The sequence below is a fragment of the Bradyrhizobium sp. T-1 genome, from assembly GCF_053592855.1.
In genome coordinates this window covers 461374-517921 of the sequence record NZ_JBSGOX010000002.1, presented here as the reverse complement: position 1 = coordinate 517921, position 56548 = coordinate 461374, and the positions used below count along the sequence as shown (strand labels likewise).

56 protein-coding genes and 3 pseudogenes (2 of these 59 running past the window's edge) are annotated in these 56548 nt (G+C 62.1%); 52 read left to right on the top strand and 7 right to left on the bottom strand.

Translation table 11 applies throughout. The features are described from left to right. Positions 1–1479, bottom strand: the 5' portion of a protein-coding gene (locus ACWAT4_RS41860) for a putative bifunctional diguanylate cyclase/phosphodiesterase (protein ID WP_128930100.1). 330 nt of this gene lie to the left of the window's left edge; only the first 1479 of its 1809 coding nucleotides appear in the window; it begins with the start codon at positions 1477–1479; its stop codon lies beyond the left edge, outside the window. Positions 1480–1677: 198 nt separating this feature from the next. Here ACWAT4_RS41860 and ACWAT4_RS41855 point away from each other — a divergent pair, with 198 nt between their 5' ends. From ACWAT4_RS41855 to ACWAT4_RS41765, 19 genes are all read left to right on the top strand, one after another. Beyond that, positions 1678–3120 carry a sigma-54 dependent transcriptional regulator gene (locus tag ACWAT4_RS41855; RefSeq protein WP_128930101.1) on the top strand — a complete coding sequence of 481 codons (1443 nt, stop codon included), beginning with the start codon at positions 1678–1680 and terminating at the stop codon, positions 3118–3120. A gap of 593 nt (positions 3121–3713) precedes the next feature. Further along, positions 3714–4676 carry an NADH-quinone oxidoreductase subunit B family protein gene (locus ACWAT4_RS41850; RefSeq protein ID WP_128930103.1) on the top strand — a complete coding sequence of 321 codons (963 nt, stop codon included), beginning with the start codon at positions 3714–3716 and terminating at the stop codon, positions 4674–4676. 57 nt (positions 4677–4733) lie between these two features. Continuing rightward, a complete protein-coding gene (locus ACWAT4_RS41845) occupies positions 4734–6332 on the top strand; it encodes a nickel-dependent hydrogenase large subunit (protein WP_128930104.1) in 1599 nt (532 codons plus the stop codon). A 107-nt stretch (positions 6333–6439) separates the two neighbouring features. Beyond that, entirely contained in the window at positions 6440–6751 is a 312-nt protein-coding gene (locus ACWAT4_RS41840; protein WP_128930105.1) for a hypothetical protein, read from the top strand. Positions 6752–6773: 22 nt separating this feature from the next. Beyond that, positions 6774–7091, top strand: a complete 318-nt coding sequence (locus ACWAT4_RS41835; RefSeq protein ID WP_128930106.1) for a hypothetical protein — start codon at positions 6774–6776, stop codon at positions 7089–7091. Positions 7092–7115: 24 nt separating this feature from the next. Continuing rightward, on the top strand, positions 7116–7598 hold the full coding sequence (locus tag ACWAT4_RS41830; RefSeq protein ID WP_128930107.1) for a hydrogenase maturation protease: 483 nt from the start codon (positions 7116–7118) through the stop codon (positions 7596–7598). Further along, positions 7598–7906: a hypothetical protein gene (locus ACWAT4_RS41825; RefSeq protein WP_128930108.1), complete on the top strand. Its 309-nt coding sequence runs from the start codon at positions 7598–7600 to the stop codon at positions 7904–7906. The genes ACWAT4_RS41830 and ACWAT4_RS41825 overlap by 1 nt, the downstream gene beginning before the upstream one ends. 54 nt (positions 7907–7960) lie before the next feature. Continuing rightward, the gene (locus tag ACWAT4_RS41820; protein WP_232995559.1) at positions 7961–9022 is read left to right on the top strand and encodes a tetratricopeptide repeat protein; all 1062 of its coding nucleotides are present in this window, start codon (positions 7961–7963) and stop codon (positions 9020–9022) included. Positions 9023–9050: 28 nt separating this feature from the next. Continuing rightward, entirely contained in the window at positions 9051–9260 is a 210-nt protein-coding gene (locus ACWAT4_RS41815; protein WP_128930109.1) for a hypothetical protein, read from the top strand. 259 nt (positions 9261–9519) lie between these two features. Continuing rightward, positions 9520–10389: a NifU family protein gene (locus tag ACWAT4_RS41810; protein ID WP_128930111.1), complete on the top strand. Its 870-nt coding sequence runs from the start codon at positions 9520–9522 to the stop codon at positions 10387–10389. A 65-nt stretch (positions 10390–10454) separates the two neighbouring features. Continuing rightward, positions 10455–11591 (top strand): NHL repeat-containing protein, encoded by a 1137-nt coding sequence (locus ACWAT4_RS41805; protein ID WP_232995560.1) that lies wholly within the window; start codon positions 10455–10457, stop codon positions 11589–11591. Then, positions 11588–14044 (top strand): carbamoyltransferase HypF, encoded by a 2457-nt coding sequence (gene hypF, locus ACWAT4_RS41800; protein WP_128955153.1) that lies wholly within the window; start codon positions 11588–11590, stop codon positions 14042–14044. Before ACWAT4_RS41805 ends, hypF begins: the two co-directional genes overlap by 4 nt. Continuing rightward, positions 14014–14304 (top strand): HypC/HybG/HupF family hydrogenase formation chaperone, encoded by a 291-nt coding sequence (locus ACWAT4_RS41795; protein WP_128930114.1) that lies wholly within the window; start codon positions 14014–14016, stop codon positions 14302–14304. Before hypF ends, ACWAT4_RS41795 begins: the two co-directional genes overlap by 31 nt. A 4-nt stretch (positions 14305–14308) precedes the next feature. Next, a complete protein-coding gene (locus tag ACWAT4_RS41790; RefSeq protein ID WP_128930115.1) occupies positions 14309–15001 on the top strand; it encodes a D-sedoheptulose-7-phosphate isomerase in 693 nt (230 codons plus the stop codon). After that, entirely contained in the window at positions 14998–16128 is a 1131-nt protein-coding gene (gene hypD / locus ACWAT4_RS41785) for a hydrogenase formation protein HypD (RefSeq protein WP_128930116.1), read from the top strand. The genes ACWAT4_RS41790 and hypD overlap by 4 nt, the downstream gene beginning before the upstream one ends. Continuing rightward, positions 16125–17192, top strand: coding sequence for a hydrogenase expression/formation protein HypE (hypE, locus tag ACWAT4_RS41780; RefSeq protein WP_128955154.1), 1068 nt, complete (start codon positions 16125–16127; stop codon positions 17190–17192). The genes hypD and hypE overlap by 4 nt, the downstream gene beginning before the upstream one ends. Positions 17193–17200: 8 nt before the next feature. Further along, on the top strand, positions 17201–17542 hold the full coding sequence (locus tag ACWAT4_RS41775) for a hydrogenase maturation nickel metallochaperone HypA/HybF (RefSeq protein ID WP_128930118.1): 342 nt from the start codon (positions 17201–17203) through the stop codon (positions 17540–17542). After that, positions 17542–18519: a hydrogenase nickel incorporation protein HypB gene (gene hypB, locus ACWAT4_RS41770; RefSeq protein ID WP_128955155.1), complete on the top strand. Its 978-nt coding sequence runs from the start codon at positions 17542–17544 to the stop codon at positions 18517–18519. The genes ACWAT4_RS41775 and hypB overlap by 1 nt, the downstream gene beginning before the upstream one ends. 15 nt (positions 18520–18534) lie before the next feature. Then, positions 18535–19221, top strand: a complete 687-nt coding sequence (locus ACWAT4_RS41765; protein ID WP_128930120.1) for a sulfite exporter TauE/SafE family protein — start codon at positions 18535–18537, stop codon at positions 19219–19221. 642 nt (positions 19222–19863) lie between these two features. Here ACWAT4_RS41765 and ACWAT4_RS41760 read toward each other — a convergent pair. After that, positions 19864–20367, bottom strand: coding sequence for a MarR family winged helix-turn-helix transcriptional regulator (locus tag ACWAT4_RS41760; protein WP_128930206.1), 504 nt, complete (start codon positions 20365–20367; stop codon positions 19864–19866). A gap of 83 nt (positions 20368–20450) precedes the next feature. Here ACWAT4_RS41760 and ACWAT4_RS41755 point away from each other — a divergent pair, with 83 nt between their 5' ends. The 3 genes and pseudogenes from ACWAT4_RS41755 (at position 20451) to ACWAT4_RS41745 (ending at position 23273) form a co-directional block, all read left to right on the top strand. After that, positions 20451–21674, top strand: coding sequence for a cytochrome P450 (locus ACWAT4_RS41755; protein ID WP_128930121.1), 1224 nt, complete (start codon positions 20451–20453; stop codon positions 21672–21674). A 12-nt stretch (positions 21675–21686) separates the two neighbouring features. Next, positions 21687–22011, top strand: a pseudogene (locus tag ACWAT4_RS41750) (2Fe-2S iron-sulfur cluster-binding protein). Positions 22012–22061: 50 nt separating this feature from the next. Beyond that, complete coding sequence (locus ACWAT4_RS41745; RefSeq protein ID WP_128930122.1) at positions 22062–23273, top strand: ABC transporter substrate-binding protein; 1212 nt, start codon at positions 22062–22064, stop codon at positions 23271–23273. A gap of 261 nt (positions 23274–23534) precedes the next feature. Here the strand turns inward: ACWAT4_RS41745 and ACWAT4_RS41740 are convergent, their stop codons facing one another. Together ACWAT4_RS41740 and ACWAT4_RS41735 are read right to left on the bottom strand one after the other, a co-directional pair. Next, the gene (locus ACWAT4_RS41740; protein ID WP_128930123.1) at positions 23535–24200 is read right to left on the bottom strand and encodes an RraA family protein; all 666 of its coding nucleotides are present in this window, start codon (positions 24198–24200) and stop codon (positions 23535–23537) included. A gap of 26 nt (positions 24201–24226) precedes the next feature. Continuing rightward, complete coding sequence (locus ACWAT4_RS41735; RefSeq protein ID WP_128955156.1) at positions 24227–25435, bottom strand: aspartate transaminase; 1209 nt, start codon at positions 25433–25435, stop codon at positions 24227–24229. A 172-nt stretch (positions 25436–25607) separates the two neighbouring features. Between ACWAT4_RS41735 and nac the strand changes: the two genes are divergently transcribed. The 12 genes from nac to ACWAT4_RS41675 all read left to right on the top strand — a co-directional run bounded on the left by nac (position 25608) and on the right by ACWAT4_RS41675 (position 35299). Then, positions 25608–26546 carry a nitrogen assimilation transcriptional regulator NAC gene (gene nac / locus ACWAT4_RS41730; RefSeq protein WP_128930125.1) on the top strand — a complete coding sequence of 313 codons (939 nt, stop codon included), beginning with the start codon at positions 25608–25610 and terminating at the stop codon, positions 26544–26546. A gap of 113 nt (positions 26547–26659) precedes the next feature. Then, complete coding sequence (locus tag ACWAT4_RS41725; RefSeq protein WP_128930126.1) at positions 26660–27100, top strand: acetyl-CoA carboxylase biotin carboxyl carrier protein; 441 nt, start codon at positions 26660–26662, stop codon at positions 27098–27100. Positions 27101–27104: 4 nt separating this feature from the next. Beyond that, positions 27105–28457, top strand: coding sequence for an acetyl-CoA carboxylase biotin carboxylase subunit (gene accC / locus ACWAT4_RS41720; RefSeq protein WP_128930127.1), 1353 nt, complete (start codon positions 27105–27107; stop codon positions 28455–28457). After that, positions 28454–29113: a 5-oxoprolinase subunit PxpB gene (gene pxpB, locus ACWAT4_RS41715; RefSeq protein WP_128930128.1), complete on the top strand. Its 660-nt coding sequence runs from the start codon at positions 28454–28456 to the stop codon at positions 29111–29113. Before accC ends, pxpB begins: the two co-directional genes overlap by 4 nt. Continuing rightward, on the top strand, positions 29110–30096 hold the full coding sequence (locus tag ACWAT4_RS41710; protein WP_128930129.1) for a 5-oxoprolinase subunit C family protein: 987 nt from the start codon (positions 29110–29112) through the stop codon (positions 30094–30096). Before pxpB ends, ACWAT4_RS41710 begins: the two co-directional genes overlap by 4 nt. Then, positions 30093–30518: an acetyl-CoA carboxylase biotin carboxyl carrier protein gene (locus ACWAT4_RS41705; RefSeq protein ID WP_128930130.1), complete on the top strand. Its 426-nt coding sequence runs from the start codon at positions 30093–30095 to the stop codon at positions 30516–30518. Before ACWAT4_RS41710 ends, ACWAT4_RS41705 begins: the two co-directional genes overlap by 4 nt. After that, entirely contained in the window at positions 30515–31306 is a 792-nt protein-coding gene (locus ACWAT4_RS41700) for a LamB/YcsF family protein (RefSeq protein WP_128930131.1), read from the top strand. The genes ACWAT4_RS41705 and ACWAT4_RS41700 overlap by 4 nt, the downstream gene beginning before the upstream one ends. Before the next feature lie 83 nt (positions 31307–31389). Further along, positions 31390–32157, top strand: coding sequence for an SDR family oxidoreductase (locus ACWAT4_RS41695; RefSeq protein WP_128930132.1), 768 nt, complete (start codon positions 31390–31392; stop codon positions 32155–32157). A gap of 13 nt (positions 32158–32170) precedes the next feature. Then, positions 32171–32872, top strand: coding sequence for an amino acid ABC transporter permease (locus ACWAT4_RS41690; protein ID WP_128930133.1), 702 nt, complete (start codon positions 32171–32173; stop codon positions 32870–32872). A gap of 1 nt (position 32873) precedes the next feature. Then, a complete protein-coding gene (locus tag ACWAT4_RS41685; RefSeq protein WP_128930134.1) occupies positions 32874–33626 on the top strand; it encodes an amino acid ABC transporter permease in 753 nt (250 codons plus the stop codon). Positions 33627–33664: 38 nt separating this feature from the next. Next, entirely contained in the window at positions 33665–34399 is a 735-nt protein-coding gene (locus ACWAT4_RS41680; RefSeq protein ID WP_128930135.1) for an amino acid ABC transporter ATP-binding protein, read from the top strand. A gap of 126 nt (positions 34400–34525) precedes the next feature. Beyond that, a complete protein-coding gene (locus tag ACWAT4_RS41675; RefSeq protein WP_232995647.1) occupies positions 34526–35299 on the top strand; it encodes an ABC transporter substrate-binding protein in 774 nt (257 codons plus the stop codon). Between the two features lie 221 nt (positions 35300–35520). On the opposite strand, the gene ACWAT4_RS41670 is transcribed toward ACWAT4_RS41675, so the two are convergent. Next, positions 35521–36438 (bottom strand): LysR family transcriptional regulator, encoded by a 918-nt coding sequence (locus ACWAT4_RS41670; protein WP_232995648.1) that lies wholly within the window; start codon positions 36436–36438, stop codon positions 35521–35523. A 180-nt stretch (positions 36439–36618) separates the two neighbouring features. Between ACWAT4_RS41670 and ACWAT4_RS41665 the strand changes: the two genes are divergently transcribed. From ACWAT4_RS41665 to rpe, 8 genes and pseudogenes are all read left to right on the top strand, one after another. After that, complete coding sequence (locus ACWAT4_RS41665; protein ID WP_128955157.1) at positions 36619–37656, top strand: class 1 fructose-bisphosphatase; 1038 nt, start codon at positions 36619–36621, stop codon at positions 37654–37656. 12 nt (positions 37657–37668) lie between these two features. Next, positions 37669–38544 carry a phosphoribulokinase gene (locus tag ACWAT4_RS41660; protein WP_100233973.1) on the top strand — a complete coding sequence of 292 codons (876 nt, stop codon included), beginning with the start codon at positions 37669–37671 and terminating at the stop codon, positions 38542–38544. A gap of 16 nt (positions 38545–38560) precedes the next feature. Next, positions 38561–40591, top strand: coding sequence for a transketolase (tkt, locus tag ACWAT4_RS41655; RefSeq protein ID WP_128955158.1), 2031 nt, complete (start codon positions 38561–38563; stop codon positions 40589–40591). Next, positions 40588–41187: pseudogene (locus ACWAT4_RS41650) on the top strand (type I glyceraldehyde-3-phosphate dehydrogenase); the annotation flags it as partial. The gene tkt and the pseudogene ACWAT4_RS41650, both read left to right, overlap by 4 nt. A 9-nt stretch (positions 41188–41196) precedes the next feature. Further along, positions 41197–42264 (top strand): annotated as a pseudogene (locus tag ACWAT4_RS41645) (ribulose-bisphosphate carboxylase large subunit); the annotation flags it as partial. A gap of 12 nt (positions 42265–42276) precedes the next feature. Beyond that, complete coding sequence (locus ACWAT4_RS41640) at positions 42277–42684, top strand: ribulose bisphosphate carboxylase small subunit (protein WP_128929478.1); 408 nt, start codon at positions 42277–42279, stop codon at positions 42682–42684. A 104-nt stretch (positions 42685–42788) separates the two neighbouring features. Next, the gene (gene cbbX / locus ACWAT4_RS41635; protein ID WP_128955160.1) at positions 42789–43739 is read left to right on the top strand and encodes a CbbX protein; all 951 of its coding nucleotides are present in this window, start codon (positions 42789–42791) and stop codon (positions 43737–43739) included. Continuing rightward, on the top strand, positions 43736–44419 hold the full coding sequence (gene rpe / locus ACWAT4_RS41630; protein ID WP_128929480.1) for a ribulose-phosphate 3-epimerase: 684 nt from the start codon (positions 43736–43738) through the stop codon (positions 44417–44419). The genes cbbX and rpe overlap by 4 nt, the downstream gene beginning before the upstream one ends. Positions 44420–44565: 146 nt before the next feature. Here the strand turns inward: rpe and ACWAT4_RS41625 are convergent, their stop codons facing one another. Beyond that, on the bottom strand, positions 44566–44721 hold the full coding sequence (locus tag ACWAT4_RS41625; protein WP_164933596.1) for a hypothetical protein: 156 nt from the start codon (positions 44719–44721) through the stop codon (positions 44566–44568). 373 nt (positions 44722–45094) lie between these two features. Between ACWAT4_RS41625 and ACWAT4_RS41620 the strand changes: the two genes are divergently transcribed. From ACWAT4_RS41620 to ACWAT4_RS41585, 8 genes are all read left to right on the top strand, one after another. Continuing rightward, positions 45095–46480, top strand: a complete 1386-nt coding sequence (locus ACWAT4_RS41620; RefSeq protein WP_128929481.1) for an ABC transporter substrate-binding protein — start codon at positions 45095–45097, stop codon at positions 46478–46480. A gap of 104 nt (positions 46481–46584) precedes the next feature. After that, positions 46585–47502 (top strand): carbohydrate ABC transporter permease, encoded by a 918-nt coding sequence (locus tag ACWAT4_RS41615; RefSeq protein ID WP_237864936.1) that lies wholly within the window; start codon positions 46585–46587, stop codon positions 47500–47502. An 11-nt stretch (positions 47503–47513) separates the two neighbouring features. Beyond that, entirely contained in the window at positions 47514–48374 is an 861-nt protein-coding gene (locus ACWAT4_RS41610; RefSeq protein ID WP_128929482.1) for a carbohydrate ABC transporter permease, read from the top strand. Next, complete coding sequence (locus ACWAT4_RS41605; protein WP_128929483.1) at positions 48371–49312, top strand: ribokinase; 942 nt, start codon at positions 48371–48373, stop codon at positions 49310–49312. The genes ACWAT4_RS41610 and ACWAT4_RS41605 overlap by 4 nt, the downstream gene beginning before the upstream one ends. Continuing rightward, on the top strand, positions 49309–50079 hold the full coding sequence (locus ACWAT4_RS41600) for an SDR family NAD(P)-dependent oxidoreductase (RefSeq protein ID WP_128929484.1): 771 nt from the start codon (positions 49309–49311) through the stop codon (positions 50077–50079). Before ACWAT4_RS41605 ends, ACWAT4_RS41600 begins: the two co-directional genes overlap by 4 nt. Then, on the top strand, positions 50072–50896 hold the full coding sequence (locus ACWAT4_RS41595) for an HAD-IIA family hydrolase (protein WP_128955161.1): 825 nt from the start codon (positions 50072–50074) through the stop codon (positions 50894–50896). The genes ACWAT4_RS41600 and ACWAT4_RS41595 overlap by 8 nt, the downstream gene beginning before the upstream one ends. Beyond that, complete coding sequence (locus ACWAT4_RS41590) at positions 50896–52005, top strand: ABC transporter ATP-binding protein (protein ID WP_128929486.1); 1110 nt, start codon at positions 50896–50898, stop codon at positions 52003–52005. Before ACWAT4_RS41595 ends, ACWAT4_RS41590 begins: the two co-directional genes overlap by 1 nt. A 34-nt stretch (positions 52006–52039) precedes the next feature. Beyond that, on the top strand, positions 52040–53815 hold the full coding sequence (locus ACWAT4_RS41585) for a phosphoenolpyruvate hydrolase family protein (protein ID WP_128929487.1): 1776 nt from the start codon (positions 52040–52042) through the stop codon (positions 53813–53815). A gap of 12 nt (positions 53816–53827) precedes the next feature. Here the strand turns inward: ACWAT4_RS41585 and ACWAT4_RS41580 are convergent, their stop codons facing one another. Next, positions 53828–54325: a hypothetical protein gene (locus ACWAT4_RS41580; RefSeq protein WP_232995564.1), complete on the bottom strand. Its 498-nt coding sequence runs from the start codon at positions 54323–54325 to the stop codon at positions 53828–53830. A gap of 740 nt (positions 54326–55065) precedes the next feature. On the opposite strand from ACWAT4_RS41580, the gene ACWAT4_RS41575 reads away from it, so the two are divergent. Both ACWAT4_RS41575 and ACWAT4_RS41570 read left to right on the top strand, forming a co-directional pair. Continuing rightward, the gene (locus ACWAT4_RS41575; protein ID WP_128930139.1) at positions 55066–56217 is read left to right on the top strand and encodes a Tm-1-like ATP-binding domain-containing protein; all 1152 of its coding nucleotides are present in this window, start codon (positions 55066–55068) and stop codon (positions 56215–56217) included. Between the two features lie 11 nt (positions 56218–56228). Then, positions 56229–56548, top strand: partial view of a phosphoenolpyruvate hydrolase family protein gene (locus ACWAT4_RS41570; RefSeq protein ID WP_232995566.1) — the 5' portion only. It continues 505 nt past the right edge of the window; the window shows 320 of its 825 coding nt (coding positions 1–320); the start codon lies at positions 56229–56231; the stop codon falls past the right edge of the window.

Genomic DNA, 56548 nt, shown 5'->3' with positions numbered 1-56548 from the left:
CACCCGCAACCTATTGAGAATGTCGCGCGTGATCTCTTCGTCGTGCAGCAGAATGCTCTCGGTAATCTCCAGTTCGAGACGAGACCCATGCAAGCCCGCAGCAGCCAGGGCGCGGGTCACGGACAGTTCCAAGGCTCCGCGCCTGAATTGAACAGACGACAGATTGACCGCAACTCTTACGTCTTGCGGCCATGATGCGGCATCGCGGCAGGCCTGCTGAAGCACCCAATCACCAATCGGAACGATGAGCCCTGTCTCTTCGGCGAGGGGAATAAAGGTCGTAGGGGGTATCGTCCCTTTTTGCGGATGATGCCAGCGTAAGAGCGCTTCGAACGTGACAATCTGCTTGGATTCGATATTCACGATGGGCTGATAAAACAGTTCGAACTCAGATCGTTGCAAAGCCTGGCGAAGGTCTACCTCGAGCTGCAGGCGCTCTTGCAAACGGACGTTCATTTCGTTCTGGAATATTCGATAGGTGCCGCGTCCATCGGACTTTGCCTGATAGAGCGCCACATCGGCATTCTTAATCACTTCGTCTGTTCCGTTTTCGGAGCATGCCGTGATATTTATGCCAATGCTCGTGCCAATCATCACCCGGTGTTCATCGAGGAAGTAGGGTTCGCCAATGGATGCGAGGATTCTCTCAGCGAGGCTGCTGGCGTCCTCAGGATCGGCGGCATCAACCCGCAGAATCGCGAACTCGTCCCCGCCAAGCCGAGCGACGAGGTCTGTCGTCTTGGCGCAAGATTTCAATCGCTGCGCCACCTCAAGCAGCAGGGCATCGCCAACGCCATGTCCAAGCGTATCATTGACGCTTTTGAAGCCATCAAGGTCCAGACACAAAATCGCAATGCGCTTGTGCCGCCCTCGTGTTCCAACCGCGCGCTCCACAAGCTCGTGAAAGCTGCGCCGGTTGGCCAGTCTTGTGAGGGGATCGTGGGCCGCCAGAAATGCAATTTGCGCCTCGTGCAGCTTGCGCTCGGTCACATTCCGGCAGGTGCCTCGATAACCCTGGAATTTACCCCTCGCAAATGTCGGATTGCCGTTGATCTCCAGCCAAAGCTCGTCCCCCGCACGTCCGTCCAAGCAGATTTCGAACCCCCGAAATGGCTTTCGATTGGAAAGAGCCTGCAGATATTCGATCCAGGATTTGCTCGCGAGCGGATTGATCCCCAAGGCCTCCGCCAACTTGATTCCAATTTGGCCGGCCGGCAGCCCGAGGTCTTCCTTGCCGCTTGTAATCGTCAGCTGGTCATCGGTTTCCCAGACGACCTCCGAAGAGGTATCAAGGAAATCGCTCAGGCGTTTGAGCTCGCGCCTCAAACGGTCATTGTCCAATCTAAGCTGCTCGAGCGGGCCGGCTTCGCCAGAGCGACATGATTCTAGCGGGCTAGGCTTTGCTGCAGTCAACCAACAGCGGACATCGTTCATGCAGCTTGCAAGCGCCGCCGCGATAAAGTTGACCGGAAATGCCATTTGCACTGCCCCCAAACAGCGAGGCCGCGATAGTAAGTGGGGGAAGCTGCGAAAAGGTTGCCGGCCTTTGGGGAATTGCGGCGGGGTTAATTGCGGGTTCACGGACCTGCCGAACCACTATGGACAGCGCAAGCCTCGCGAAGTTGATTTATCTTGCAGATATTGCTAACCTGCTTTGCATTTTGGAAAGAATGTTGCATGCGCGACCTGCAAACAGTGCTGATCATCGCGCGGAGCGGCCCTGAATGGGCTGCCATCGCAGACACCTTGTCAGACCAATACGACTACCGCGTTCTTTCCGCCGATTCGGTCGAAAATGCGAGGGCATCCCTGGCCGACGCCCAAGTAGACATTGCTCTCGTCGAGTATGGCGAAGGCAAAGGTCTGAAGTTCCTCGTTGATCTACGAGTATCTCATCCTGACGTGATCCGCATCCTGGCGCTCGAGGCCAAGACCGAGATCGGCCAACGGGAAATGGCGCCCGCCGGCATCTATCAGCTCATCCGTAAGCCGCTGGACGCCAACCAGATTGGACTTATGGTGGAGCGTGGCCTTGAGGCCCGTGAACTTGCCCGTCGACATCGCCTTCTTACACGAGAGTTCAAATTTCCAGCGAATGCCACAGGCATTCACGCAAGGCCCATTCTGCCGATGCAGCCGGAGAGCCGCCGTTTCGAAAAGCTCGTCTACGTCAGTGAAAAACTACACAACCTCAGCGAGCTCGCGCGAAAAGCAGCCAAAACGGAGCTGCCTATCTTGATTCAGGGGGCAACGGGGACGGGCAAAGAGCTTCTCGCTCGCGCCATTCATTACAACTCTGGCCGCCGCGACAGCCCGTTGCTGGTCCAAAACTGCGGGGGGATGTCCGATGAGCTCTTACAATCCGAGCTCTTTGGGCACAAGCGCGGCGCTTTTACGGGCGCTGTCTCAGACCGGCTGGGCCTTTTTCGCGCCGCGGACCGGGGAACGGTATTCCTCGATGAAATATCCGAGGTGTCTTCATCTTTTCAGGTGAGCCTGCTTCGTTTCCTGCAGGAGGGAGAGGTCAAGCCGCTCGGCTCCGACAAGATCGTCACCAGCAATGTCCGCATTATCGCTGCCTCCAACCGTCCTCTCCGCGCGTTGGTCGCCGCGGGCAAATTCCGACAGGATCTCTATTTCCGCCTGCGGGGATTCGAGCTGGAAGTTCCCTCGCTGAGTGATCGCCGAGAGGATATCCCGGTGCTAGCGGAGTTCTTTGCCGCCAAGCACAGCGAGGCGATGGGGCGCAAGATCCTTGGAATTTCTGCAGCCGTTCTCGAAAAGCTCTCCGCTTACGACTTTCCGGGAAACGTTCGAGAACTTGAGAACGAAATCCGCCGCATGGTGTCACTGACGGAGGAGGGGGAGTACGTCACCACCACGCACATGTCGCCCGCTATATTGGCGGCCCCGCCGCGCTCCCGCTTCAAGTCAGCCGGCGGGTACGAGCTGCGGGGCACCACCTTGAAAGAAAAGGTCGAATGCCTCGAAAAGCAAGTTGTCGCCGAAGTGCTGTCGCGGCATCGGTGGAATCAAAGCAAGGCTGCGAACGAACTTGGACTCTCGCGCGTTGGACTTTCCAACAAGATCAAGCGCTATAGCCTCGATGAGGCAGAGTGAGACAGCCGATGGTACGCAACGAAGATCAGTTTAAGAGGGATCCCTCACCCAACCTGGTGCGCTTCCCCCAGTCGCGAGTTTCGCCTGCTCGCAGGACGCCAGCAAAGGATCTCGGGCTGAGCCTGCTTTCCAGAAGGCTCGGTCTGCCGGAGCGCCAATTGACTGGACATTGGTGCAGCCGCTGCGAGGGCATCTGGTACGGTTATCTGCTCGAGGTCGATTGTCCTGCATGTGGCAATCGTCACGGCTGAGTACCGCTGCTCGTCTTCAAAAAATCAGCACCGAACGAGCGATACTTCAGCCTGCCTCAGGGAAGGAGCTTTGGGCACCGTCACCCCGTAACAAGGACTAATGCCAACCCTTGCAATATTTGATGCGCTGCAACGATCATTGCTTACATTGACAAGCTGGTATGCATAGCAAACTTAGTATGCGCGGCGTCACACACCGTAGATCGCCCTGCGAAGTCAGCTGACGCTTAGAATCCTTGAGCTTTTTGAAAATTGCAAGGTACGAGCCGCTCGGCATGGTCCTTGCTACCTCCTTCCGACAAAGATGCCATGCCAGCGCGTCTGATTTGGTGGAGGAAATAGATGACTAATCTTCTTTGGCTCCAGGGGGGAGCGTGCTCCGGCAACACGATGTCGTTTCTCAATGCCGAGGAGCCAAGCGCCTGTGATCTCGTCACAGATTTCGGCATCAACGTCCTATGGCACCCATCGCTCGGCCTTGAGCTCGGCGAGAATCTGAAGAAGCTTCTCAACGCGCTGACATCAGGACAGATGCCGCTCGATATTTTCGTGTTCGAGGGCACGGTGGTCAACGCGCCGAATGGCACTGGCGAATGGAATCGCTTTGCGGGCCGCCCGATGAAAGATTGGGTCACCGATCTTGCCAAGGTCGCCGGCTATACTGTCGCGATTGGCGACTGTGCAACATATGGCGGTATTCCCGCGACTGCTCCCAATCCGTCAGAAAGCCAAGGACTACAATTTCTCAAACGTCAGCAAGGTGGCTATCTCGGCACAAGCTACCGATCAAAGGCAGGCTTGCCCGTCATCAACATACCGGGATGCCCAGCCCATCCGGATTGGATCACGCAAATTGTCGTCGCGGTGGCGACCGGCAGAGGTGCTGAACTCTCGCTCGACGAGTTTCAACGCCCAAAGACGTTTTTCACGAGCTTCACCCAGACCGGCTGTACGCGGAACATGCATTTTGCCTATAAGGTCTCAGCCACGGAATATGGCCAGCGAAAGGGGTGCCTGTTCTACGATCTCGGCTGCCGTGGACCGATGACGCATTCACCCTGCAACCGCATTCTCTGGAATCGGCAATCGTCGAAGACCCGAGCAGGCATGCCGTGCATGGGCTGTACCGAGCCGGAATTTCCGTTCTTTGAGCTGGCCCCCGGGACGGTATTCAAGACCCAGACTCTGATGGGCGTGCCCAAGGATCTGCCGTCCGGCGTTGACAAAGCCGGTTACGTCAAGCTGACCGCGGCCGCGAAAGCCGCCTCACCAGCATGGGCCGAGGAAGACATCTTCGTCGTCTGACGAGTGTCCTGCTCACAGACCTGTCGCTCAACCATCAGTCATCAGGAACCGATTCACATGCCAAGCGCAGTGCAAACTCTGGACATTTCGCCGGTCGGCCGGGTCGAAGGCGATCTCGACGTGCGTGTCAACATCCAGGATGGGGTCGTGGTCGACGCCTGGACCCAAGCGGAGCTGTTTCGCGGTTTCGAAATCATTCTGCGTGACAAGGATCCCCAAGCCGGCCTCGTTGTCACACCGCGCGCCTGCGGCATTTGCGGCGCCTCGCATCTGACCTGCGCCGCATGGGCGCTCGATACGGCCTGGCAGACCGAGGTGCCACGCAACGCCATCCTGGCCCGAAATCTCGGCCAGCTCGTCGAGAGTCTGCAGAGCCTTCCGCGCCATCACTACGGGCTCTTCATGATCGACTACACTCACAAGAATTATTCGAGCTCGAAATATTATAAAGAGGCGGTGAGGCGCTACGCTCCCTTCACCGGCGCAAATTACGAAATCGGCGTGACGATTTCTGGCAAGCCCGTCGAAATCTATGCTCTGCTGGGCGGGCAATGGCCCCACTCGAGCTACATGGTACCGGGCGGGGTGATGTGTGCCCCGACGCTCACCGACGTGACGCGCGCCTGGTCGATCCTCGAGTATTTCCGCCGCGAATGGATGGAAAAGATATGGCTAGGCTGCTCGCTCGAGCGGTACGAACAAATCAAAAGCTATGACGATTTCATGGCCTGGCTTGATGAAACGCCGCACCACGCCAATTCTGATCTGGGCATGTTCTGGCGGATGAGCATCGATTGCGGCATGGACAAGTATGGTCAAGGTCACGGCCGCTTCGTGTCCTGGGGATACCTTCCCCACGAGGACAAGTATCAGAAACCGACGATCGAAGGCCGCAACGCCGCGGTCATCATGAAGAGCGGCGTCTACGATGGCCGTAGCGATACGTTCAAGCTCATGGACCAGAACTTTACGCGCGAAGACACAGCCCATGCTTGGTACGATGAGCCGGGTGGGCTGCATCCGTTTGACCGCAAGACTGTACCGACCCAGAAGAACGCCGTCGACATGGGTGGAAAGTATTCCTGGGCCACCGCCGTGTGTCACGATGAAAGCGGCCGGCTCGAAGCTGGGCCGCTATCGCGGCAGCTGATCGCAGGCGGCAAGCACGGCGAGAGCTGGCAACATTACGATCCGCTGGTCCTTGATATGTACAAGAAGCTGGGGGGCGCCAGCGTCATGCTCAGGCACTTCGCCCGCATGCACGAAGGTGTCAAGTTATACCGGCAAGCTGAACACGCGCTTCGTGAGTTTCGGCTGAACGACCCGTGGTATATCAAGCCCAACGAGCGCGACGGGCGCGGCTGGGGCGCCACAGAGGCAATCCGAGGAGCGCTGTGCCATTGGATCGACGTCAAGGACGGCAAGATCAAGAACTACCAGATCATTGCGCCGACTACCTGGAATGTTGGACCGCGGGCGGCGGACGGCACCCGAGGACCGATGGAGCAGGCCTTGATCGGCTCGCCTATCAAGGATCCGAGCGATCCCGTTGAAGTCGGCCATGTCTGCCGCTCCTATGATTCGTGCTTGGTTTGCACGGTCCACGCGCACGACGCAAAGACAGGAGAGGAACTGGCGCGCTTTAGAACAGCCTGACCGCAAACTCGCTCGAGTCACTGGATTGCATCAACAGGCTTCGTTTGGTCATTCTCGCAGGCCGAGCGAACCACGGTGGATCACTACGTCAAAAGGCGCGTCGCACAATGGCGTCCGAAAACGGGGCTACCCTGAAAGCCATCGCCGATATGCTTGCGGATGGGCTCGAAACGCAAGTCGAGCCCTTTCCCGAGACGGACAAGGAATTTGCGGAAATTTTGCTGCAGCTGCGTCAGCTCGATACGAAGGACCTCAAGGCCAAACTCGTGATCTCGGGGTTCCTCGACCATCCTTACGGACCTGACAGGCAACGCTGCCTGGAATGCATGTACTATCTCGTGCACCGCAAATGGTGCGATCTGCCAGAGCTGTCTGTGCCTGTCGAGCCGGACTGGTGGTGCCGGCTATGGCGCATCTAGCTTCTCACCCGAGGCGCTCGTCATGGCCTCCGCCAGCGATGAAAGCTTACGTTCCCGCATCATCGGTCTCCTGACCTCTGGTCTTGCCACGGACGTGTATCCGCGCGCAGACAGCCATGAGCAAGTTCAGCGGCTTGTCTGCGACCTTCGCCTTGCAGGCGATGATCTGGAGGCTAAGCTCAAGCTCGCGGGGTTTACCTCATATCCGATTGAGCACGCCGGCATTACGCAGCTTTGCGAAACTTGCATGTACTACAAGGTGCACCAGCGCTTCTGCGAGCTGCCGGAACTGAATGTGCCGGTCGAACCCGATTGGTCCTGTAAGCTCTGGCGCATCTGATGCGCCTCATGGAAAGGGCACGCCGTGATTGCCGTGGTTGCTTGTGGAAATCCAAATCGTTCCGACGACGGCGCCGGTCTTGCTGTTCTCGGGCAGCTCAAAGATCGGGGGTTCGGACAGAATGCTGACATTCGTCTGCTCGACGCTGGCACCGACGGGATGGCGGCGATGTTCGCTGCGCGGGGCTGCCGAACGCTGATTATCGTCGATGCCTGCAGATCCGGCTCCGAGCCGGGCGCAATCTTCGAGGTCCCAGGACACGAATTGACCAAACCTTATGGAGGTGGACTTAATCTGCACGACTTTCGCTGGGAGCACGCACTTTTCGCCGGAAAGGCGATATTTCGCGATGCGTTTCCCGACGATGTCATCGTATTTCTGATCGAGGCAGAGCAACTCGATCTTGGTCTGTCGCTATCTTGTCGTGTATCGCAGGCGGTCATGAAGGTCGCCGCTAGGATCGAAGAGTTGCTGCGAACGCCCCAGGAGGCCGTGCCGGTGGGCTGATGCCAAATCTTGCGGTCACCATCAAAGACGGCTCGCTCTACTTTTCTGCCGCGCTCTGCAGACGCTTCTTCGATGGCCTTCAATGCGTCATCCTGCTCCGACGAGACAACGATCTTTGCATCCTGCCAGTCCGTCACCAGGCGGGCGGTGGATATCTGTTGAAGATGCGCAACATCGCTGGTGATCGCGTGGTGCATGCACCCGACTTCTTCAGCGAGCACAATGTCCCGATAGACGTCCGCGAGTTCGCAGCCGAATGGTCCTCCGCTGACCAAGCTCTCATCATCGCGCATGCGTTCGATTTGTAAACTTTCTTTACATTTCGCTTATTGAGTAGACAGACTGAAAATTTGGCTGCAAGATTGATCCGCATCAATGACGCGCGGCAAATCAAGCGCTCGGTCCGGGAGGACACCTTGGCGGCAGGCCTTCTGAGCGAACAGGTACGCGCAGCCTTGCAAGCAGCGGAGGCCGAGACGGCTACGCCGGCCGAGCGAGCCGAGATGCTCATGGAGATCGGAATAGGGCTGCAAACGAGGCCCAAGTCGCCGGATGAGATCAACTCCGCAATAGAACTCTACGACAAAGCCCTGACCGTCTGTCCCGGTGAGCTGGCTTTGCTGCGATCTCGTATTCTGGCGCGCAAAGCAACGGCGCTGCAGGCGATGCCCGAGCAGGGCACAAAGTCAATCGAGCTCGCTCGGTCCATCTTCGAAGCCATCATGCCAGAGCTCACTCAACTCGCAACGCTTGAAGAAACCGCGGAAGCCGAGATGAATCTCGGGCTGTGCATCCAAAGCCTCGCTGCCGTTGGCCGCGCAAAGATCTCTGAGGCGATAGCAGCCTATCAACGCGCCCTTCGTACCTTCACTCGAACGAGCCACCCCAAAGAGTACGCCATTCTTCAGAACAATTTGGCGACGGCCTTTCTCTCCATGCCGATGACCGATCAGCGCGGCAAAATGCGAGAGGCTCTTGCTGTTCAAGCCTTCGAGGAAGCGCTCAAAGTCGTGACTCTCGTCGATGATCCTGTCGAATACGCGATGTTGCAGAACAACCTCGGCAATGCCCTCCAATATGTCGCCTCGAGCCACGTGCTCGAGAATAATCTTCGCGCGCTTGAGGCCTATGACGAGGCACTTAAGGTCCGCACCCGCGAGACGATGCCGATCGAGTACGCGAACACCATCTCGAACAAGGCAAACTGCCTGTGGAATCTGCCCGGTCATGCCTCGAACTCGGAAACCGGCAGGGGCATCAATCTCTCAATGGCCCTCGTCTATTACAGAGAGGCGCGCGAAATATTCCTGGCCCATGGAGATCCCGGTCGCGCTCAGATCGTCAGCGAGGCCTCCATGCAGATCGAGCGCGAGCTGATGGAGCTGTCGGCGCTTCTCGATCGACCTACCACCCTGCATTCCTAGCAAATCTGGATCGAAGGAGTTCTTGCAAATGAGCGTGTCACTTACTCCGGCAATATTCGCCTTAAGTCTCGGTCTGGCGATGATTGCATCAATCGCAGGAGGAATGGTCGGCGGCCTCATCGTCGGCGGAAAAGTGCTCGGAAATGAGCTCGCAGCGCTGCTCGGTGGTTTCTACGGCCCGTTGGCTGGAATTGCCGGCGTTTTCGTCGGCCTTATCGCTCTTTCGATCATCGCTTGAGGAAGATGACATGTGGGCAATGACACAGAACTCCATCTTGTTGTTCTTCCGCGGAAAGCTTTTCGCAGACCCAGCCAAGGCTTACCGGCAAATTGCGATCGGGGTGGCGGTCACAGCCATGCTGCTCATCATTCTTACGCTGGTCGGGGCGCCGATATGGGCGGCTTCAGCCCTGGCAGCAGCAATTGGTGGGGGCTTGCAGCCTTATCTCTTCCGAAACCTCCGCTATAGGTGAGGAGCGCGGCCGGCGCGAGATCGCATGAACGCTCACGAATCGACACCAACACTTCGGGAGGATCTCGCCGGCTTTGTCGGCGATATCGAGCGGTTGGAAACGGTCGTGGCGACCTGGGATGAAACGCAGCGGGGCGTCGTTTCCGCCTACAAGATCGCGATCGAAGCGCTCAATGCGGAAGCGTTCCGGCGCCTGATACGTGCCTTGAAGGCCGATCCCGCCGCGCTGGCCGCCATGAAGAGCGCAGCTTCGGACGAGCTCGTCTACGCGGTGCTGCGGCGCTACAACCTCTTGAGGGCGGCCCTCAACGAGCGGGTCGAGCAGGCACTCGAAAGCGTCCGGCCGATGCTGAAATCGCATGGTGGGGATGTCGAACTCGTCTCGGTTCGCCCGCCGGCAGTGGAGGTTCGGTTCAAGGGAGCCTGCGACGGCTGTCCCGCCTCGGCGCTGACATTCCATGCCGGCGTGAAGAAGGCGCTTCAGGATGTCTGCCCCGAGATCACCGACGTTATTCAGGTCAAGGGGCTGGCCGCGGCGAGCGAAGGCGGCGTTCGGTTCATCAGCCCCTTCGCGCTGAATGCGGAAGGACAGTGGATACCGGCGGGAGCTTGGGCGGATTTTCCGGAGGGCTTGGTCCGCGCGATGGAATTGGGCGGACGCAAGATCATCCTGTCACGTAGTGGGGAATCGATCTCCTGTTTCGAGAATGCCTGCGCGCATCTCGGCCTTCCGATCCATGATGGCGAGGTGCAGGGCGGCATCATCACCTGTCCCTATCATGGGTTCAGATACGACCTCGCCAGTGGCGAATGCCTGACCGCGCCTGAGGTGCAACTGCAGCCGCACGCGGTCAGGATCATCGGAACCAGGGTTGAAGTGAGGATAACGGCATAGCCATGATCACTTCAGCCGCAACCATTCGCTTGGACCGACCGCGCGCTAGGATGCGCGACAACCACGTGCCACGCCGGTTTCTCTCGCCGGCCGGCGCCCGCGTGATTCTGGGTGGAGAGGTCACGCCGGACGGACTTGTGCAATCGATCGTTCCGTCGGCCCAGACGTTGTTCGGCCCGCGTGGGGTGTGTCTCGACAAGAACGGGCCCATGTTCGTCTGCGACAGTGGCCATCATCGGCTGCTGATCTGGAGCCGCTGTCCGTCCTCCGATCAAGCGCCCGCCGATATTCTGATCGGTCAATCCGACTTCTCGCGCGAGGGCCGCAACGCCAAGCGCGACATCGGCCCCGACACGCTCAACTTCCCGACCGGCGTCGCTGCCGCAGACGGCATCCTGGCCGTGGCGGATGCATGGAATCACCGGATCCTGATCTGGAATCGCTATCCATCCGCCTCGAACCAGCCCGCCGATGTGGTTCTAGGTCAGGCGGACTTCGTCTCAGGCCTAGCCAATCGCGGAAGAGCGGTGTCTCGCTCCGACACACTGAATTGGTGCTACGGGGTCGCGATCTTCCAGGGCAGGCTGATCGTCTGCGACACCGGAAATCGCCGCGTTCTGATCTGGAACGGCATTCCGACCGCCAACGGCACGCCGGCCGATCTGGTCCTCGGCCAAAGAGACTTCGTCACCCGTGATGACAATGCCGGCGGCGACGTCTGTGCCACCAGCATGCGGTGGCCGCACGGCATCGCCTGCCATGACGGCGCACTCGCGATCTCGGACGCGGGCAACAATCGCGTCATGGTATGGCGCCATTTCCCCACCGTCAGCGGGACGCCGTGCGATTTCGTGCTGGGCCAGGACGATTTCGCGGGCGTCGATCACAATCGCAGCTCGTACGATCCATCCTCGAGCGCGATGAGCATGCCCTATGGTCTCGTCATCTGGGATGGCCAGCTCGTGGTCTGCGATACCGCAAATTCGCGGCTGCTTGGCTTCCATCTCCAGGACCTCGCCATGGATGCGCCGGCCACAGGGCTGGCGGCCCAGAACGGCTTTGCCGACAAAGGTGACAATCGCTGGCGCGCGGCAAGTCGCGACAGCCTGTGCTGGCCTTATGCTGCTTCGGCAGTCGGTCGGACTCTGGCGATCGCCGACACCGGCAACAACCGGATCCTGATCTGGGACAAAACACCATGAGCAGGCTCAACCTCGCCGCGCCGCAGAACCCTGTCGAGGTCGTTGAAATCCGGTTTCGCGGACGTGTGCAGGGCGTCGGCTTCCGGCCGGCGGTCTGGCGCCACGCGCGGGAACTGCGGCTTGGCGGCGAGGTGCTGAATGACGGAGAAGGCGTTCTGGTTCGCGTGCAGGGAGAACGGGCGATCATTGACATGCTCGTCGACCGCATCGCTGGCGATCCGCCGCCGCTGAGCCAGATCGAGGCAATCGAGATCACCGCCTATGCGGGCGTGCTGCGCGACGATTTTGCGATAGTCGAGAGCGCACATGGCGGGGCTCATACCGAGATTTCACCTGACGCGGCGCTCTGTGCCGATTGCGCGCGCGAAACCACCGATCCCTTTGCGCGCCGCTTCCGCTACCCCTTCACCAATTGCACCAATTGCGGGCCGCGGCTGAGCATCGTCGACGGCATCCCCTACGATCGCGCCAAGACCGCGATGTCGCCGTTTGCAATGTGCGCCGACTGCGCCCGCGAATACCGCGACCCTTCCGACCGGCGGTTTCACGCCGAACCGATCGCCTGCCATGCCTGCGGGCCCAAGGCGAAGCTGGTCAGGCTCGACGGGCGTCACTTTACCTTCGAGCAGTTTTCCATGCTTGACGATGTGGATGCGGCGTGCAGCCTGATCCAGAAGGGCGAAATCGTCGCCGTCAAAGGGCTCGGCGGCTACCAGCTCGCCTGTGACGCCACCCAGGCCGACACGGTCAGGAGGCTGCGCAAACTGAAACAGCGGGACGGCAAGCCGTTTGCCCTGATGGCCAGGGACGTTGACGTTATCCGCCGGTTCTGCGATCTCGCCGAACACGAGTTGGTCGCGTTGACAAGCCCGGCGGCCCCCATCGTGCTCCTGCATGCGAATGGGCCGGAGCACCTGCCTGACGAGATTGCACCGGGATTGCGGACGCTCGGTTTCATGCTGCCGACGACGCCGCTGCATGTCTTGCTGCTGCGGCGGATGGACCGGCCGGTCGTCATGACCAGCGGCAATTTGTCGAGCGAGCCGCAGGTGACGGGCGATACGGAGATGACGGAGCGCCTCGCGGGGATTGCGACGTTCGCGCTCACCCACGATCGGCGCATCGCCAACCGTGTCGACGATTCTGTGGTCCGGGTGGTGGCGGGCGGGCCGCGGCTCCTGCGTCGCGCCAGAGGATACGCACCGGCGCCGATCGCCCTGCCCAGGGGGTTCGCGAAAGCGCCCGATCTGCTCGCCATGGGCGGGGAGCTGAAGGCCACGTTCTGTTTGCTCAAGGACGGCGCTGCGATCCTGTCCCAGCATCAGGGCGACCTGGAGGATGTCGCGACATTCGACGATTACAGGAAGAACCTATCGCTCTATGCCGCGCTCTTCGAGCACGAGCCTACGGCAGTGATCGCCGACATGCACCCCGAATATCTGTCCTCCAAGCTCGCGCGCGAGCACCTGGCGGGCGGGACGCTGCCTTTGATGGAGGTGCAGCATCATCACGCCCATGTGGCGGCCTGTCTTGCCGAGAACGGATATGCGCTCGACGGCCGTCCGGTCCTCGGGATCGTTCTCGATGGTCTCGGATGGGGCGAGGACGCGACGTTCTGGGGCGGCGAGTTCATGCTCGCCGACTATGTCGGCTACACGCGGGCCGGTACGTTCAAGCCGATCCCGATGCTTGGCGGCGTCCAGGCCGTGCGCGAGCCCTGGCGCAATCTCTATGCGCATCTCATGGCGGAGATGAGCTGGGCCGAGCTGACAATGAATTTCGCCGAGCTCGAGCTCCATTCATATTTGGCGGCAAAGCCGCGCGCGCTGCTGGATTCGATGGCGCGCAACCGCATCAACGCTCCGCCAGCATCATCCTGCGGGCGCTTGTTCGACGCCATGGCCGCCGCCCTCGATGTCTGCCGGGACGCGCAGAGCTATGAGGGCGAGGCGGCGGCGCGGCTGGAAGCCATGGTCGACGAGAAAACTCTCGCCGATGAAGACGAGGCGCTGGCCTATCCGCTGACGATCCCCAATCTCGCCGGCACGGGTTTGCCCTATATCGAGCCGCTCGCGATGTGGCATGCGGTGCTGGGTGACCTGATCCTGAAGACACCGGCGCCGGTGATGGCTGCACGGTTCCACAAGGGGCTGGCCAAGTCCATCGCCGCCATGACACGCAAGCTCGCCGGCTCCCCCGAGGACGGCGAGCGACGCTTCTCGACCGTCGCGCTCACCGGCGGCTGCTTCCAGAACCGCATCCTATTCGAGGAGGTGGTGCGCCGGCTGGAGCGCGAGCAGTTCACTGTGCTGTCACATGCGCGCGTTCCGTCCAACGATGGCGGACTTGCTCTCGGCCAAGCCGTCATTGGAGCTGCGCATCTGATGAAATCAAACAAAGACTTCAGGGAAGGAAAGCCGTCATGTGTCTCGGTATTCCCGGGCGGATCGTAAGGATCGACGACGAAGCGAGAAAGCTTGCGACCGTCGACGTCAGCGGCGTCAAGCGGCAGGTCAACATCGCCTGCATCGTCAGCGAGGATCATCCGCCGTCGGCCTGCCTCGGCGACTGGGTGCTCGTCCATGTCGGATTCGCGATGAGCCGGATCGACGAGGAAGAAGCCGCGCAAACGCTCAAGATTCTCACAGAACTGGGTGAAGCACAGGCTGAAATCGAAGCCATGAAGCGTTCGGCAGCTGAGCCGGGAGGGTAGCGCCATGTCAGGCAACAGCGACCTGAAGGAACTTTATCCGTTTCTGCATGGCGGACAGCAGGAGCCGGCGCGGCTGGATGCCGCCCTCCTGCTCTCGGTCGAAGAGAAGGCACGCGATTCGCGCGACACCAATGCGCGCTTCTTTGCCGAGAACGCCGCGGTGCTGATCGCCGCGGCGAAAACGGTCGCGGATGTCTATCGCAACGGCGGACGGCTATTCTCGATGGGCAATGGCGGCTCGAGCTGCGACGCCTCGCATGTCGCCGTGGAGTTCGTCCACCCGATCACGGCGGGCAGGCCCGCACTGGCCGCAACCAACCTCGTCGCCGATCTGGCGATGATCTCGGCGGTCGGAAACGACCTCGGTTTCGATCACGTCTTCGTCCGCCAGATCGTGGCCCAGGGGCGGAAAGGCGATGCGCTCATTGGCATCTCCACCAGCGGCAATTCGTCGAACCTGATGGCCGCCTTTGCCAAGGCGAAGGAGATGGGCCTCGTGACCATTGGGCTTGCGGGCGGCGACGGCGGAAAGATGAAAACCGCGGGTGTCGTCGACCATTGCCTGGTCGTCCCGACGACGTCGATCCATCGCACCCAGGAGTGCCATGTAACCGCCTACCACATCCTCTGGGATCTCGTTCACACGCTCTTGGCTGACGACCGGGGATCGGCGCGAACGAAGGGAGCCGTGGCATGAAATATGTCGACGAATTCCGCGACGGCGAAAAGGCGCGCGTACTCATCGGCGAGATCGAGTCGCTGGTTTCCGGCATGAAACTTCCGGAGGGCCGGCCGCTTTACCTGATGGAGGTCTGCGGCGGGCACACCCATTCGATCTTCCGCTATGGGCTCGAGGGCATGTTGCCCAAGGCTATCGAGCTGGTTCATGGTCCGGGATGTCCGGTCTGCGTCCTGCCGATGGGACGGGTCGATGATTGCGTCGCGATCGCGGAGAACCCGAAGGTCATCTTCACAACCTTCGGAGACGCGATGCGCGTGCCCGGCTCGCGGAAGAGCCTCCTGCAGGCCAAGGCGGATGGTGCCGACGTGCGCATGGTCTATTCGCCGATGGACGCGCTCCAGCTCGCTCGGCGCAATCCCGCTCGCGAGGTCGTTTTCTTCGGCCTCGGCTTCGAGACCACCATGCCGTCGACCGCATTGACGATCCTGCAGGCGGAGAGCGAGGGGATCCGGAACTTCTCCGTGTTCTGCAACCACATCACGATCGTTCCGACCATCAAGGCGATCCTCGACAGTCCCGGCCTGCAGCTCGACGGCTTCCTCGGGCCCGGCCACGTGTCGATGGTGATCGGCACGGCTCCTTACGAGTTCATCGCCAATTTCTATCGCAAGCCGATGGTGGTCGCCGGCTTCGAGCCGCTCGACATCCTCCAGTCTATCTGGATGCTGCTGAAGCAGATCGCGGAGGGGCGGGTCGAGGTCGAGAACCAGTATGCCCGCGTCGTGCCGAGCGAGGGCAACAACGCGGCGCTGCGCGCGGTGGCCCAAGTATACGAATTGCGCGAGTTCTTCGAGTGGCGCGGGCTTGGATCGATCGATCATTCCGGCGTGCGCCTGCGCGATGCTTATGTGCATTTCGACGCGGAGCGCAAATTCGCGATTCCCAACGTCAGGATCGCCGACCCGAAATCGTGCCAGTGCGGCGAGGTGCTGAAGGGCGCACTCAAGCCGTGGCAATGCAAGGTGTTCGGCACCTCATGCACGCCGGAAACGCCTCTCGGAGCACTGATGGTGTCCTCCGAAGGAGCCTGTGCTGCCTACTACCAGTATGGCGGCCAAAAGCGCCAAGCGGAGGTCGTATGAATTTCGTCCCCTTCGTCAAGACGCGCACGCGCGGCAAAGTCAATGTCAGCTCGGTGACGCTGGCTCATGGCGGCGGCGGCAAAGCCATGAAGGACCTGATTGACGACGTGTTTCTGACGGCCTTCGGCGAGCACGCCTGTGAGCCGCTCGAGGATCAGGCGCGGTTCGATCTGGCGGTCTTCGCAGCCCATGGCGACAGGCTCGCCTTTACGACCGACTCCTTCGTGGTCGATCCCCTGTTCTTCCCGGGCGGCGATATCGGAAAGCTCGCGGTTTGCGGCACGGTGAACGATCTCGCCGTCGGCGGGGCGGTGCCCATGTATCTGTCCTGCGCGGTCATCATCGAGGAGGGCGTGCAGATCGATCTCTTGCGACAGGTCGCGCTTTCCATGGCGCGAACGGCTTCGCAAGCGGGGGTGCAGATCGTCACGGGCGACACCAAGGTCGTGCCACGGGGAGCGTGCGACAAGATCTTCATCACGACCACGGGCGTAGGCGCGATCCCTGCCTCGCTCGCGCTCGGCGTGGACAAGGCCCGCGCCGGCGACGCCGTCCTCGTGAACGGACTGCTGGGTGACCACGGTGCCGCCATCCTGTGCGCCCGCGGCGACATGGCGCTCGAGACGCCGATCGCCAGCGATTGCGCCTGTCTGCACGAGCTGATCGGCGCGATCCTCGCCGCCGCACCGGGCACTCGCTTCATTCGGGACGCGACGCGCGGCGGCGTCGCGACGGTGCTGAACGAGATCGCGGACGGCTCGGGGGTCTCCATCGAGATCGAGGAGGGCATGACGCCGATCCGCGAGGAAGTGAAGGCGTTCTGCGAGGTGCTTGGGCTCGATCCGCTCTATCTCGCCAATGAGGGCAAGATCGTCGTGATCGTTCCCCCCGATCAGGCCGAAGCCGCGCTGGCTGCCATGCGGCGAGATCCACTGGGTTTGGATGCCGCCCGTATCGGCCGGATCACCTCGGACCAGGATAGCCGCGTCATGATGCGGACGAGCTTTGGCGGACACCGAATGGTCGACATGCTCGTCGGCGAACAGCTGCCTCGGATCTGCTGAGAGGACCCATGCACGAGCTCGGCATCACCCGTAACATCGTGGCGATCGTCAGCGATGCCGCCAAGGGCCGCAAGGTCCGCCGCATCACCGTCGATGTTGGAGATCTCTCCGGCGTGATGGGAGAGGCGATCGCATTCTGCTTCGAGACCGTCGCCCGCGGGACGCCTCTTGACGGCACAGCGCTCGACATCAGGCGCGTGGCCGGGCGAGCGCTGTGCGCGACGTGTCGTTCGGAATTCGAGCAGGCGAGCCTGTTTGCGCCGTGCCCTTGTGGCTCGCGGCAGTTTACGCGCCTTCAGGGCGAGGAATTGAAGATCAGAAGCATGGAGATCGAAGGGGAGGCTGCCTGATGTGCGGACATTGCGGTTGCGGCGCCAAGGCGGGTGCCACGGTGATCAATCTCCAGACCGGACATGAAGCGAGCCTGGGCGGTGGGGAGACCGGTGAGCACCTGCATGATCATTTCCATGTCCACGCGGATGGCGTTGCTCACGCCCATTCGCATGACCATGATCCCGCCCACGTCCACTCTCACGCTGGACACGGCCATGATCACCATCATCATGACCATCATGATCACGGACATCATGGACGCCGACATTCGCATGACCATGCCCACGAACACGGGCATACCAATCATGACGAAGCTGCGGGCCTGGTGCTCGATCTGGAAGCCCGGATCCTCGCCAAGAACGACGTTTTGGCAGCAAGGAACCGGGCCTGGTTCGCCGGTCGCGAAATCCTGGCCCTGAACCTCGCAAGCTCGCCCGGCGCCGGCAAGACCACGCTGCTGGAGCGAACCATTGGCGACCTTCATCACGAGGTCAATCTCTTCGTCATCGAAGGAGACCAGGTGACGGCCAATGATGGGGAGCGAATTCGACGCGCAGGCGCCCCAGCAGTCCAGGTCAATACGGGCACGGGTTGCCATCTCGAGGCCGACATGATTGCGCGCGCTCTTTCAGAGCTGCGTCCACCGCCGGAATCGATCGTGATGATCGAGAATGTCGGAAATCTAGTTTGTCCTGCGATGTTCGACCTTGGCGAACATGCAAGGGTCGTCATCCTCTCAGTGACCGAGGGAGAGGACAAGCCGATCAAATATCCTCACATGTTCCGGTCGGCTGACCTCATGATCTTGAACAAGCTCGACTTGCTTCCGCATGTGGATTTCGATGTCGATCGCGCGGTGGCATACGCCAGAGACGTCAACCCGGCCATCGAGGTTCTGCAGGTCTCGGCCAGAAACGGCGCAGGATTTGAGGAGTGGTACGGTTGGATACGACGGCAAAGCAAGTTGCTGAAGGACACCGTATTTCCCTCTTGATGATTGGATCTTGCCATGTTCGGAATATTGGGGCTGGGACTGCTGCTGGGCATGCAGCACGCGCTCGAGGCCGATCACATTGCGGCGGTATCGAGCATTGCGGCGCGCCGCAGCGATGTGGGCGAGATCGTCAAGCATGGGTTGACGTGGGGAATTGGACACACCATCACTTTGTTCCTGTTCTCCGGGGCGGCTTTGGTGCTCGGATATGCAATTCCGCCGGGCGTTTCGCAACCGCTAGAGGCGGCCGTCGGCTTCATGTTGATTCTGTTAGGAAGCAACGTCATATGGCGCTTATGGCGCGAACGTGTCCATGTTCACCATCACATCTCAGATTTTCGTGCTCCTAGTCACAAGAGCGAAATTTGGCGCCCTGAGGCGCGCGCGCATGATCATGACCATGGTGCGCGCTGGCGGACGCTGGCGGTCGGGCTCATGCATGGGATGGCAGGCTCAGCCGCGCTCCTCGTCTTAACCGTCTCACAAGCGCCGAACCATCTAGCGGGGATACTTTACGTGTTACTATTTGGTATGGGCTCGATGATGGGGATGGCCGCACTGTCGTCGCTGATTGCGGTTCCCTTAGTCATCTCAGCCCGAACCTTAACTTGGGTCAACCGGTCTTTGCAGTTCGTTATCGGAAACATCGCGATGGGACTTGGCCTCTTGACCATCTATGGAACAGTCGCCGCCGCTGGCTAGCGAGAGGTCAGCTACCCTTCGCCATTTGAATGCGTCTTTTTTCTAAGGATGGTCCGGAGAATCGATACCGGGGGTGTCTCGACCGCCCCTAGCAGCGCGCTGCTCTCCTCGGTCGTGCCGCTTGGGTGCGACCCGGTAGATACGCTGCGCGAGCCAGCAAGCTCCCAATGACGGCGGCTCCCTTCGCTCTCGCATTTACGGACTTTATCTCTTCATCCTCTCGGCAGTCCCGGGTTGACATTAAACCGCTAGCGCCGTCTCGAACTTGGCCTCTATGTTAGTAGCGATCCTTTCCGATGGCTCGACATTGAGCATCTCGCCGCGCGCGCTGCCAGGATGCTCTGCCAGACGGCGGATTGTCGGCCCCTCGCAATCGACAAAGGGTCTATAAGCGGTTGCCGCCTATCCGCGAACCAGGAGAGGTTCGCGAATAAGGAAGGGAGGGTTCAAGCCGGAGGCAAAGGTTTTTTGTTGCCTAGGCAACTAATTCATGCGAACCTTCGCGCAAGGGAAGATGGCGGGACAACCGCTACGCCTTTCCTGGGAGGACCGATGTTCGGCAGGGATGGTATCGCCAGCAAACGCCGGCGCAAGCGTGAAGGTAACGAAGCCTTGCGTGCACATCGTGCTGTGCGCCCTGGCTTAGCTATCGGTATCCGTCACCGCGCCGAGATTTTCATGCAAACGGCGCAGCAGCCCGATCAGTATTTCCTGCTCATCCCTGGAAAGGCACGACAGCAGCCGCCGCTCGCGCCCAAGCGCCACGGCGATCACCTTGTCGTGGGTGGTGCGCCCCTTCGCTGTCAGGGAGATCGAATGGGTGCGGCCGTCATTCGGGTCGATGCGGATCGCGATCAGGCCTCGCTTCTCCATGGCGGCGAGCGTCCTGCTCACCGGCCCCTTGTCGAAGCCGATGACGTGGCAGATGCGGGCGGCCGGAATGCCTGGCTCGATTGCGAGCAGGGCAATGATGCGCCACTCGGTGACGTTGACGCCGAACGCGGGCTGATAGAACGCGTTCGCGCTCTTGGACAATTTATTGGCGATGAAGGTGATCAGAGCCGGGATGTAGCGGTCGAGATCGAGCAGCGGCGCATCGCCTTCAGTCGCGGTGTTGTGTCTCGATTTGCTGGTCGGTGGCTGCATCACGTCGGGGCTCGCTTCATGCGCTGCTCCAGAAATAAGGACATGCGCGAACGCTTCACAAGCCCAAATTTGCGAGGACTGCAATGACTGTACCGAGCGCCTGTGCTTCGACCGCCGGTCCAATGGCCATTCCACACCTTGACGTCGACCCCTTCGCGATCTCGTTCTTCGACGATCCCTATCCGACCCATGAAAGGCTGCGAGAGGCCGGCCCTGTCGTCTATCTCGATAAATGGAACGTCTACGGCGTGGCGCGTTATGCCGAGGTCTATTCAGTCCTCAACGATCCCCAGACCTTCTGTTCCAGCCGCGGCGTCGGTCTTTCCGACTTCAAGAAGGAAAAGCCCTGGCGGCCGCCGAGCCTGATCCTGGAGGCCGATCCCCCCGCGCACACCCGCACCCGCGCCGTGCTGTCAAAGGTGCTGTCGCCCGCGACCATGAAGCGGATCCGCGACGGCTTCGCTTTGGCGGCCGAAGCCAAGATCGACGAGCTGCTGCAGCGGCGCAAATTCGATGCGGTCGCCGATCTCGCAGAGGCCTATCCGTTGTCTGTATTTCCGGATGCGCTCGGACTGAAGGCGGAAGGGCGCGAGCACCTGATTCCTTATGCTGGTCTCGTCTTCAATGCCTTCGGCCCGCCAAACGAGCTACGTCAGACCGCAATCGAGCGATCGGCGCCGCACCAGGCCTATGTCGCCGAGCAGTGCCAGCGACCGAATCTTAAGCCTGGCGGCTTTGGCGCCTGTATCCATGCGTTCTCCGACACTGGCGAGATCACGTCGGATGAGGCGCCGTTGCTCGTGCGCTCACTGCTGTCCGCAGGCCTCGACACCACAGTCTATGGCATCGGAGCCGCTCTCTATTGCCTGGCACGCTTTCCGAAGGAATTCGCGCGGCTGCGGGCCGATCCGTCGCTGGCGCGCAACGCCTTCGAGGAAGCCGTTCGCTTCGAAAGCCCGGTGCAGACCTTCTTCCGCACCACGACGCGCGAGGTCGAGATCGGCGGCACGCGCGTCGGCGAGGGCGAGAAGGTCCTGATGTTCCTCGGCGCGGCGAACCGCGACCCGCGCCGCTGGATCGAGTCCGATCGCTACGACATCACCCGCAAGACTTCGGGCCATGTCGGCTTCGGCTCCGGCATTCACATGTGCGTTGGCCAGTTGGTAGCGCGGCTCGAAGGTGAGGTGGTGCTGTCCGCGATCGCGCGAAGGGTTGCATCGATCGAAATCTCCGGTCCCGTCGAGCGCCGCTACAACAACACGCTGCGCGGGCTAGAGAGCCTGCCGATATCCATCACCCCGGCCTGACGAGGACCTTTGATGCCAGCCATTACTTTCGTTCATTCCAACGGCAATAGCGATCACCTCGACGCCAGCGACGGGGAGAGTGCGATGCAGGCGGCAACCCGCTACGGCCTCGACGGCATCCTCGCCGAGTGCGGCGGCAACGCCATGTGCGCGACCTGCCATGTCTATGTCGACGACGCCCTGGCTGGCGCGATTGCCGGCCGTCCGCGACGACGAGGACGCGCTGCTCGATGGCACCGCCGCGGAGCGGCGGCCGACGAGCCGGCTGTCCTGCCAGATCAGGATCACGTCTGAGCTCGACGGTCTCGTGCTGCGTCTGCCGGAGCGGCAGGTCTAGGTTCCAGTTTTCGGCAACGACCGACTCGCGGGAGTGAGGGAGGACAAAGAATGAAGCACCTGGGGTGGACCATTGCGCTTGCCGCAAGCTTTTGGGTCGGCGCCGCGAACGCGGAGATTTCGGATGGCGTCGTGCGTATCGGCGTGCTCAACGACATCTCCGGCATATTCCAAGACACCAACGGCATGGGCTCGGTCGAAGCCGCACGCATGGCGGCGGAAGATTTCGCCGGCGGCGGCAAGGACGTCAAGGTTGAAATCGTCTACGCCGATCATCAGAACAAGGCGGACGTCGGCTCGGCCATTGCGCGAAAATGGCTCGATGTTGAAGGTGTCGATGCCATCGTCGACGTGCCGAACTCGGCGGTGGGCCTTTCCATCAACAATGTGCTACGCGACAGCCGGATGACGTTCCTGGCGTCCTCCACCGCGAGCGCCGACCTAACCGGCAAGGCCTGCTCGCCCAACACCATCCAATGGGTCAACGACACCTGGGCGACCGGCAACACCACGGCGGCGGCAATGATGTCGCACGGCGGCAAGGAGTGGTACTTCCTCACCGTCGATTACGCGCTCGGTAAAGGCATCGAGGCGGAAGCGCAGAAATATATCGAGGCGCATGGCGGCAAGGTGATCGGCTCCTCCAAGCATCCACTCGGCACTTCTGACTTCGCCTCCTTCCTGCTTCAGGCGCAGGGCTCGAAAGCCCAGGTGATCGGGCTTGCCAATGCAGGCGGCGACACCATCAACGCGGTGAAGCAGGCGGCTGAGTTCGGTATCCAGCAGAGCGGACAGAAGCTCGTTGCCTTCCTCCTCTTCATCAACGACGTCCACGGAATGGGATTGAAGGTCGCTCAAGGACTGCAACTCATGGAGGCTTTTTACTGGGACATGAACGACGACACCCGTGCCTTCGCCAAACGCTTTGCGGCACGCCCCGGCATGAACGGCAAAATGCCGAGCGGCAATCAAGCCGGCGTCTACGCCTCCACGCTCGCCTACCTCAACGCGGTCGCCGCTACTGGCAGCGACAACGCCAAGGACGTCGTGCCGCAGATGAAGACGTTCAAAGGCCACGATAGGCTTTTCGGCGATACCGCGATCCGTCAGGATGGCCGCGTCGTGCATCCGATGTACCTGTTCGAGGTCAAGAAGCCGGAGGAGACGAAATATCCGTACGATTATTACAAGCTTGTTTCGACGATCCCGGCAGACCAGGCGTTCCGGCCAATGGTGGAGGGCGGCTGTGCGTTGGTGAAGTAGGGAGCGCTGCCGAGTAACCAGGACATTGGCACGCTTCACGTTTTGGTGCGGCGTTTCCAGCCTGCAGGAAGTACCTGCGAACTGGCTGGTTGGTAGCGGCCGGGGTTGCGATTTCGCTGTCCGGGCTGCGCCGCGAGCCATGATCTCAAGAGCGCATATCCGTGACTCCGCCCGGTGTCCTTATCTCAAGAGTTCACCTGGCTCTGCGGTTGTTCTGGCGTGAAGACGCCGCAGCAAGCTTTAACAGAGGCAGAAACGCGCTCAATTGGCGCAGCGCGCTTCCAGCGCGTCGACAAAGGAACGGTCCCAGCGGCCCTCGCGAATGGCCTGCATCGTCGCCTCCTCCTTCTGATGTTGAGCCATCGCCTTCTCGATCACGCTTGCGGCAAGACCGGGCGGGAAGGCGAGAAGTCCATCTTGGTCCCCGACGATCACGTCTCCCGGATTGACCACCATACCGCCGACCGTGATCGGCACGTTGATCTCCCCTGGACCGTCCTTGTAGGGGCCGCGGTGGTTCACGCCGCGGGCATAAACGGGAAAAGCTCGTGCGCCGATTTCGGCCGCGTCCCGAATGGCGCCATCGAGCACCATGCCGGCGAGACCCAGCGAAGCGGCGGCGAAGGTCATGATGCCACCGACCAGAGCGTTGGTAGTGTCTCCGCCGGCATCGACCACCATGACGTCTCCGGGCCGGCAGAAATCATAGGCGCGCAGAATGGCGAGGTTGTCCCCGCCACGCGTCTTCACGGTCACCGCCGTGCCGGCCATGGGGGCGGGCGAATGGTAGGCGCGAAGACCGATGCTGCCGCAGTTGCGGTGCAGTTGATCGCTCAGCAGCGCCACCGCGATGCTCCGCAGCTTGGCGACGGTGGACGGGTCGACCTGGGGAGCGGAGGGGTTTCTGACGATTCCGGGATTGGTCATGGAGGATGCTTTCGATCAATTTCAGGTTAGTGCAGCTCGGCAACTGCACGGGCGATGCGATCCGTGCCTTCGTCGAGCGCCGCTTGCGATGTCGCGATCGAGGCACGGAAGAATGGCGACAGACCGTAGGCGGTGCCCTGGACGACGGCCACGCCGGCCGCCTCCAACAAGTACATCACGACGTCACTGTCGCTCTCGAGGCGAGTCCCGGCCGGCGTTGTCCGGCCGATCAGGCCTGCACAATTGACGTAGAGATAAAACGCTCCGTCGGGCGGCCGGCAACTCAGCCCGGGGATCGCGTTGATACGCGCGAGCGTGCGATCGCGACGCGCCCGATAAGTCGCAACGGTCTCGCCAACGAAGCTCTGGTCGCCGGTGAGCGCCGCGACCGCCGCCGCCTGGCTGATCGAGCAGGCATTGCCCGAGGCCTGCGACAGCAGCGTATTCAGCGCGCCGACGAGGTCCGCGGGGCCGGCGATCCAGCCGATGCGCCAGCCGGTCATCGCATAGGTCTTGGATACGCCGTTGATGGCGAGGACGCGCTCACGCAGCTCGGGTGCTGCGTTGAGCAGATGCGGCGTACTCTCGCCGTCGAAACGGATGTGTTCGTAGATGTCGTCGGTCATGACCAGCACATGCGGATGGCGGGCGAGAACCTCGGCAATCCCGCGATATTCCGCTGCGGAATAGCTTGCGCCGGTCGGGTTCGATGGCGAGTTGATCAACAGCCAGCGCGTCTTCTCCGAGATCGCCGCCTCCAGCTGGGCCGGCGAGATCTTGAAGCTCTGGCTTTCCGGACAGGCCACGATCTTAGGTATTCCTTCGCAGGCGAGCACCATGTCCGGATAGGACACCCAATAGGGCGCTGGGATGATCACCTCGTCGCCGGCCTCGAGGGTCGCTTCGAGCGCGCTGTAAATGGCGCTCTTGGCGCCGTTGGTGACGACGATCTCCGCGGGATCGTAGACGAGGCCGTTTTCGCGCTTCAGCTTGGCGACGATCGCCTGGCGCAGCTCCAGCGTGCCGGCAAGCACCGTGTACCGCGTCTCTCCCTTCTCCATCGCCCAGACGGCGGCAGTGCGAATATGCGCGGGCGTGTCGAAATCCGGCTCGCCGACCACAAGGCTGACGATGCTCTTGCCCTCGCGCTTGAGCGCGCTCGCCCGATCCGCAGCCGCCGTGCTGGGCGAAGGCTTGATGCGTCTGACGCGCGCGGAAATACGAGAACGGTTCATGGCAATTGACCCCGGTCTGGAGAGGTGCGACGCTAAAGACAGCCGCCGGCGCTGACCAACACGAGTTCAATCTGGCCTGATAGGCATATCTTATGGTTGGATTCCTCCTCGGCGCCCCGTTGAATGCCGCGCAGCCGGGAAGGCCGCTGCGCCGATCGATCCGAGGGACAAGGTGAATCTGAGGCGTCTTCAGTATTTCGTGAAGATCGTCGACGTCGGCAGCCTGACGCAGGCCGCCGATGTGCTCCATGTCGCGCAGCCGGCGCTCAGCCAGCAGCTCGCGACCTTGGAGGGCGAGGTCCGCCAGCAGCTCCTGGTGCGCACCAAAAGCGGCGTCGTGCCCACGGAAGCGGGCAAGGTGCTGTATCGCCACGCGCAGCTCATCTTGCGTCAATGCGAGCAGGCGCGCGCCGATATGAGCGCGGCGGCCAAGAGCATCTCCGGTGCGGTCGCCGTCGGACTTGCGCCTGGAACGGCCGCGGCCGGACTCGCGCTGCCGCTGCTGCGGACCGTGCGCGCCCGCCACCCTGGCATCCTGCTCTACCTCAACGAGACCTACGGAACGACGCTCTCGGAGCTCGTCATGAACGGCCGGATGGATCTCGCCGTGCTCTACGGCGGCAAGACGGCCGTTCATGGCCTCTCGTTCGTGCCGCTGCTGCGCGAACAGCTCTACGTGGTCGGCCCCGCCAGCATGATGGCCCCGCCGGGCGAGATCAGCGTGCCAGCGCTGGCCGACATGGATCTCTATCTCGCCCGTCCCTACAACGTCGTGCGCAAGATGGTGAACGAAGCCTTTGCGGCGATCGGTCAGGCGCCGAAGGTCGTCGCGGAAATCGAATCGGCGAGCACATTGACGGCGGTGATCGCCGACGGGCTCGGCGCGACGATCCTGCCGGAATCGATGGCCCGACAGGTGGCGGGCTCCTGCGGCGGCTGGCAGTCCCGCATCGTCGATCCGATCATCGAGGCGCCGTTGGCATTGTGCCAGTCCGATCATTTGCCGCTATCGGAGCCGGCCCAGGCCATCAAGGAAATCCTGCTCGAGCTCGTTGCTGGGCTGCCTGGCAATCTCGTCGTCGCCGAGGAGCGGGCGCAGAAAGCGTCATAGCGCTCTCTTATATGGGCAAAGCCAAACCGTCTTGGTCGGGGAAGACCGCCAGCGGTAGCGTTCGTCGGTAGGTAGCGACGCCGCGGGCGCCGACCTCGACGAACGGCCGGAGCATGGATCTCGATCGTATCAAGTCACTGATTGACGCCATGGCGGCTTCCGATCTGGCCGAGATGGAGTTCAGCCAGGGCGGCATGTCATTGCGGCTGGTGCGCCGACCGCAGCCGACCGAATCGCGGCCGGCGGTGCCAGTGGTCGCCGCCACGGCGCGCCCCCCGAGCCGTCCCGAGCCTGCGCAACCGGCACCGGTCAACGCCGCGGCGGATGGCGTCGTCGCGCCGCTGTTTGGCGTTGCCTATCTGCAGCCCGATCCTGACGCGCCGCCCTTCGTCACGGTGGCCCAGGCGATCACCGCCGGCACGACATTGTGCGTCATCGAAGCCATGAAGATGTTTCACGAGGTCCGTGCCGATCGGGACGGCGCCGTGATCGCAATTCTCGTCTCCACCGGGCAGGAGGTCGAGGCCGGGCAAGAACTGATGCGGATCAGGTAGGCACATGTTCGGCTCGGTCCTCATAGCCAACCGGGGCGAGATCGCGCTGCGCATCCAGCGTGGTTGCCGGCGGCTCGGGCTGCGCACCATCGTCGTCCATTCGGAGGCCGATCGCGATGCGCCCTACGTGCATCATGCCGACGAGGCCATCTGCATCGGGCCGGCCGCGGCAGCGCAGAGCTATCTCAACCAGACGGCGTTGCTGTTCGCCGCCGAGGTCAGCGGAGCGGAGGCGATCCATCCGGGCTACGGGTTCCTGTCCGAGAACCCTGGCTTCGCCGAGCAGGTCGAAGCTGCCGGCCTGACCTTCATCGGCCCGACGGCCGCGGTGATGCGCGTCATGGGCGACAAGGTCGCGGCCAAGCGGGCGATGCGCGCCGCCGGCGTTCCCTGCGTACCCGGTCCGGATGCGGCGCTCGGCGACGACCTCGATCTCGCGCGCGCAACCGCGCGGCAGATCGGCTACCCCGTGATCCTGAAAGCGGCGGGCGGCGGCGGTGGACGCGGCATGCGCATGGTGGAGAGCGAGGCTGGCCTCATCGATGCGATCGCCGTGACGCGGGAAGAGGCGCGGCGCGGCTTCGCCAACAGCGCGATCTACATCGAGAAATTCCTGCGCCGGCCGCGACATGTCGAGATCCAGGTGATTGCCGATACCCATGGCAATGCCGTCTGGCTCGGCAGCCGCGATTGCTCGCTGCAGCGACGGCACCAGAAGGTGCTGGAGGAGGCGCCGGCACCGGGACTGGACCAGGACGTGCTGGCGCAGATCGGCGAGCGCTGCGCGGAGGCCTGCCGGCAGCTCGAATACCGCGGCGTCGGCACGTTCGAGTTCCTCGTCGAGGATGACGCGTTCTACTTCATCGAGATGAATACGCGCCTGCAGGTCGAACACCCCGTCACCGAGATGACCGCTGGGATCGATATCGTCGAGGCGCAGATTCGTGTGGCTCAGGGCGAGGCGCTGCCGTTCGCGCAAGCCGACATCGTCTGCCGCGGTCATGCCTTCGAATGCCGGATCAACGCCGAAGATCCCGACACGTTCGTGCCGTCCCCCGGTGTGATCACCGCCTGGGAGCTCCCCGGCGGCCCCGGCGTGCGCATCGATAGCCATGCCAGCAGCGGATATCGCGTGCCGCCATATTACGACTCGCTGATCGGCAAGCTCGTCGTGCACGGCGCGAATCGCGCCGAGGCCCTGGACCGGCTGCGCATCGCCCTCGACGAAATGCGCGTGGAAGGAATCGCGACCAACCTGCCGCTGCACCGGCGGCTCGTCAGGGATGCCGCGTTCATCAGGGGCGGCGTCAGCATTCACCATCTCGAGCAGCAGTTGTGCGGGAGCGGCAAGGCATGACGACGGACCTGCCACAACTCAGCCTGCTGGGAACGACCGCGCTGCTGTTCGAAGCTCCGGGCGAGACCTCGCTGACGACGCAGTGCCGCATCTGGGCCCTGGCGCTGGAGGCGGGCCGTCTGCCCGGCGTTCGGGAGGCCGTGCCGGGCATGAACAACCTCATGATCGCTTTCGCCGAGCCGCCGCGGCACCGGGGACAAATCGAGCACAGACTGATCGAGCTGTGGCACGCCCTCGAGCCGCTTCCTGTCGCCGGGCGCTGCCTTGATCTGCCGGTGGTCTATGGCGGCGACGGCGGCCCGCACATGGCCGATGTCGTGGCCCACACCGGATTGAGCGTCGACGATATCGTCGCGATCCACAGCGCACCGACTTACACCGTCTACGCCCTCGGCAGCCATCCCGGGTACTGCTATCTCGGTGGCATGGACCAGCGCATCGCGACGCCGCGGCGCAAGGTGCCGGTGCTGCGCATCCCACGCGGCGCCGTCTCCATCGGCGGCAGTCAGACCGGCGTCTCTGCCTCCGATGGGCCGAGCGGCTGGAATACGATCGGCAGCACCGAGGTCGCATTCTTCGATGTCGAGCGCACGCCGCCAGCGCTGCTGCAGCCCGGTGACTGCATCCGCTTCAAAACCATCCGGGTGCTGCGATGATCGAGGTGCTGTCGGCCGGCGCGCTCGCCACGGTGCAAGATCTCGGCCGCACCGGCGCGCTCAACCTCGGCGTCGGGACATCGGGTGCGATGGACCCGTTGGCGCTCGCCGCTGGAAACATCCTGCTGCGCAACGAGGAGAATGCGGCAGCCCTCGAGATACCGCTGTTCCCGTTCCGCGTCCGCTTCACCCATTCGACGGTGTTCGCCGTGACCGGCGCGGATTGCGCGCCGCGGCTCGACGAGGCGCCAGTGCTACCATGGTGGGCGCACCGCGCCGATGCCGGCCAGGTCCTCTCGCTCGCCGTTCCCTCAACTGCGACCTGGCGCGCCAGCCGCGTCTACCTGTGCATCGCGGGCGGGATCGATGTTCCCTCGGTGCTCGGCTCACGCAGTACCCAGCTGCGCGGCGCCTTCGGCGGGTTAGAGGGCCGTCCGCTGCGCGACGGCGATCGGTTGCCAATTGCCGAGCCCCCCGGTCGCGCCAAGACAGGCTTCGGCATCACGCCGCCCGGCCTCGCCTTGCCATTGGAGGTGGACGGGTTGACCGCCGTGCGGGTGCTGCCGGCTGCCGAATACGATAGCTTCACGCCGTCTTCCCACGAGGCGCTATGGTCCGAGCCTTGGAAGATTACGTCACAGAGCGACCGCTACGGCTATCGTCTCGCCGGCCCCGAACTCAGGCCGCAGCGACCCATGGAGCTGCGCTCCCACGGCATTGTCCCAGGCGTGATCCAGGTCCCCCACGGCGGCCAGCCGATCATCCAGATGCGCGATGCGCAGCCATCGGGCGGCTATCCCAAGATCGGCACCGTCATCGACGCCGACCTCTGGCGCCTCGGCCAGGCTCCCATCGGCAGCCGGATTCGTTTCGTGCTGTGCAGCTGGGACGAGGCGCTGGACGCGTCGGCGGCGACCCGGCGCTGGCTGAGCAACGCCCGCCGATTGGTCGAGCTCTACTGCAACCAGGGAGCGGTGCGATGACCAACCCGCTCGACCATGTCGACCAGCTCTGCGCCTTCCTCGCGGCGACCGACATCGGCCTGCTCGAGCTGAAAGGCCCAGCCGGGGTGCTGCGCCTGCGGCATGACGGCGCCCGAGTCGAAGTCGAAATGATCGAGGCTGCGACGGCGGCGCTGTCTTCTTCCCCCACGCAGATCATTCGGGCACCGGTGCCGGGTCTCTACCTCGACCGCCATCCATTGCGCTCGCAACCATCGGTCGCCGTCGGCGACGAAGTTGCGGCCGGCACGCCGCTCGCCTTTCTCCAGATCGGACCGCTCTTGCTTCCGGTCCCGGCCCCGGAGGACGGCATGGTGGTCGAGACGTTCGCCGAGCATGGCGCGACGGTGGGATACGGCGCGCCGCTGATCGGATTGCAGCCGCACGGGAGTGACGCCGAATGAAGATCGATCTCAATGCGGATCTGGGCGAGGGCTACGGTCCCTGGTCCATGGGCGACGACGACGCTCTGCTCGGCCTCGTCTCGTCGGCCAACATCGCCTGCGGCTTTCACGCGGGCGACCCGCTGATCATGCAGCGCACCGTGGAATCGGCAAAGGCGCGGGGTGTCGATGTCGGCGCCCATGTCGGCTTCCCGGATCGCCAGGGCTTCGGCCGCCGGGCGATGCACATCGATCCTACCGAGCTCGCGGCGATGGTCACCTATCAGCTCGGCGCGCTTGCAGGGATCGTCCGCGCAGCCGGTTACCGCATGACCCACATGAGTTTCCACGGCGCCTTGGGCAACATGGTGGCCGCCAACGCCAAACTCGCCGAACCGCTGGTCCGCGCTGTCGCCGCCTTCGATCGAGAGCTCCTCATCGTATCGTCGACCAGCCGCGCCATCGAGGGGGCGGCGGCGGCCTGCGGCCTGCGCGTCGCCACCACTTTCCTCGCGGATCGCGCCTACGACGATGACGGACTGCTCGTGCCACGGGGCACGGCCGGCGCGGTCATTCACGACCCGGCGCTCGTGCTCGAACGGGTGCAGCGCCTGCTCTGCGACGGCGTCGTCATCACCGCGACCGGCCGGGCGCTGCCGATGCAGGCCACATCGATCCTGCTGCATGGCGACACCCCGGGCGCGGTCGAGTTCGCCCGGACGATCCGTGCGGCGATCGAGACCGCCGGTGGCGAGATCGCGCCGGTGTCGCACCTGATCGCCGGCGGCCCCGGGCGTGGCCCATCATAAGCGCCCCTTATCCCGCCAAAGTGATTCCATCTTGGCGGCGGAACTGCTCCGTCGGTAGCCTCTGGAGAACAGCGAGGACTCAGATGCCATTTTCCGACTACAGGACGGCTCTCGTCACCGGCGCCTCGTCAGGCATCGGCCTCGCCGTCGTCGAGCGCCTGGCGCGCGAGGGACTGCAGGTGCACGCGTTGGCGCGTAGCGCCGATCCACTGAAGGCGCTGGCAGATCGCACCGGCTGCATTCCCCATGCCGTCGACGTTCGCGATCTGCCTGCGCTTACCAAGCTCGCCGGCAGCGTCGAATTCGACGTTCTCGTCAACTGCGCCGGCGTCGACCGGCCCAAGAAATTCCTGCAGGCGGATGCCGAGGATATCGAGCTACTGCTCGGCGTGAATCTGGGGGCCGTCCTGCATCTGTGCCGCCTCGTCGTGCCCGGCATGGTGGCGCGCGACCGCGGTCACGTCGTGAACATCACTTCAATCGCCGGCGCCTATAATTTCGGCGGCAACTCGACCTACCACGCCACCAAGGCGGCGGTCAGCATGCTGTCCCGTCAGCTCCGGATCGATGCCTTCGGCAAGCGTGTTCGCATCACCGAGATCTGCCCGGGGCGGGTCGAGACCGATATCTTCGCTCACGTCCACGGCGACTCCGCCGCGACCCGCGCTGCCTTCATCGACGGATTCGAGCTGCCCAAACCGGAGGACATCGCCGACACGATCGCTTTCGCCATTGCCGCGCCAGTGGCGGTAAACATCGGCCATATCGAGATCACACCGACCCTGCAGGTGCCGGGCGGACTGTCGACGGTCCGTCCCGAGCACCCCGCCAGCCCTCCAGCCGTCACCTAGAGCGGAGGGTGCGATGAAGGGCTTCGACCTCATGGCGATCCTGCTGAACCCCGAGTTCAGCCGCATGCTCGTCCACGGGGTGAAGATGACCTTCATCATCTTCGCAGGCTCCTGGCTGCTCGCCATGAGCCTCGGTATCACCCTCCTTGCAATTCGAATGCTGCCGGGCCGGATCGCCGACGCCCTGGTCGAGGCCTACGTTGCCTATCACCGCAACGTGCCGACACTGGTGCAGCTGATGCTCTGGTATTTCGGTGTCTCCAGCCTGCTGCCCGAGCGGCTCCAGGTCTGGCTGTCCGATCAGAACGGCGAGGCAATCTTCGCGGTGATCGCGCTCGGACTGTGTCAGGCCGCATATTTCAGCGAAGACCATCGGTCGGGCTTGCGCGCCGTGCCCAAGGGCCAGTGGGAGGCCGCTCGCGCGCTGGGTCACAGCTATCTCGGCGCGATGACTTACATCCTGCTGCCGCAGGCGGTCCGAAATGCGATGCCGGCGCTGGTGAACCACACGGTGTCGCTGTTCAAGAACAGCAGTCTTGCCATGGCGATCGGCGTCACCGAGCTCACGCATGCGGTGAAGGAGGTCGAAAACCAGAGCTTCCGCGCTTTCGAGACCTACCTGATCGCGACCGTCTTCTACCTCGTGTGCTCGCTGCTCCTGATGTGGCTTGGCTATTATTTCGAGCGGCGCAGCCGCATGGCGGGAGCGCTCTGACATGACGCTCCTGTTCAACATGATAGGCATCGTCAGCGACAACTGGCTGCTGCTGCTGGTCGGCCAGTTTCCGAACGGCCCGCTCGGCGGGATCGCCGCGACCCTGATCCTGTCGATTCTTGGAATTGCGCTGGCATTCCCGCTCAGCGTGGCGATGGCGCTCGCGCGTCTATCGCCTTGGCCCGTGCTGCGCTGGCCGGCGACGGCGCTGGTCTATGTCGTGCGCGGCGTTCCGCTGCTGCTGATCATCCTCTGGGTCTATTTCCTGCTGCCGCTCCTGATCGGCGAGAGCGTTCCCGGCTTCGTGACCATGCTCGCCACCTTGGTCATCTACGAGGGGGCCTTTCTCAGTGAGATCGTGCGAGCCGGAATCACGGCATTGCCGCGAGGGCAGATGGACGCGGCGCGGGCGCTCGGCCACAGCCACCTCGGCGCGATGCGCTACGTGATCCTGCCGCAGGCGCTGTTCAACATGATCCCGAGCATCATCAGCCAGTTCGTCTCCACCATCAAAGAGACGACGTTGGGCTACATCATCAACGTGCCAGAGCTGACCTTCGCGGCGGGACAGATCAACAACCGGCTTCTGACCAAGCCGTTCGAAGTCTACTTCATACTCGCCATCATCTATTTCGTCGTCTGCTGGACTCTCACTAAGCTGGCCAGCACGCTCGAACGTCGGATTGCCGTTCGGCGCGCCAGGTCGATGGATGGTGCTGCAGCGCCGGCTTTGGCAGCCGCATCGAGGACATGATCATGTCAAACCAGGCCTCGAACAGTACGGCAACTCCGATGATTGAATTCATTGGCATCAACAAGTTCTACGGTTCGCTGCCCGCCCTCGTCGACATCAACGCGGAGGTGAAAAAGGGCGAGGTGGTCGTGGTATGTGGCCCCTCGGGCTCTGGCAAGTCGACGCTCATCCGCACCGTCAACCGGCTTGAGGAGATCCAATCCGGAGTGCTGCGCTTCGACGGACAGAATGTTCATGCGAAGATTAGCAGCTTGGCAATGAACCACCTGCGCAGCCGTATCGGCTTCGTTTTCCAGAGTTTCAATCTGTTTCCACACCTCAGCGTGCTGGACAATGTGATGCTGTCGCCTGTGAAGGTGAACGGCATCAAACGGAGCAAGGCAAGGGAGATCGCGCTTCAGTTGCTCGACCGGGTAGGCCTTTCCAGCAAGGCGCAGAACTATCCGGCGCAGCTGTCCGGCGGCCAGCAGCAGCGTGTCGCGATCGCGCGAGCGCTGGCCATGGAGCCGCCGGCGATGCTGTTCGATGAGCCGACCAGCGCGCTCGACCCGGAGATGGTCGGCGAAGTTCTGGCGGTGATGCGGGGACTTGCTCGCGATGGCATGACCATGATGTGCGTCACCCATGAGATGAATTTCGCACGCGATGTCGCTGATCGTGTCTGGTTCATGGATGCCGGGCGCCTGCTGGAATCGGCGTCGCCGAGCGCGTTCTTCGGCTCGCCGCAGCATCCGCGTGCGCAGCGCTTTTTGTCGGATCTGCGGGCACGATGACAACGCCTGCCATCATTGCAAAACAGGGAGTTCGAAATGTCGATCGGGATCGGGACTAAGACTGGAAAATGCGTGCTCCGCGCCGCCATCGTTGCCACGGGCCTGAGTTGCTTTGCCAGCGTGGCCATGGCTGATCAGCTGGCCGATATCATGCAGCGCAAAGAGCTGCGCTGCGGCACCTTCGCCGACGTACCCCCGTTTGCCGCGCCCGATCCGAAAACGCGGGAGATGGTTGGCTTTGATGTCGACCTCTGCAGAGCCATTGCCAAGCGCTGGGGCGTCGAGGCGAAGATCAGCCCGCTCTCGGTCGAGGCGCGGGTGCCCGAGGTCAAGCTCGGCCGCGTCGACATCACAGTCGCCAATCTCGCCTATACGCTGGGCCGCGCCGAGCAGATCCAGTTCTCCGACCCCTATTATCTCGCCAAGGAGATGTTGGCGGTGAAGGCTTCGGATCCAGGAACCAAGAAGGCCGACTTCAAAGGTAAACGTCTGGCTTCGACCAAGGGCTCGACCTCCGAGCTCGCGATCAAGCTGAATGAGTCGGATCCCCTCACTTTCGTCGACACCGGCTCGGCTTTCATGGCCGTCCAGCAGAACAAGGCGGTCGGAATGGTGGCCAATACCATGACCATCACCAAGCTCGTCAACGAATCGAAGTCCGCTGGCCAACCGCTGAAGATGATCGATGAGCCCATGGTCTTGCAACCGATCGGCATCGGCATGAAGAAGGACGAGCCGGCGCTGCTCGCCAAGATCAACGAGACACTGCTCGCACTCGACCAGGCAGGTGAGATCAACCAGCTCTGGGACAAGTGGCTCGGCCCGAACACCGAGTTCAAGATGACCCGCACCGACAAAGTCGTGCCGCTCGGCCAACTTAAGTTCACGCCGTTGCCGTAACCGGTGCACCGGGGCACACCTCCAAGAACCGGCCCGGACAGACTTGGTGGTTGAAACGGCGTCGGCTCCTGGACGCGGTGGGTCAATGCCTGGTCGACGTGCAATAAAACATTGGAAGAAGTCGAGAAAAAAGCGCGATGGGTTGAATCGTCATGGCGCTTTAGCTCTTTGTTTGAGCATGAGTTTTGGGAAAACCGCTTCACACTTTTCCGGATCTTGCTTTAGCGCCCGCCGAGTTCAGGTAGGTACGGCAAATAATTCGACCCTTCAGAGCCAAGAAAATCGAACATAGCCTGCGCCGGCGGCAGCAGGACCTTGTCACTGCGGCGGATCACGTACCATTGCCGCACGATTGGTAGGCCCGCGACGTCGAGCACGACGAGGCGGCCCTCGCCGAGCTCGTGCGCGACGGTGTGCGCCGAGATGAAGGCGATGCCGAGCCCGGCGATAACAGCCTGCTTGATGGTCTCGTTGCTGCTCATCTCCATGCCGATGATTGGCTCGAGATCCGATTTCTGGAACATGCCCTCCATTAGTGTTCGCGTGCCCGAGCCCGGCTCGCGAGTGAGAAAGGTCTCGTGCACAAGGTCGGTCAGACTGAGTCCTCGGTCCTTTTCCAGCCAATGTCCCCTGCGGGCGACGATGATGTGCGGATTGCGGCCGAGCTGGCGCACGTCGACGTGGACGTCGGCGGGTGGCCGGCCCATCACCGCGAAGTCGAGATCATAACCGTGCATGGCTGCGCGGATCTCATCGCGATTGCCAATCGTCAGCTTGATCTCGATCTTGGGGTAGCGCTTGGAGAACGCCGCGATCGCATGCGGCACGAAATATTTAGCGGTCGAGACCGCACCGAGATGCACCGCGCCGCCGCTCCGTCCGGCGAGCAGGTCGAGCGCGCCCTGGCAGTCCGCGATCGCGGCCTCGACCCGCTCGGCCAGCGCCAACACTTCCTTGCCCGCCGCGGTCAGCTGCATGCCGTCGCCGGTCCGCTGCACCAAGGGCAGGCCGGCGAGGTCCTGAAGTTGCCGCAGCTGCTGGGTCACGGCCGGCTGGGTCAGCCCAAGATGGCCGGAGGCCGCCGTCACGCTGCCCTTGGCCGACAGCGCCGCGAGCGAGCGCAGCTGCCTGATCGTCAGATGCCGGAGCTGTGCAGCCGCCTGTCCGGGTCAATTATAAGAAAATTCTTTGGTGCTCATTACGAATAGAAATTTTCCTTATTAATCTGTCCCTGTCAATCTCCTGGTGCTGGGACTGACCGCGACCGACCTTCAGAGGGGAGGGCATGGCTGCGGCGCCGGCCAAGGGGATGGACGCAGATGACTGGGCAACTCAGGCTGGACGATCACCTTCAACGGTATTCCGAGACCGCGCCGCATGCGCTGGCCGTGGCGGCCGCAGTCGATGCCATCGCGGCGGCGGCCATCGAAATCGCCGACCTCATCGCGTCAGGTGATCTCGCTGACGCCTCTGGCCTGACCACGGAGCGCAACAGCGACGGCGACATCCAGCGCGACCTCGATGTCCAGGCCGATGCGATCCTGCGCCGCTGCCTCAGCAAGCTGCCGATCGCGGCGCTGGCGTCGGAGGAGATGCGCGAACCCCAGATCGGCGACCGCGAGGGCCGCGTCTGCATCGCGATCGATCCGCTCGACGGATCCTCCAACATCGACATCAACATGACGGTGGGGACGATCTTCTCGATCCTGCCGGCACCCGACGACCTCTCGCTCGCCTTTCACCAGCGCGGATCAGTGCAGCTTGCGGCGGGCTTCGTCACCTACGGGCCGCAGACCTCGCTGGTGTTGACGCTCGGCGAAGGCGTCGACATCTTCACGCTCGATCACAAGGCCGGCTGCTTCCGTCTCGCCCGCAGCGGCGTGCAGATCTCCGAGGCCTGCGAGGAGTTCGCGATCAACGCCTCGAACCGTCGGCACTGGGATCCGCCGGTGCGCGCCTTCATCGACGAATGCCTCGCAGGCGTCGAAGGCCCCGCCAACCATGATTTCAACATGCGGTGGGTCGGCTCGCTGGTTGCCGAGGCCTACCGAATCCTCACCCGCGGCGGCGTCTTCCTCTACCCTTCGGACGCGCGCCCCGGCTACGGCGAGGGCCGCCTGCGCCTGACTTACGAGGCGCATCCGATGGCCATGATCATCGAGCAGGCCGGCGGCTCCGCCTCCACGGGACGCGAGCGCATCCTCGACCTCTCCGCGCAGAGCCTGCATCAGCGCGTGCCCCTGATCATGGGCTCGAGCAACGAGGTGCGGCGCGTCGAGGAGCTTCATTGCGATCCAGTGCTGGTCGCCAGCGTCTCTGCGCCGCTGTTCGCGCGGCGCGGATTCTTCCGGCTCTGAGCGAGGTGTCCCATGTCCAGGAAGCATCCGATCATCTCCATCACCGGCTCCTCCGGCGCCGGCACCACCTCGGTCAAGAAGACTTTCGAGCAGATTTTTTTCCGCGAGAAGGTCAATGCCGCCTACATCGAAGGCGACGCCTTCCACCGCTACGACCGCGCCGAGATGCGCGCGCAGATGGCGAAAGAGGCCGAGCGCGGCAACAAGCATTTCAGCCATTTCAGTCCCGAGACCAACCTGTTCGAGGAGCTGGAGCGCGCGTTCCGCGACTACGGCGAGACCGGTACGGCGGTGACGCGGCACTATGTCCACGACGCCGAGGAATCCGCGCTGCATGGCACGGCGCCCGGTACTTTCACCGACTGGAAGCAGCTGCCGGAGAACTCCGACCTGTTGTTCTACGAGGGCCTGCACGGCGCCGTCGTCACCGACAAGGTCAATGTCGCGCGCTATGCCGATCTCAAGATCGGCGTCGTGCCCGTCATCAACCTCGAATGGATTCAGAAGCTGCACCGCGACCGCAGCGCGCGCGGTTATTCGACCGAGGCGGTCACCGACACCATCCTGCGGCGGATGCCCGACTATATCCACTACATCTGCCCGCAATTCACCGAGACCGACATCAACTTCCAGCGTGTGCCGACGGTCGACACGTCCAATCCGTTCATCGCGCGCTGGATCCCGACGCCGGACGAATCGATGGTCGTGATCCGCTTCAAGAATCCACGCGGCATCGACTTCCCCTATCTGCTCTCGATGCTGCCGCAGAGCTGGATGTCGCGCGCCAATTCGATCGTCTGTCCCGGCGCGAAGCTCGATCTCGCCATGCAGCTGATTCTGACGCCGCTGATCATGCAGTTGATCGAGCGCAAGCGCAGCCTGAAGTGAACGAGGAGAGACACCGATGAATATCTCCGTCCACGCCGAAGCCGACATCACGGCAGTCGCGCATAACGATCTCGCCAACGCCGTCCGCTTCCTCGCGGTCGATGCCATCGAGACCGCGCAGTCGGGCCATCCAGGTCTGCCCATGGGTATGGCCGATGTCGCGACCGTGCTGTTCTCGCGCTTCCTGAAATTCGACTCGGCGCATCCCAATTGGCCGGACCGCGACCGCTTCGTTCTGTCGGCGGGCCACGGCTCGATGCTGCTCTATGCGCTGCTGCACCTGACCGGCGGCGACCTCAGTCTCGATGACATCAAGGCGTTCCGGCAGTGGGGCTCGAAGACGCCGGGCCATCCCGAATACGGCCACACGCCGGGAGTCGAGACCACGACGGGTCCGCTGGGGCAGGGGATTGCGACCGCGGTCGGCATGGCGCTTGCCGAGCGCATGGCCAATGCGCGGCATGGCGACGGCCTCGTCGATCACTTCACCTACGTGATCGCGGGCGACGGTTGCCTGATGGAAGGTCTCAGCCAGGAGGCGATCTCGCTCGCGGGTCATCTCGGGCTCGGCCGTTTGATCGTGCTGTTCGACGACAACGGCATCTCCATCGACGGTCCGACGTCGCTCGCGACATCGGATGATCATCTCGCGCGCTTCGCGGCCTCCGGCTGGTCGGTGCGCCGTGTCGACGGACACGATCCAGAAGCCGTGGCCCAGGCGATCGCGGAGGAGCGGGAGACCGCCAAGCCGTCGCTGATCGCGTGCCGCACCATCATTGGTTATGGGGCGCCTGATCGGCAGGGCACCGAGAAGGCGCATGGTGCGCCACTCGGCACCGAGCAGACCGCGGCGGCGCGCCGCGCGCTCGGTTGGGATTATCAGCCTTTCGTGGTGCCGATCCCGGTGCTCAAGGCGTGGCGGATGATCGGACAGCGCGGGCAGGTCGAGCGACTCGCCTGGCTCGATCGTTATGAGCGCGCAACGCCCGAGCAGCGCGATTTGTTCGTGGAAGGTAGGGCGGTTGCCCTGCCTGCTGCCTATGTGCTCGCCGCGGCGAAGTTGCGCGAGCGCTTCGCATCCGAACGGCCGAAGCTGGCGACGCGGCAGGCTTCGCAGCAGGTGCTTGACGGCATCGCCAGCACCATTCCCGGACTGGTCGGCGGCTCGGCGGATCTGACGCATTCGAACCTGACGCAGGCGAAGGCGCAGACCCCCGTTAAAGCCGGTGCGTTCGCCGGTGGCTACATCCACTACGGTATCCGCGAGCACGGGATGGCTGCAGCAATGAACGGCCTCGCGCTGCATGGCGGCTTCATTCCCTATGGCGGCACGTTCCTCGCCTTCTCCGACTACAGCCGTCCCGCGATCCGGCTCGCAGCGTTGATGCGGCTGCGGGTTATCCACGTGATGACGCACGACTCCATCGGGCTCGGTGAGGACGGCCCGACGCATCAGCCGGTCGAACACCTTGCCGCGCTGCGGGTGATCCCGAACTTGCTGGTGTTCCGTCCCGCCGACGCGGTCGAGACGCTGGAGGCTTGGGACTGCGCACTCGGCTCCGAGCATCGCCCGTCCGTGCTGTGCCTGTCGCGTCAGGCGCTGCCAACTTTCCGCAGCGATGCCCGCGGCAAGAACCGCGTCGCACGCGGCGCCTATCTCGTCGTCTCGCCCGACGGCGGCCGTGACGTGACGCTGATCGCGACCGGCTCGGAAGTCTCGATTGCGCTGGAAGCAGCCCGCCTGCTCGCGACCGAGCACATCCGCGCGGCCGTGGTGTCCGCGCCCTGCTTCGCCTTGTTCGAGGAGCAGCCGGACGATTACCGCGCCACCGTGCTCGGCACGGCGCCGCGCGTCGGCGTCGAGGCAGCGGTTGTCGGCGACTGGCATCGCTGGATCGGTGCCGACGGTGAGTTCGTCGGCATGCGCAGCTTCGGTGCCTCGGCGCCGGCGCCCGTGCTGTACCGCGAATTCGGCATCACACCGCAGAGCATCGCAGAAGCGGCCAGGCGCTCGGTCGCACGTCGGAACCAGGGAAGAACAGCATGAGCTTGCGTGTCGCCATCAACGGATTTGGCCGGATCGGTCGCAACGTGCTGCGTGCGATCGCCGAGTCCCGCCGCAACGACATCGAGGTGGTCGCGATCAACGACCTCGGTCCGGTCGAGACCAATGCGCATCTGCTGCGCTTCGACTCGGTCCACGGCCGCTTTCCCGGCGAAGTCAAGGTCGACGGCGATACGATCGACGTCGGCGGCGGCCCGATCAAGGTGACCGCGATCAAGGACCCGGCGCAGCTGCCGCATCGTGCGCTCGGTGTCGATATCGCCCTGGAATGCACCGGTCTGTTCACCTCGCGTGAGAAAGCCGCCGCACATATCCAGGCCGGTGCCAAGCGCGTGCTGGTCTCGGCGCCGGCAAGCGAGGTCGATCTCACCGTCGTGTTCGGCGTCAATCATCTCGCCCTGACCGGCGATCACATCGTGGTCTCCAACGCCTCGTGCTCGACCAACTGCCTCGCGCCGCTCGCTCAGGTGCTGGACGACGCCGTCGGGATCGAGAAGGGGTTCATGACCACGATCCACTCCTACACCGGCGACCAGCCGACGCTCGATACGTTCCACAAGGACCTCTATCGCGCCCGCGCCGCGGCGCTGAAGGCGCTGCGGCTCGAGGACATGCGGCTGCCGGTCGCCTATGTGAAGACGTTCCAGGGGCCGGCCACCGGCATCGTGGTCGAGCGCGAGCGGCTCGACAAGTTCGGCCGGCCGCTGCTCGGCGCCACCATCAAGCCGAAGCTCGGCCTCTCGGGCCGCAATTACGGCCGCGTGGTCTATGAGGCGCTGAAGGGCGGGCTCGACTTCACCAAGGACGACGAGAACATCAACTCGCAGCCCTTCATGCACTGGCGCGACCGCTTCCTCTACTGCATGGAAGGCGTCAACCGCGCGCAGGCGGCGTCGGGCGAGGTGAAGGGCACCTATCTCAACATCACGGCCGCGACCATGGAGGACATGTACGAGCGTGCGGAGTTCGCCAAGGAGCTCGGCTCGGTCGTGGTCATGATCGACCTCGTGATCGGCTACACCGCGATCCAGTCGATGGCGAAATGGGCGCGCCGCAACGACATGATCCTGCATCTGCACCGCGCCGGTCACTCGACCTATACGCGCCAGAAGAGCCATGGCGTGTCGTTCCGCGTCATCGCCAAATGGATGCGGCTCGCCGGAGTCGATCACATCCACGCCGGCACGGTCGTCGGCAAGCTCGAGGGCGATCCCAACACCACGCGCGGCTATTACGACATCTGCCGCGACGACTTCAACCCGATGAAGCTCGAGCACGGCGTGTTCTTCGACCAGAGCTGGGCGAGCCTGAATAAGCTAATGCCAGTGGCTTCCGGCGGCATCCATGCCGGCCAGATGCACCAGCTGCTCGACCTGCTCGGCGAGGACGTCGTGCTGCAGTTCGGCGGCGGGACCATCGGCCACCCCATGGGTATCCAGGCCGGGGCGACCGCCAACCGGGTGGCGCTGGAAGCGATGATCCTCGCTCGCAACGAGGGACGTGACTACGTTCACGAAGGCCCAGAGATCCTGGCCAAGGCCGCAGCGACCTGCACGCCGCTGAAGGCCGCGCTGGAGACCTGGAAAGACGTCACTTTCAACTATCAATCCACCGACACGCCGGACTTCGTGCCGACGGCGCTCGCCGCTGTCTAAAGGAGAGCAAAGATGAAACTGACCCAAGGCTGTTTCTCCTTCCTGCCCGATCTCAGCGACGAGCAGATTACCAAGCAGGTGCAATATTGCCTGAGCAAGGGTTGGGCGGTGAACATCGAGTTCACCGACGACCCGCATCCCCGCAACACCTATTGGGAGATGTGGGGTCTGCCGATGTTCGATCTCGCGGACGCTGCCGGCGTGATGATGGAGCTCGCCGAATGCCGCAGGGTGTATGGCGACCGCTACATCCGCGTCTCGGGATTCGATTCCAGCCATGGCTGGGAGTCGGTGCGCATCTCGTTCCTCGTCAACCGGCCCGCGAAGGAGGCTGAGTTCGAGCTGGTGCGCCAGGAGATGGCCGTACGCTCGGTACGTTACACCACCGTACACCGGCAACCTCAGCCGGCTTCCTCTTAGTCGCTTTCCGCTCGGAGCGACTCTTTCTCCCCGCTCCGACTCCCTGGCGGACAACTGCTTCGCCGTCATTTGCGGCGGCGAAGCCTCTTTATTCGAGGTCCAAGATGCTGGATGTGCCGCACACGACGACCATTGAGGTCAATGAGGTGCCTACTGCGTTTGACCTGCGCAAGGAGGCCGAGGCGGCGGGGATCACGGAGACCTTGCACCAGCTCGAACAAGAGTTGATCGGCTTGAAGCCCGTCAAGCAGCGGGTGCGGCAGATCGCTTCGCTCCTGTTGATTGAGCGGATCCGGCAGCGGGCCGGGCTCGTCTCCTCGGCCCCGACGCTGCACATGTCCTTCACCGGCAATCCCGGCACCGGTAAGACTACCGTCGCCCTGCGCATGGCGAAGATCTTGCACGGCCTCGGCTTCGTGCGGCGCGGACAGGTGATCTCGGTGACGCGCGACGACCTTGTCGGTCAGTATATCGGTCACACTGCGCCGAAGACCAAGGAGATCCTGAAGAAGGCGATGGGCGGCGTACTGTTCATCGACGAGGCCTATTACCTGCACCGGCCCGACAACGAGCGCGACTATGGTCAGGAAGCCATCGAGATCTTGCTGCAAGTCATGGAAAACCAGCGCGAGGATCTCGTCGTCATTCTCGCGGGTTATGGCGAACGGATGACCAGTTTCTTTGCCTCCAATCCAGGCTTCCGATCACGCATCGCCCACCACATCGAGTTTCCCGACTATTCGGAGGCGGAGCTGCTCTACATTGCCGAGCTTATGCTGAGGGAGCGCGGCTACCGCTTCTCGGCCGCGGCACGCGAGTCGTTCGAAAGATACATTGTGCTGCGCCGGACTCAGCCGTTCTTCTCCAATGCGCGCTCGGTCCGCAACGCTGTCGATCGCATCCGGTTGCGCCAGGCCGATCGGCTGGTCTCCGATCTCGACCGGATGCTCGAGATCGCTGATCTCGAAACCATCGATCCCTCCGACGTATTGGCGAGCCGCGTGTTCAGCGGCGGAGCTGGCAGCGAGCAGGCGACCGGGAGCAAATGTCCATGACCAGGGATATCGTCATTGCTCCCTCGATCCTGGCGGCGAATTTCGCGCGTCTCGGCGAGGAGGTCGCGGCGATCGACGCAGCCGGCGCTGACTGGATCCATTGCGATGTCATGGACGGGCACTTCGTGCCGAACATCAGTTTCGGTGCGGACGTGATAAAGGCGGTGAGGCCGTTCACCACGAAGACGTTTGACGTTCACCTCATGATAGCGCCCGTCGACGCTTATCTTGAAGGCTTTGCCAAAGCCGGTGCCGACATCATCACGATTCATGCGGAAGCCGGTCCACATCTCGATAGTTCGCTGCAGGCTATTCGCGCGCTCGGCAAGAAAGCGGGCGTAAGCCTGTGTCCGTCGACGCCGGAGGGTACAATCGAATATGTGCTCGATAGGTTGGATCTGGTGCTTGTCATGACCGTCAATCCGGGCTTCGGTGGCCAGGCGTTTTTGGAGTGCCAGATCCCCAAGATCAGGCGCATTCGCGCCATGATCGGCGATCGCCCGATCCGCCTTCAGGTCGATGGTGGTATCACGTGCCACAATGCTGCCGCCGTCGTGGAGGCTGGGGCCGACACGTTGGTGGCGGGTTCAGCCCTGTTTGGCGGCAATATCGCTGCCGAGTACGCCACCAATATCGCGGGCCTACGAATGGCAACTAGGGTTGGCCGGTCCCCGAGTTAGACTTCGGCATGGGTCAACAAACACGCAGGACGCGGCGGCTAGGCGCTATGCCGGAGGGACGATGGGGCCGTCGCGGTGAATTCCTCTGCCGTGCGCTTTAGTGGGAACTGCTCGGCTCGACCTCATCGTGATGAACCGCTGAACCATCACAAAGGCGTCAAGTCGAGCGCAAAAGCCATTGCGACGAGTAGAGAGAGCAGAAGGCCTGCTCCACAAAATATACCAAGAATCTTGAGAGTATCGCCGTCCTCAGCTGGTTTTCTGACCGTGCTGGAAACGACTCTTGCGATTTGCGCGATCATCCTGCAACTCCAATTGGCAATGCCAGACTGAAAGCAATTTATACTGAGAACAGCGTCATCGGGCCAGCATTGCAAGCATGAGAGGCTACTCTGCCTAGACCAAATGTCTGGCGGAGGCTTTTTTCAGATCGTTTTCGTATGCCTGCAAAAGTGCTGTTGAAGCGTCCACTGGCGCTTCGCATTGCGTAGCCTCGTCGCGGCCAGCCGATCTTATTTTAGAAACCCCGATTTCTGGCTCTTACCCAACCTTACCCAAACTCTGTGTCAAAAGCCGCTTAGCCCGTTAGAATGGCGCATAGCCTTCGCCTACCACGGCCTCTGCTAGAGGAGAGGGCGCGTGGTTTGCGGGCCAAAGAGCCCATCGGAGGGAATCATGCCAAGGACGCTAGCCGTTGTTTGCGGTCATTCGGCTCAACTTATCAAAAAAGCTCTCATTAACTCCACCGTGTGCGCCGGGGCGGCACTGGCTGCCACCCAGGCCTACGCAGAAGACATCAACTGGCGGCAATTCGAAGGCACGTCCATCGTCTGGGCCTACGATATTCACCCCTATGCTGACGCTGTTGCGGCTCAACTGCCCGAGTTCGAGAAACTCACCGGCATCAAGGTGACGCCGGAGCTTTATCCGGATGATGCCTATTGGAATAAGCTAACGATCCAGCTCAGCACGAAATCGCCAAGCTGGGATGTCGTCGGCACGGGCATCCAGCCCGCCTGGGACCTTGCCCCGGGCCAACTGCTCGAACCGCTCGATCGCTATCTAAACGATTCAAAGCTCACCTCTGCAGCCTACGACTACAAGGACTTCTTCCCAGCCTTGCGCGAAGCGCTGACATGGAAGGTCAAGGAGGGCCAGATCGAGGCCGGCAGCGGGCAGGTCTGGGCGATCCCCCATGGCTTCGAGAACATCCAGTTGTTCTACCGCAAGGATGTGCTGGACAAGCACGGTATCAAAGTCCCGAGCACCCCGCCGGAGATGTCGGCCGCTTGTGAGAAACTCAAAGCTGCCGATCCCACCATCACGCCTCTCGGCGTTCGCGGCGTAAGGTTCTGGAGCAGCATCCACACGGCTGCGATCTCGATTGCGAGGTCCTATGGCGTGCACGATTTCGTCGTCAAAGACGGCAAACTCGACACGGGCCTGGATTCGCCAGAGTCGATCGCCTTCCACAAAGACTATGTCGACATGATCAAGAAATGCGCTGCTCCCTCCTTTGCCAATGACAATTGGTACCAGGTGGTCGAAGGGATCAATTCAGGGCGGACCGCCATGGCGATCGATTCCAACATGTTCGGTTTCTGGAACGACGTCGCCGGCAAGCCCGCCTCCGGCAAGATCGCCTTTGCACCACCGTTGCGCGCACCGAACGGCAAGAACTTCGAATCCAACATCTGGATCTGGTCTCTGGCCATGAACGCCGCCTCCCAGAAGAAGGGCGCGGCCTGGCTCTTCATCCAATGGGCGACCTCCAAGCAGGTCGAGCTGAACGGTGCCGTTGCGGGCAAGCTCGTCAACTCTCCGCGCGCATCGACCTGGAGCGACAAGGCCTGGCTCGAATACGCCGCAAAGCCTGAATTCAACAACTTCGTCGAGACGTTCAAGACTGTGCAGGACCAGGCGCAACTCGCCTTTACGGCCCGCGTCGGCTTCGCCGAGGCAATGAATGCCTGGGCGGTGGCGATGCAGAAGATGGTCAATGGAGCGGATGTGAAGGCAACGCTGACCGACCTTGCCTCCGAGATCCGTTCGTCGATGTGAAGTCCCAAAGGGGGTGGTAGGCTTGCATGCCGCCCCCTTGGATTTCGATGTCAGTTGAAATGTATTCTTCAGGATTAGACGCAATCGTGACGCTGCAGTCTTCAGTGAGCCAACTCGCTTCGGCGCAAGACGGCGCGGCCAAGAGTGCCAGCCCGCCGCGCCTTGACTGGTGGAGCATCGCCGCGATCGCGCCGGCGGTCTTGATCCTTCTTGGCTTTCTGTTCCTGTTCTTCTACGGCGTATTTCAGTCCCTGACGGATCTCAAGTTCGGCCGGCCACTGGTCCACTTTATTGGCCTTACCAATTACGCCGCGTTGATCAAGACAGACGACTTCTGGAATAGCGTCCGAGCAACACTTGTCTACGCTGGTTCAGCGGTCCTTGCGGAAGCCGTGCTCGGCGTTGCCCTCGCCAAGCTCTTTGCCACCGAAGTGTTCCTGGCACGCGTGATGCGGCCGGTCATTCTGTTGCCACTCGTGCTTCCGCCCATGAGCGTTGCCTTGATGTGGACGACGATGATGGATCCGCAGAGCGGCATCCTGAACTATCTGCTGTCGCTTGTAGGAATGGGCCGGTTTGCATGGATTTCTGATCCCGCGACAGCGATGATTTCCCTCGTCCTGATCGACATATGGACTTACACCCCCTTTTTCACGCTGATCATCTTCGCCGGCCTCCAGGGCATCAATGAGGAGATCAGGGAGGCCGCGCGCGTCAATGGTGCAAAGGGCTGGGCAACCTTCCTCTACATCGAGCTGCCGTTGATCGCGCCCTACATCCTGATTGCTGCGGTCTTCCGTCTGATCGAATCTCTCAATCAATTCGACATCATTTTCGGAACGACGCAAGGCGGTCCCGGCAACAGCACCTCCGTTCTTTCCGTGCGCGCCTACATCACCGCATTCCAGAACCTCGCCTTCGGCCGGGGCGCGGCCCTCATGGTCGTCAATTGGATCATCGTCCTGGCCGGAGCGTTCCTCACGGTCAAGTTGTGGCGATACGTCCGACAACGCGTTAGCTGAAGAGACGCGACATGCGCCTAAATCGCTCAGGATCGACAAATATCGCTCTCAATCTGCTGGTTGGCATCTGCGCGCTCACTCTCGCTTTTCCGCTGATCTGGATCCTGCTGATGTCGTTGAAACAGCAGGGCGAGGTCATGGCCTGGCCGCCCAAGTTCATCTTCTCGCCGACGCTTGAGAATTTCCGGGTGCTGTTCGACGCCGCGCAGGCCGGCGCGACAAGCTATGGCACCATCAAGGTTGATTTCCTCACGCCAGTGACAAATAGCGTCGCCATCGCGCTCGGATCTGTTTTCGTCTCAATGCTCCTTGGCGTGCCCGCCGGTTACGTTCTGGCAAGGCGAGACATCCCGATGAAGGAGGACATCGCCTTCTTCATTCTTGGCTTCAGGTTCGCCCCGGCCTTGCTCGTCGTCATCCCGCTCTTCAACGTGTTCCAGACCATCGGACTCTACGACACCTATCTCGGCATGATCTGGGTCTACCAGGTCGTCACGCTGCCTATGATCGTGTGGTTGAGCCGCTCCTACATCGAGGATATTCCAAAGGACATCGAGGAGGCTGCAGCGATGGACGGGGCCAAACCTGTCAGGGTCATTCTGCATATCGTGCTGCCGCTTCTCAAGCCCGGCCTGATCGGCGCCTCCTTGCTGATCTTTCTGCTGGCCTGGCACAACTTCGCGCTCGGCTTGATCCTGAGCTCCACCAAGGCGCCGGTGACCGTCGCGCTACTCAAGCTGCTCAATCCGGGGGTGCAGTTCTATCCCGTCATGGCTGCAGGACTGGTCGTTACCATGATCATTCCGGTGATCTTGATCGTGATGGGCCAGCGCCACCTCGAACGTGGTCTCACTTTCGGGGCAGTAAAATGAATCCCAGGCCCTTGATGTTCTTTGGAACGACCAATCTCGACCTCTGCTTCAATGTCGAGCGGCTGCCAACGCCGGGTGAAAGTTTGATGGGCAAATTGAACCGCAATCCTGGAGGGAAGGGCGCCAATCAAGCCGTAGCGGCCGCACGGCTTGGACTGAAGCCCCTATTCTACACCCGTCTTGGCGGGGACGAGGCTGGCCAGTCCCTCTTGCAGTCACTGCGCGAAGCCGGAGTCCGTGCTGAGGCCATCACCATTTGTGCCGGTGAGGTCTCCGGCTCGGCCCTCGTCCTGGTGGGAGACGACGGTTCGAACATGATCGTGATCGATCCGGGCGCCAATCTGAATGTGATGCCGGCCATGGTTGAGAGCGCGGCCGCATTCATCGCGCCAGGCGCGCTCGTTGTTGCCGAAATGGGCTTGCCCATCTCCGCCCTCAACCGGCTCTTTGAAATGAAAAGCGAGAAGGGCTTCGAACTCATTTTTAATCCGGCGCCGGTCAGACCCGGGCTTTCGCCGGCGGCATGGCGACAAGTCGATTACGTGACCCCCAACCAGACCGAGGCCTTCGAGCTGACCGGGGTAGAGGTGACCGATTTCGACAGCGCCGCAGTGGCGGCGTCCAAGCTTCTGCACCTCGGACCCAAAGCCGCACTGATCACGCTGGGAGCGCAGGGCGCCTTCTATGCCGACGCGGCGCACTCGTTTGCGCTGCGTGCCTTTCCCGTCAAAGTCGTCGATACCACGGCCGCCGGGGACGCCTTCAATGGCGCTTTTGCCGCTTCGCTCGCTCAAGGCCTGCCTCTGAGGGATTCGGTCAGACGAGCACTAGCCGTTGCTGCCCTGTGCGTAACGCGCCGCGGGGCGCAGGCCTCAATGCCGCTGGCAGCAGAGGTCGATGAATTCCTCAAATCACAAACGATCTTGGAGTTGGAATGACCGAACAGTTCTCAGTCTCAGACAGAACGGTGCTCGTGACAGGGGCAGGGGGCGGCATCGGATCTGCCATTGTGAATGCGTTTCGGGCAGGAGGGGCCAACGTCGTTGCCACCGACGCCAATCTCGAAAGCCTCAGGCAGACATTGGTAGGACTTCCCCATGGCAATGGCGTGTTGCCGATGGCCATGGACGTTTCGCGCGAAGAGGACGTGGCGCGCGTGCTCGAGGAGATCGGAAAACGATTCGGCCGGCTCGACGTGCTCGTCAACAATGCCGGCGTTAAATCTGCCCAGCCGCTCCTCAGCGGGGCGGCCGACAAGATCGAACGCACAATCCAGATCAACTCGGTCGCAATCCTCCGCTGCTCGAAGCTCGCGATCGAGCGCTTCATGACAACCAAGGGCGGCCGCATCGTCAATGTCGGTTCCTCCTTGTCTTCGCAAGGCGCCGTATTCAACTATCAGGCCGGAGGGGCGGACTATTGCCTCTCCAAGGCAATCGTTCACGACATCACAAAGCTCCTTGCTTATGAATGCGCGCCGCTCAAGATCAATGTGAATGCAATCGCACCGGGGATCATCGACACCCCCATGCATGGCCGTCCGCGTGAGGAGACGGAAGCCCGCCATAGCGGCCGAATCCCATTGGGACGGGTTGGATTGCCGAACGACATTGCCGGCCTTGCCGTGTTTCTCGCAAGCCCTGCGGCCTCCTACATGACCGGCCAGATCGTTCACGTGAACGGCGGGATGCTGATGAATGGCTAAGTCCGGCACTCAGCTTCAATGGCCCGAGATCGCCGGTGTCATTTCCGATCTGGATGGCGTGGTCTACCGGGGGAACGCCGCGATCGCGGACGCCATCGAAGCCTTCAAGAGCTGGCAGCGGGCAAAACTTCCCTTCTGCTTCGTCACTAACAATTCGACCCACACGCCGGAAGATGTTGTGCGCAAGGTCGGAGGTTTCGGGCTTTCGATCTCCCCGAGGCAGGTCGTGACGAGCGCCATCACGGCCGCGGCGCTCATTCGCGCCCAATACCCGAAACTGACACGGGCCTTTGTCATCGGCGCGCCATCCCTTGCCAAAGCGATCGAGGAGGCGGGCCTCGAAGTCACCGATGCGAAGCCTGAAGTCGTGGTGATGGGGCTCGACCGCCAGATTACGCATGACAAGCTGCGAATTGCTGCTGCGGCTATCCTGGGCGGCGCCGTGTTCATAGGCACAAACCCTGATCTTCTCTTGCCGACTGCGGACGGCTTCGAACCAGGGGCAGGGGCCATGATCACGGCAGTTGCAGCCGCAACTCAAGTCCAGCCTCTGATCGTCGGCAAACCCGAGACGCACATGATCGAAGCCGCGCTTTCGCGGCTTGGAACGCCACGTCAATCCACATTGATGATCGGCGACCAGATACAGACAGATATCCAGGCCGGCAAGCGCGCCGGCCTTCCTGCCGTGCTCGTCACGACAGGCGTCCCACCTCGCAAGGACGCCGCGCTGCTGCCAGCCGACTTTACCGTGTCCAGCCTTTCAGAAATCGCCGTGAAGGCTGGTGTAGACACCGTACGGCAGAGGAGAGCGTGATGGCCAATGTTCGCCTGGAAGGCCTCAACAAGGCCTATGGCACTATCCAGATCCTGCGCAATATCGACCTCACCATCGATCACGGCGAATTCGTCGTCTTCGTCGGGCCTTCAGGGTCGGGCAAGTCGACCCTGCTGCGCATGATCGGCGGTCTCGAGCCGATTAGCGGAGGACGGCTTTTCATCGACAATGAGCTCGTCAACGACGTGGACGCGGCCGACCGCAATCTAGGCATGGTGTTCCAGAGCTACGCCCTCTATCCGCACATGACCGTCCGGGAAAACCTGGCTTTCCCCTTGCGGATGGCCAAAGCGACGAAAGCGGAGATCGGGAAGCGTGTCGCTGAGGCCGCGTCCTTATTGCAGATCGACCATTTGCTCGATCGCAAGCCACGGCAGCTCTCCGGCGGCCAGCGCCAGCGCGTGGCGATCGGGCGGGCCATCGTCCGCGAGCCCAAGGTGTTTCTGTTTGACGAGCCGCTGTCCAACCTCGACACCGAGCTGCGGGTGCAGATGCGGGTCCAGATCGCCAAGCTCCACGAGCAGCTTGGAAACACCATGATCTACGTCACTCACGATCAGGTCGAGGCCATGACCATGGCTGACAAGATCGTCGTGCTCAAGGACGGCAATATCGAGCAGGTGGGGAGCCCCCACGAGCTCTATCACTACCCGGCGTCGCGCTTCGTCGCCGGCTTCATTGGCTCGCCTAAGATGAATTTTTTGGGCGGTCATATCGAGGCCGCGCACGAGACAGGGGTGGAGGTCAGGCTTGACGCGGGCTCGACCGTCTCGGTCCCCGTTCGGCCGGATCAATTGCTGGTCGGCAAGCCGATCACGCTCGGGATCCGTCCCGATGATTTCTCGCAGCCGGCAGAAGACAAAGAGATCGCTCTCGAGCTGGACGTCGATTTCGTCGAGCACCTTGGCAGCGTCACCTACATCTACGGCAACGCGGGCAAGGAAGCCGTGGTCGCCAAAGCGCCACGGCTCGAGCCAGCCAAACGATCTGGCAAGGTCCGCCTTGCGGCTTCACCAGCCGATTGCCACCTGTTCACGGCCAACGGCAAGGCCCTGCAGCGGTTGCACGCACCGGCAAATTGGAGCTAATTTTCGGGCCTGCCGCACAGGAGGGGCGGCCGGTATGCACAACCGGGTAGAGCAGGTCAAGAACGCAGGAATCAGGCAGTTCTTCCGCAATTCCCGTTCATTCGTGCTCGGGGCAGGCATCGGCTCGGGCATGACCGCAAGGGCGGCCGAACGGGCGGGTGCAGATTTTGTCCTTGCGCTCAACGCTGGCCGTTTTCGCGCCATGGGCGGCTCCTCGCCAGCCTCGATCCTGCCCATCCGCGATAGCAACGAATTCGTCGCCGGATTCGGCCGAACCGAGATCCTGCCCAGCACCAAACTGCCGGTCTTTTTCGGCGCATGCACCTTCGATCCGCGCCTCGATCTCGATCGCTTCCTCGACCGGATCATCCGATGGGGCTTTACAGGGGTTACCAATTTCCCCTCCGTCATCCACATCGACGATTTTAGAAGGTCCTTGCTCGAGAAATCTGGCCTCGGCTACGAGCGAGAAATCGAACTTCTAACAAAAGCCCGTCAACGCGGTTTGATGACGATTGCCTATACCCGCTCCCAGGCCGAAGCGCGGCGCATGGTCGAGGCAGGCATTGAGGCGATCTGCATCAACTTCAATCTCAATCGCAGCGTCGAAAGCGGATCTGATCCATCGATCAGCCAGTCCGAGCTCGCAGCGCGGACCAGCGCCGTGACACGGGTGGCGCACTCCACCGACAAGAACGTCATCTGTCTACTCGGCGGCGGACCCATTACAAAGCCGGACGAACTCCTCGATATCTGCCGCGAAACGGGCGTCCAGGGCTTCATAGGCGGCTCTTCGCTGGACCGGGTCCCGTTGGAGATGTCGGTCCTCGAGGTCACATCCGGGTTCAAGACGATTCATCTCTTGCGCGAGAAAGTCGATCTGCTCGAGCGTCAGCTCCAATTGAGCGGGTTCAGGCACGGCGTCATTGCCCAATCCTCAGTCATGAAGCGGGTGCTCGAGACCGCCAAACGCCTGGCTGCCAATCCTAATCCTGTGCTCGTGTGGGGCGAAACGGGCTCGGGAAAACGCAGGATAGCGAATCTCGTTCACAGCTTCAGCGACCGCAAACATACAAAGGCTGCGCTCTTCCAGTGCCGCGCGGGGCCGGCAGCGGGCAACATCGGTGCATTGTTCGGCGCGGAGCGCGACGAGACCAGGAAGCGCCAACTATCGATTCTTGAAGCTGCAAACGGCACTGCCGTCCTGCTGCTGCATCTGGATCAACTGCCGCGGGATGGCCAGGAGCGTCTTGCTGATTACCTCGAGACCGGCGGTTTTGCACCCCTGAACGGGGTATCGGTCGTGCGGTCCAACGCACGGATCATTGCAACAGCGACAATTGCTCGCAGCGCCAGCCTTCAAACCGTGCTCTGTCCTCGGCTTCTTGCCCTGTTTACCGGGCTTGACATTGCCCTGCCGGCCTTGCCGGACAGGCTCGAAGACCTTCCCCAACTGGTCCAGCATTTCACGGTGGAAGCGAAGGGAGATTCAAACGCGCCGACGTTGGGAATAGAGAATTCTGCCTTCCTGGCGCTTGCCGGGCATGATTGGCCGGGAAACCTGCGAGAGTTGCGCCAAATCGTCAACCAGCTGGTGACGCTGCAACTGTCACACATTACGGCTGACGTCCTAAGGCCTTTGCTGACCGCGTCATCGGCCGTGAAACGGACAAATGTGTTCTCCGAGCGCGAGTGGATCATCGAAGGGCTGAAACGAAACAAGCTCCACCGCGGAAAAACTGCCCAGTCCCTTGGACTCTCCAGGAAGACCCTCTACAACAAGATCAAGAAGCTGCGGATCCTGGAGTAGCTCTGCTCCTCATTATTTTCGCGCTGGCGGCTTCGTGCCGCTCAGAAGCGCGAACTTCGCCACCGGCGCTCCTCGCTTCCCGGCGCTTACCAAATCGACGCCATCGCCAATCACGAACTTGAGCGCTTCTTCCGGCATCTGGACCAGGCCGGCCAGATGCGAGCCGATGCGCCGCTCGGCCATTGCGGTCTTAGAGATGTCGTCCGTCGCGAACAACACCCTGAAGTCCAAATTGGCAAACCATTCCAGACGTCGAAGCTCGATCTCCTGTCCGCTTTCAATGGGCGTCCCTGTCGTTGACCGCTCAATGAGAGACGCCGGCGGGAAGTTGATGATCCCCTTGATCCCGGCCTCTTTCAACGCATCGGCAAGATCCTCCCAGCACGCGAAGGGATCGATCATGACGATCGCGGCGTAAACACCCGCAGATCTCTCCTTTCGGAACGTGCGCAGATCCCGTAACAGACAATCGTTCCAGTCAACGACGGGCAAGGTCGCCATGACCAGCATGGAGCCTTCCGGAAGGCTCCCTAAAGCCGGCGCATAGATTGCTAGGCAATAACCCTCGCGCGTGTCCGACCTGCTTGAAATGAGCTCGCCGACTGCTCTTTGCTTCAACCGCCTCTACCCAATCTTACCCATTTAAACATCGCACTGATCTTATACGGCATTTCAGTTCGGTCTAGAGATCTGCACGACATCTAGGCACGTCAGGCTTCCGACGACGTCTCATCTATCCGCTGGCAGGCCGGCCTCGTCTGCTTCCTCCCTCGACTTACGCCGCTGTTGGAGAGCTCCAGCAGCGGTCTCTTTTTAGAATTCAATTCACAGGCATTGAACCGCGCGAGCTGTCCACCCGCCCGCCACTTGGCACTTTTTGCAATGGGTGAAACAGCGTCCCAAGGGCTGGCGGAGATGACCTTCGCCTGCTGCGCACCGCGTGCGTCTCATGGGCCCGAAAGGACGCCGGACAGAAGATGCCGGAAGAGGAGAGGGGAAGACACGCCGCAGACAGGACAGGCAACCTTGGCTAGAGCCACCGGTGCGCTCCCGAGCGCTTCGAGACATCTACCCAATATTACCCAACTCTCCCCGGCGCGGCACTTATTGAGCGTCTCGGCCGCGTTTAGACCATTCGTATCAAGCAGGATCGGAGAGGAAAGATCGTGTCGCACCATTGCACCGACGACGCGAAGTCGGCCAGGCTTGGGCGCTCGCCCAAGGTCGGAGCCGCTGGCGCCGTTGCAATCGTGGCGACGCTCGATACGAAGGGCGCAGAAGCATCTTATCTCCGAAACGTCATCGAAGGCCTGGGCCGCACGACGGTGGTCTTAGACGTCGGTACGTCCAAGGCAGGGTCGGACAAAGAGCCGACAGATGGCGGCCGCGCCGTTTCTCCCGTCGAGCTCTTGAACGACATTGCCCAATCGGCCCGCAAAATGGTCGATGATCTTCGCCAATCAGGCGCGATCAGCGCAATTGTCGGAATTGCGGGTGGCAAGGGCAGCGCCGTCTTTGGCGAAGTCGTCCGCGATTTACCATATGGCTTCCCGAAGCTCCTTGTGAGTAGCGCCAGGCCCGCACTGCTCGCCGAACTGGCCGTCCATAACGACATCATCCTCTATCCGACCCTTGTCGACCTCTTCGGGATCAACGCCTTCACCCAACGCGTGCTGGACAATGCCGGCCGCGCCGTGGCCGCCATGCAATATGAGCCATCCCGTCAGAGGAGACGGAAGAAAATCGTCGCCATCACGGCCTTCGGAGTTACGACGCCGGCGGCCAATCAATGCGTAAGACGTCTTGGAGAGGCCGGCCTCGATGCGATCGTTTTCCCCGCTAACGGGGCCGGCGGGCGCAAGATGGAACAGCTAATCGCGGCCGGTGAGTTTGACGCTGTAATCGATCTGACCACAACCGAGCTTGCTGACGAAATCGTCGGTGGCACCGCCAGCGCCGGACCGGATCGGCTCAAGGCAGCCGCGGATCGATCAATCCCGCAGGTCGTCGCGCCAGGCGCAGTCGACATGGTCAATTTTGGTCCACCATCCAGCGTCCCCGATCAGTTTCGCTGCCGCCAGTTCTACTCCCATACTCGCTACACCACGCTCATGCGCACAACTCCGTCCGAAAACGCAAGCATCGGCCGGCTTACGGCCGAGCGGCTGTCGCGGGCCGAAGCGCCAGCCATCGTGCTCTGGCCGGCGAAAGGCGTCTCCGACTACGACCGCGACGGCGGCGTGTTCCGTGATTGCAATGCCGACCGCGCTTGGCTGGACGCGGTCAAGAACAATCTGCCGCCCAAAATCACGGTGCGCGAATTGAACTGTCACATCAACGATCCCGAATTTGCCGAGGCGGCCGCGAGTTGGATCCTCGAGCAATTGGCGCAGGAAGGCTGACTGCGATGCGGATGTTTGAGCGAAGCGAAATCCTAGCGAAGATCGCAAGCCAGGTGGCCGAGCGCAGAGCGGTTCTTGCCGCAGGCAGCAGCTGCGGCCTGGTGGCCAAATGCGCTGTCCTCGGGGGCGCGGACATGCTGGTGGTCTACTCTACCGGGCTGTCGCGCCTGATGGGGCTTCCGACCAGCCGGATCGGAGACTCCAACGCGCGCACGCTCGAGCTTGCCGCAGAAATCCGCAACGTTGTCTCTTCCATCCCCGTGATCGGCGGCGTTGAGGCCTGGGATCCCGTTCGGCTCGATCTCGATGCGTTGCTCGACAAATTCTGGGC

Coding starts and splice junctions, on each gene's coding strand:
- ACWAT4_RS41855 (WP_128930101.1), top strand. CDS start 1,678: ATGCGCGACCTGCAAACAGTGCTGATCATCGCGCGGAGCGGCCCTGAA.
- ACWAT4_RS41850 (WP_128930103.1), top strand. CDS start 3,714: ATGACTAATCTTCTTTGGCTCCAGGGGGGAGCGTGCTCCGGCAACACG.
- ACWAT4_RS41845 (WP_128930104.1), top strand. CDS start 4,734: ATGCCAAGCGCAGTGCAAACTCTGGACATTTCGCCGGTCGGCCGGGTC.
- ACWAT4_RS41840 (WP_128930105.1), top strand. CDS start 6,440: ATGGCGTCCGAAAACGGGGCTACCCTGAAAGCCATCGCCGATATGCTT.
- ACWAT4_RS41835 (WP_128930106.1), top strand. CDS start 6,774: ATGGCCTCCGCCAGCGATGAAAGCTTACGTTCCCGCATCATCGGTCTC.
- ACWAT4_RS41825 (WP_128930108.1), top strand. CDS start 7,598: ATGCCAAATCTTGCGGTCACCATCAAAGACGGCTCGCTCTACTTTTCT.
- ACWAT4_RS41815 (WP_128930109.1), top strand. CDS start 9,051: ATGAGCGTGTCACTTACTCCGGCAATATTCGCCTTAAGTCTCGGTCTG.
- ACWAT4_RS41810 (WP_128930111.1), top strand. CDS start 9,520: ATGAACGCTCACGAATCGACACCAACACTTCGGGAGGATCTCGCCGGC.
- hypF (WP_128955153.1), top strand. CDS start 11,588: ATGAGCAGGCTCAACCTCGCCGCGCCGCAGAACCCTGTCGAGGTCGTT.
- ACWAT4_RS41795 (WP_128930114.1), top strand. CDS start 14,014: ATGTGTCTCGGTATTCCCGGGCGGATCGTAAGGATCGACGACGAAGCG.
- ACWAT4_RS41790 (WP_128930115.1), top strand. CDS start 14,309: ATGTCAGGCAACAGCGACCTGAAGGAACTTTATCCGTTTCTGCATGGC.
- hypD (WP_128930116.1), top strand. CDS start 14,998: ATGAAATATGTCGACGAATTCCGCGACGGCGAAAAGGCGCGCGTACTC.
- hypE (WP_128955154.1), top strand. CDS start 16,125: ATGAATTTCGTCCCCTTCGTCAAGACGCGCACGCGCGGCAAAGTCAAT.
- ACWAT4_RS41775 (WP_128930118.1), top strand. CDS start 17,201: ATGCACGAGCTCGGCATCACCCGTAACATCGTGGCGATCGTCAGCGAT.
- hypB (WP_128955155.1), top strand. CDS start 17,542: ATGTGCGGACATTGCGGTTGCGGCGCCAAGGCGGGTGCCACGGTGATC.
- ACWAT4_RS41765 (WP_128930120.1), top strand. CDS start 18,535: ATGTTCGGAATATTGGGGCTGGGACTGCTGCTGGGCATGCAGCACGCG.
- ACWAT4_RS41760 (WP_128930206.1), bottom strand. CDS start 20,367: ATGCAGCCACCGACCAGCAAATCGAGACACAACACCGCGACTGAAGGC.
- ACWAT4_RS41755 (WP_128930121.1), top strand. CDS start 20,451: ATGACTGTACCGAGCGCCTGTGCTTCGACCGCCGGTCCAATGGCCATT.
- ACWAT4_RS41745 (WP_128930122.1), top strand. CDS start 22,062: ATGAAGCACCTGGGGTGGACCATTGCGCTTGCCGCAAGCTTTTGGGTC.
- ACWAT4_RS41740 (WP_128930123.1), bottom strand. CDS start 24,200: ATGACCAATCCCGGAATCGTCAGAAACCCCTCCGCTCCCCAGGTCGAC.
- ACWAT4_RS41735 (WP_128955156.1), bottom strand. CDS start 25,435: ATGAACCGTTCTCGTATTTCCGCGCGCGTCAGACGCATCAAGCCTTCG.
- ACWAT4_RS41725 (WP_128930126.1), top strand. CDS start 26,660: ATGGATCTCGATCGTATCAAGTCACTGATTGACGCCATGGCGGCTTCC.
- accC (WP_128930127.1), top strand. CDS start 27,105: ATGTTCGGCTCGGTCCTCATAGCCAACCGGGGCGAGATCGCGCTGCGC.
- pxpB (WP_128930128.1), top strand. CDS start 28,454: ATGACGACGGACCTGCCACAACTCAGCCTGCTGGGAACGACCGCGCTG.
- ACWAT4_RS41710 (WP_128930129.1), top strand. CDS start 29,110: ATGATCGAGGTGCTGTCGGCCGGCGCGCTCGCCACGGTGCAAGATCTC.
- ACWAT4_RS41705 (WP_128930130.1), top strand. CDS start 30,093: ATGACCAACCCGCTCGACCATGTCGACCAGCTCTGCGCCTTCCTCGCG.
- ACWAT4_RS41700 (WP_128930131.1), top strand. CDS start 30,515: ATGAAGATCGATCTCAATGCGGATCTGGGCGAGGGCTACGGTCCCTGG.
- ACWAT4_RS41695 (WP_128930132.1), top strand. CDS start 31,390: ATGCCATTTTCCGACTACAGGACGGCTCTCGTCACCGGCGCCTCGTCA.
- ACWAT4_RS41690 (WP_128930133.1), top strand. CDS start 32,171: ATGAAGGGCTTCGACCTCATGGCGATCCTGCTGAACCCCGAGTTCAGC.
- ACWAT4_RS41685 (WP_128930134.1), top strand. CDS start 32,874: ATGACGCTCCTGTTCAACATGATAGGCATCGTCAGCGACAACTGGCTG.
- ACWAT4_RS41680 (WP_128930135.1), top strand. CDS start 33,665: ATGATTGAATTCATTGGCATCAACAAGTTCTACGGTTCGCTGCCCGCC.
- ACWAT4_RS41675 (WP_232995647.1), top strand. CDS start 34,526: ATGGCTGATCAGCTGGCCGATATCATGCAGCGCAAAGAGCTGCGCTGC.
- ACWAT4_RS41665 (WP_128955157.1), top strand. CDS start 36,619: ATGACTGGGCAACTCAGGCTGGACGATCACCTTCAACGGTATTCCGAG.
- ACWAT4_RS41660 (WP_100233973.1), top strand. CDS start 37,669: ATGTCCAGGAAGCATCCGATCATCTCCATCACCGGCTCCTCCGGCGCC.
- tkt (WP_128955158.1), top strand. CDS start 38,561: ATGAATATCTCCGTCCACGCCGAAGCCGACATCACGGCAGTCGCGCAT.
- ACWAT4_RS41640 (WP_128929478.1), top strand. CDS start 42,277: ATGAAACTGACCCAAGGCTGTTTCTCCTTCCTGCCCGATCTCAGCGAC.
- cbbX (WP_128955160.1), top strand. CDS start 42,789: ATGCTGGATGTGCCGCACACGACGACCATTGAGGTCAATGAGGTGCCT.
- rpe (WP_128929480.1), top strand. CDS start 43,736: ATGACCAGGGATATCGTCATTGCTCCCTCGATCCTGGCGGCGAATTTC.
- ACWAT4_RS41625 (WP_164933596.1), bottom strand. CDS start 44,721: ATGATCGCGCAAATCGCAAGAGTCGTTTCCAGCACGGTCAGAAAACCA.
- ACWAT4_RS41620 (WP_128929481.1), top strand. CDS start 45,095: ATGCCAAGGACGCTAGCCGTTGTTTGCGGTCATTCGGCTCAACTTATC.
- ACWAT4_RS41610 (WP_128929482.1), top strand. CDS start 47,514: ATGCGCCTAAATCGCTCAGGATCGACAAATATCGCTCTCAATCTGCTG.
- ACWAT4_RS41605 (WP_128929483.1), top strand. CDS start 48,371: ATGAATCCCAGGCCCTTGATGTTCTTTGGAACGACCAATCTCGACCTC.
- ACWAT4_RS41600 (WP_128929484.1), top strand. CDS start 49,309: ATGACCGAACAGTTCTCAGTCTCAGACAGAACGGTGCTCGTGACAGGG.
- ACWAT4_RS41595 (WP_128955161.1), top strand. CDS start 50,072: ATGGCTAAGTCCGGCACTCAGCTTCAATGGCCCGAGATCGCCGGTGTC.
- ACWAT4_RS41590 (WP_128929486.1), top strand. CDS start 50,896: ATGGCCAATGTTCGCCTGGAAGGCCTCAACAAGGCCTATGGCACTATC.
- ACWAT4_RS41585 (WP_128929487.1), top strand. CDS start 52,040: ATGCACAACCGGGTAGAGCAGGTCAAGAACGCAGGAATCAGGCAGTTC.
- ACWAT4_RS41580 (WP_232995564.1), bottom strand. CDS start 54,325: ATGCTGGTCATGGCGACCTTGCCCGTCGTTGACTGGAACGATTGTCTG.